Below are 57,671 nucleotides of genomic sequence, written 5' to 3' on the forward strand. Positions count from 1 at the left end.
AGTACCAACCGCCGACCAATGCGCCCCCCCATCATGGGTACTTAAGAGCTTACCTGTAGCTTCTTCAGTTGCCCAAGCTTCCTGATCATTCAGGGCAAATAGCTGCCCGATTTCACCAGCCCCCGTATACTGCACCTTCCACTTCCCACCACCATCATCGGTACGAGCGATCCACCCTTTACCGCCAATCCAGCCTTTCTCCGCATCAGCAAGCCTGATTGCCGTAACGCCTTTCATTGGAGGAGGCGTTGATCCTTCGCTGCCTTTCGTAGGTGCCGATGAGGGCTCCGCTCCAGGCGTCGTTGTAGTGGCTGGCGTCGTCGAGGCCGCCGCACTCGGTATCGGTGATTCAGAAACCGTCACGTTTCCGCTTGTCTGACCGGAAGATTTACACCCCGTTAGGGCAAGGGTAGTTATTGCTAACAGCAGCAGAGTTCTTTTGAACATCACCATTACTCCCTTCACTCTCATGTGTAGTTGATACTTCATTGACGTTATTCAGGAGGGAAAAGTTGAACTTACATTCTACCATCTTCCCCATTTTGAGAGAAAATAGGCATGACTCATCCCACTATGGAATACAATCGTAAACAAGAAGGGGGACATTGTTACGGAAAGGGAAAGGGAGGAGGATCTGTTGAAATTCATTTGGGGCAAAAAAGAACTCACCTTCATGATCATTCCGGGTGCCAACCGCCATACCGTAAGATTCAAGCTTCCGCACAGTAGTCTCTATATTGTGCCAAGTGTGATCCTGCTTGTGCTGATTGGTTTTTTTGTTACGATTTACTACATGAATACCTATTCTCATCAGACACAAAACAGTATGCAGCAGGCTTTCGATGGACAAGAACGTCAGTTGGTTGATCAAATTACACATAAAACAAGCGAGCTTGAGCAGCTGCAAATTGATTTGATTGATCTGGCTCAGCAGGCCGAAGAGTTTAAAGTAAAGCTAGAAGAAATCAAGAAACTGGATCATGTCATAGAGCTCATGAGTCAGCCAGAAGGCATAAACGGGACAAGCAAAAAATTATCAAGCACTACACCTGTGAATGGATCAAACCTTGATGTCGGCGGAAGCGACCTTACGGTAACTTCAGATGACGTATCATCCCTCGTGAGCAATACCAAGCAAGGGCTTTTTTCATTAGTTGGGGATATTAATGCACTTCTCGAGAATTTGAGCCAGTCAGAAGCCAAAATTAAAGAAGCTGAACGTTTACGCAGTATTACACCAACGATTTGGCCTGTTGCCTCGCGCAGCATCACCTCAGGATTCGGTATCCGTATTGATCCCTTCACTGCGAAGCCTTCCATGCATGCCGGATATGATATCGATGGGGAATACAATGACCCTGTCTATGTGACAGCAGCAGGTAAAGTAAGCGCTGTAGGCTATGATAGCGAGTACGGCAACTATATCATCGTTGATCATACGCGAGGCATTGAAACCATGTATATGCATTTGAATAAAATGCTCGTAAAACGCGGAGAATCTGTAACAAAAGGTCAGCAGATCGGTCTCGTTGGTTCGACTGGACGCAGCACGGGCTCCCATCTTCATTATGAAGTTCATAGAAATGGAATCCAGATTGACCCTAAACCTTATCTCATTTCAGATCGAAAGGATGAACGCAAATGATTGGAAGCTCCAAATTGAAACGGATCGACGCGAAAACAACGGATACCCTGATTGGTGGCAGTACGATCTGTGAAGGTAAAATTATGTCCGAAGCCAGTCTTCGGATTGAGGGCCAAATGAACGGTGATATTGAATGCGCCGGTGACATCACGATTGGTGAGAACGCTGTCGTACAATCCAATATCCACGCGCGCGATGTAATCGTTGCCGGCAAAGTGAAAGGCAATATCTATACCAAGGGCAAGCTGATCGTGACAAGCTCTGGCGTGTTAATTGGGAATATTGATGTTCGGTCCTTCATTATCGAGGAAGGCGGCATCTTCCAGGGAAGCAGTGCAATGAATGCCTCTTTGGCACAAGGGGATAAAAGCAGTGGCGGCAAAGTCATCGATGCCAAGGCGCATAAGCAGCAAAAAAGTGAGCAACAGGCTGCTTCAGGCGGGAACTAGCTGCTGTGTGTAAATACAAAGAGCTCGTCTTCATCCCCTTGCAGGCGGATGCGACGAGCTCTTCCTCATTTACCAGCTTTCAGTTCGGTCAGCATGGATAGATCCACGAAGGGGCTAAGATCCAGCTCCTCTGGTTTAATACCTTTGATATACCTAGCACCGATAGACACCCTTGCCATCTCTTCCATCACCTTAACGTCAACCTCAGTGGTTAGCTTCAGACGACTGAGCGAGGCTTTGATCAAGCTCTTGTCCATCCCTTTACCACTGTATTGCTTCAACTGATTGTTGATCAGATCATAAGCTTGGTCAGGACTGTTCTGAATGAATGCAATGCCGTCCATGTTCGCTTTAATAGCACCTTTCACGATGTCGCGATGCTTGGCGATAAAGGTATCGCTGGCCACCATGATCACGGTAGGATAGTCGCCATGGTTTGGCGGGATCGCCTGCCAATCGGCAACAACTTTACCGAGACCTGCCTTCTCGATCTGAGTTCCCCATGGCTCTGGGACAAGGGCTGCGTCGATTTCCTTCTGACGGAATGAGATCAGAGTATCCGCTGGTGAACGAACGATGAGATGCGCGTTATCTGCGCCTCGCCCTAGTGAAATACCTGATTGCTGAAGCAGTAAGCGCAGCGAAATTTCATTCGTGTTCCCCTTGGCGGGAATCGCGATGGTTTTATCTATTAAATCAGTGACCGTCTGGATGCCTGCTCCATTTCTTGCAACCAACACGGCACCGCCGTTATTAGAGCCAGATACAACGCGGAAATTACCGCTTTTCAGGAAAAAGGTCGTCGCAGGTCCCGGACCTACGAAACCAACATCGATATCCCCCGTCGCCATCGCGATGGATAGATCGGAACCATTGTCGAAGGGGGTCACCTCGATCTTCACTTCAGCGCCCCATTCACGGGCAAAATAGCCTTTCTCCAGCGCGATGTAGGCTGCGGCATGGGTCACATTTTTGAACACACCGACCCGAACAACCTGCGGCTTACCTGATGCTGTCAATTTCTCCTCGCATGCGCTCAGAAGTGTAACAGCGAACAGAAGCAGCAGAAGTACATTAAAGCGATTTCTCATTCGCTCACTCCCCTACGACTTGGAGCCAGCGAGGCCGTAGCGCTCTAGCACTTTATCTTCTAGTTTTTTGAAACAGAAATGGTCCGAAACCGTGCCTAGCACAGCAATGATAATGACGATACATAGCATCAGCGAGGTGTCGCCGAGATTCCGTCCGTCTTGCAGAAGCTGACCTAACCCAGCGCCCTTCGCGATCAGCTCCCCTGCAACAAGTGCGCGCCAAGCGAACGCCCATGCGGTACGCACCCCGTTGATCAAATGAGGAAAAGCAGCCGGAATCATCACTTGGATGAACAGATTGAAGCCATTTCCCGTTCCCATCGTCTGGGCGGCACGCAAATAAATCGGCGGGATATTTTTGATCCCCGTACGGCTAGCCAACGCCATCGTCCATGTGGCACCGAGCGTCGTTATGAAAATAACAGAAGATTCGTTAAGACCGAACCAAATAATGGCAAAAGGCAGCCAAGCAATACTCGGAATTGTTTGTAAAGAAACAACCAAGAAACCCAGTGTATCATCGAGTAAGCGATATCGCGCAAAAAGAAAGCCTAACGTTGTCCCTATCGCTAGCGACAGTGCAAAGGAAAACAGTAATCGCAGCATACTTGCACTCGCTGCTTGCAGCAGTTCGCCGTGTACGATACCGTCGTAGAAGGCTTGCAGCGTCTGTGTAACGGAAGGGAATTTCCAGCCCCAGCCAAAAATCCTATATCCCGCCTCCCAAGCTATCAGAAGCAGTACCAGAAAAATCGTTCTTCTTAATGCTGTACTCATCGCCAGTCTCCTCTCTTACAACCTTCTCCAGCTCATCCGCCAGCGCGTCCATAATCAACGCCTCCATATGATGGAGCACGGAATCTGCACTATCGCGTGGCCTCGCGGCCTTCACAGCGAATTCTTTCTTGATCGTGCCGGGACGTGTGGACATCACCAGAACCCGATCCGACAGAATGACCGCTTCGCGAATATTGTGGGTAATAAAGAGAATCGTTTTGCGCGTACGCATCCATATTTCTTCCAGTTCTTTATGCAAAATAAGGCGAGTTTGCTCGTCTAGTGCCGCGAAAGGCTCGTCCATCAACAAAATTTCCGGATCCATCGCTAAGGCTCTGGCAATCGCGGCGCGCTGCTTCATTCCGCCTGAAAGCTCGTGCGGATAACGATCCGCAAAGCGGCTTAAATGCACGGCCTTGATCTGTTCCATCGCCATTTCGTGGCGCTCTTTCTTCGCGATCCCCTTCTGCTTCAGGCCGAAGGCGACATTGTCTAGAACCGTCAGCCATGGAAACAAGCCATGCTCTTGAAAAACCACGACGCGATCTGCCCCAGCGCCTGTTACCTTTTTCCCATTGACCTGAATGGTGCCTTCAAATTGTGTATCAAAGCCCGCTACAAGGTTCAGAACCGTCGATTTTCCGCAGCCTGAAGGGCCAAGCAGGGAGACGAACTCCCCTTTGTTTATCGTTAATGTGATGTCATCCAACGCTTGATAGCTGCCCCCGATGCGCTGCACGAACGTCTTGCTAACTCCCTTAATCTCGATCATGCTGTCTCTCATCCCCCACGTTGTCGCTTCTCAGGATAAACAAACCCGCCCGTCCTAGAAGGACGAGCGCGTTTACTGCTAGAATAGCATTTTCAAGCCTGCTAAGCCCAGACCGATGATAAATCCACAAATCGCTCCGTTTACTCGAATCCATTGCAAATCGCTGCCGATCTTCTCTTCCATCAAAACCGTTAACTTCTCGTTGTCGAGTTTGTCTAGGTTTTCTTTCACGAGTTGACCGATTTTACTGTGATTTTGTTCCACATAAGAGGCGATCTGCTCTTGAATCCAGTCCTCTCCACGATGCAGCATGTCGGGATTCTCGCGGATGGCAAACAGCATTTTGCGAATAATCGGCACCACATGCTGAGGGACAAAGTCTGGCTCATCGATGAAGGCTTCTGCCTTCTCTTTTAATTTGGTGAGCATCAGTGTTAGCTTCTCATCGAGGTCAAATAGTTCAGGAAGCTTGGTTTTCAGTGACTCTAGCTCCGCTAGAAGCTGTGGATTGCGTTCTAGCTTATGAAGCTCGCTCCGGATAAAAGTGAGAACGGCTTCTCTCTTCGGATGCTTGTTCATGCGCATTTGATCGATATAAGACAGCACGAAATTCTGAATGATCCCGCCGATTTTCTCCTCGTTCACCATCCCGATAAACGCATTCACGGCAAACGCCATGAAGCCATTGGACTGCAAGCCTTCGAACGCCTTGATGGCCATTGCCCCTAATTGATCGCGCGTATCTGCTTTGATTACCCAAGCTGCTGCTTTATCGAGGACAAAATCCAGGGTTTTGCCGTCGTAGCCGCCTTCCGTGATACTATCCACGATGGTGCGCACGAGACGACTCGTGTCAACGTCTTGGAGCGCTTTATGAATTTCCTCCGCGAGGAGAGGCGTTAATTTCTCAAGGTCAATGGCGTTTAACGCTTGCTTGGCAAGCGCTGTGAGGCCTTTGTGCAGGGACGTATTGTCCAACTGCTTGTCTGCAATCTCAAGACCACGCTCCAAGAACTTAATTTGTTCCAGCCGCGCCCGAATGGTTTCTTTGGAGAGCAGCTCATTCTGCACAGTGGAAACGAGCGCCTTCGTGATCTTCTCCCGGTTGTTCGGCAGCAGCGCTGTGTGCGGGATTGGAATGCCAAGCGGATGACGGAACAACGCGCTGACTGCGAACCAGTCGGCCAAGCCGCCGACAACGCCCGCTTCGAAGCCTCCTTGCAGGAACGTCCCCCATACTGTCGAGGAAACTGCCGTTGGCAGCGTAGCTAGGAAGCCCGCACCCATAACGCCAAGTGAAACCGTTGCTATATACTTTGCTTCTTTTTTCTTTGTCATTGTCGTAAACATCTCTTTCCGCGTGAGGTTGATGAATCATTCTTTCTATTTTATCACAAATTGGAAAGAAACGTGGCAGGGGTGTTGGCGGGGAGAGCGGAGACTGCCACTATGCTCGCAGGGATGTTGTACGATGTACAACATTATTGGGGGGAAAACACAAATGTTAGCCTCTATGTTGCACTTTGTGCAACATTATGAGCTGTTTTGGTCGGATTTTGGGCTGCTCGCCCTCATAATGTTGTAAGGAATACAACATCACAAATTGCTAGCTACTTCTCACTCGCGCCTAATTCAACAGTTGCATTATTTCGCCTCAGTTCCTCTTCTTTGTTTCAAACTAGCCTAATTACTCCCCCTCCATTGCAAAAATAACTGGAGGTAATCCAGTTATTCCACAGGTCTGAGGACTAACAGCGTGAGAACCACAAAAAAAGAGAGCCCCCAGGCTCTCTTCCCAACAACCAATCTTATCGCTCGCCTTCCCACTCGGCATAAAACTGCTGCAGATACAGCTCCATGAAGCGATGCCGCTCCTCCGCGAGCTCCCTCGCGTAGGCCGTATTCATAAGCTCCTTCAGCTTGAGGAGCTTCTCGTAAAAGTGATTAATCGCGGTGTCATTGCCCCCGCGATATTCCTTCTCCGTCATGTGCTCGCGCGCGATGACGGAAGGATCATGAATCGGGCGGCCTTTCCAGCCCGAATAGGCAAACACGCGCGAGATGCCCACCGCGCCAATCGCATCCAACCGGTCGGCATCCTGCACGACCTGGCCTTCCAGCGTGCGCATCGGCGGCCGCGCGCCGCCCTTGAAAGACATCGTGCTGATAATTTCCAGCACGTGCTCCACCTGCGCCGCCGGCGTGCCGCTGGCGGCAAGCCAAGCCTCCAGCTCGCGCTGTGCCGCAGCTGGGTCGGCGTTCAGCTTCTCGTCGACGACGTCGTGAAGCAGCGCCGCAAGCTCGCAGACGAAGCGGTCAGCGCCCTCTTGGGCGGCAATGCGCTTCGTCGTCTGCACCACGCGATAAATATGCCACCAATCGTGGCCGCTGCTATCGCGCTCCAGCTTTTCCTTCACGAGCGCTTCCGCCGCGAGTAGTATCCGCTCTTGATCTTCTACATGCTCATGCTGGATCATTTCTTTTTCTTCCTCTTTCCTTGTCCTGACTTCCCTTGGTCAAATGTTCCTTCTCCAGACTTTCCTTCGCTTAACTTACTTTCGCCACTCGATTCGCGCAACTTCCCTGACTCAAGCTTCTCTTCGCCGAGCTTCTCCTCACCAGATACACCCTCGTCGTGACTTCCCAGCTCTCCCGCGATCTCATTCTCAGCATGGAGCTTAAGCGAAATTATTTTTCCCTCATCCACTTTCTTCGACTCAGGCACTTTGCCATCTATATGTTTCTGTATGATTTTCTTGAAATTTCTACCATATTTATCCTCGAGCTTCGCGCCCATATCCTGCCCAAGCTCATGCAGCACGACACTACTGCAGAAATGGTTATACAGCAGTTCCACCATCGCAGGATGTTCCGTTAACATCGCAAGTGTTGGATCATTACCGCCACGTGTGCCAACGATCGCCAAACTACGATCAATGAGCATCGCAAACTTCCGACCCTCTTGACCCTTCAAGCCCTCGCTTCGTTTACGCGCAAAAGGATAAAAACCAGCCCCCGCTTCGCGCGTCGGCATGACGATGACACGCACGCCTTGCGTTGTCACCGTGCGAATGTCCTCCTTCAGCAGCTTGGCTTCCTCAGGGGACAGATCACAGAACACTTCTTCCTTCGCTTTTTTTAGCTCCGAGCGAACACGCTCAATAACCTTGGCGTCGCCTTCCAAGCTGAAGTACTCCGTCCGATGCGCTTCTTGCTTCGGCAGATGCTCTTTCACATAGCGGATCGAGGCTTGCAGCTCCGCTTCCATTCGCTCGCCTATCTCCTCGATCGGCACGCTTTGATACACGGTGGGCTCACCGTGACTCGTGAGCACTGCGCCCTTTTCCGCAAGCTTTTGCAAAGCTGCGTACACGTTCGAGCGTGATACGCCAAGCCCCTTGGCGATTTCGTAGCCAGTTTGCGTGCCGCTTATGGCAAGCACGTGCAGACACTTGGCTTCCAGATCCGTGAAGCCCAGATTTTTCAAATGCTGTAGAACATTCTCCATGGCGCAGCCCCCTTCCTATCCCTATTGTAGCACGTTCTCTGGCCTAGTCGTATCGGGTTACAGTACGAACATTTTAAATTTATTGTTGACAATGATAATCATTATCAACTAATATGATGGGAGTTAATGGATGGGATGCAGGATGCACCATCTACCGCATGTTCCGCTACATCACATATCTTTTAGGAGGTCCACCATGTCCAAAATTATTATCGTATACGCAAGCATGTCAGGAAATACAGAAGAACTCGCCGAGGCGATTGCAGCCGGTATTCAAGAGGCGGGGGTCGAGCCTGTTCTCAAAAACGTCATGGATGCTAACGCCAATGAGCTCGAGAACTATGATGGTATTCTACTCGGGGCTTACACGTGGGGAGATGGCGATTTACCTGATGAGTACGAAGATTTCTACGAGGAAATGGATGATCTGAATCTAGAAGGACGCAAGTTCGGCGTATTCGGTTCTGCTGACTCCTCCTACACGTATTTTGGCAAGGCAGTGGATACACTCGAAGAGAAATTAGCCGAAATCGGCGGGGAAAAAGTATTTGATGGCTTCAAGGTTGAGCTTAATCCGTCCAAGGATGAGAAACAACAATGCCATGAGCTAGGTATCAAATTCGCAGCAGCTCTTGGCGTTTCAGCCTAAATAAAATAGCCGCTAGCGTGCGTCAGCCGGCGGGAACCCTTGCCTTGCGCACATTTTTTGTGCGCTAGCGTGCCACGGCCGACTGAAACCCTTGCCTTGCGCACATTTTTTGTGCGCTAGCGTGCCACGGCCGGCGGGAACCTTTGCCTTGCGCACATTTTTTGTGCGCTAGCGTGCCACCGCCGACTGAAACCCTTGCCTTGCGCACATTTCTTGTGCGCTAGCGTGCCACGGCCGGCGGGTACTCTTACCTTGCGCACATTTTTTGTGCGCTAACGTGCCACGACCGGCGGGAACCCTTGCCTTGCGCACATTTTTTGTGCGCTAGCGTGCCACCGCCGACGGGAACCTTTGCCTTGCGCACATTTTTTGTGCGCTAGCGTGCCACCGCCGACTGAAACCTTTGCCTTGCGCACATTTTTTGTGCGCTAACGTGCGTCTGCCGACGGAACCCTTGCCTTGCGCACATTTCTTGTGCGCTAGCGTGCCACCGCCGACTGAAACCCTTGCCTTGCGCACATTTTTTGTGCGCTAGCGTGCCACGGCCGGCGGGAACCCTTGCCTTGCGCACATTTTTTGTGCGCTAGCGTGCGACGGCCAGCGGGAACGATTGCCTTGCGCACATTTTTTGTGCGCTAGCGTGCGACGGCCGACGGGAACCCTTGCCTTGCGCACATTTTTTGTGCGCTAGCGTGCCACGGCCGGCGGGAACCCTTGCCTTGCGCACATTTTTTGTGCGCTAGCGTGCCACCGCCGACTGAAACCCTTGCCTTGCGCACATTTTTTGTGCGCTAGCGTGCCACGGCCAGCGGGAACTCTTACCTTGCGCACATTTTTTGTGCGCTAGCGTGCCACGGCCAGCGGGAACGATTGCCTTAGCACATTTTTTGTGCGCTAGCGTGCCACGGCCGGCGTACTATGTAAACAAAAGACCGGAAAGCAGCCCTAGGGCCACGATCCGGTCTCTCTTCACAACGTTTCTACTTCGGCGATCTCGATATACGCTATACTCTTCATCTCATCAAACACTTCAGAAGCGTATTTGCGATCAACGTATACGATGAAATTCAGCTCCTGCAGTTCTTGATTCAACTCTTTGATGTGGACGCTTTTCATTTTGTACCCTTTGGCAATAATCTCTTTGATGATCGCCGTTAAATTCCCATCATGAGATACGATCAGACGCACGCGCAGATCTTTCATGATGAGCGGTCTAGGGCCCATTTTTTTAATAAAATAAGGCAAAACAATTACGCTAACGAGAATCAGCAGAAGTCCGAAAAAAGCTTCAACGTAGAAACCCGCGCCAACCGCAATCCCAAGCCCCGCAGCCCCCCAGATCATCGCAGCCGTCGTCAACCCGATAATGACATCATTGTGCTTGCGCAGAATGACACCTGCTCCGAGGAAACCGATTCCGCTCACAACTTGCGCCGCCAACCTCATCGGATCCATCACATGTAAACCAGCAACAGCATACTTATTCGCAGATTCGATGGACACGATGGTCAACAAGCAGCTGCTTAGGCAAATGACAAGCGAGGTCTTAAGTCCAAGCGGTTTATTCCTAATTTCACGTTCCAAACCAATAATTAATCCAAAGATAGCCGAAATCCCTAATTTCATTAAAATATGCAGATCCACAGTAAATTCCATCGTCGATGACTCCTCTAGTTAAGTAACCTTTACAATATCTTAACAAAGTGACGAAGTAAATAACCATTTTGATCAAACGGAAGCGAACAACCAAAAAGCCTGAGATGAGTTAGGCAACTCCCCCAAGCTTCTTATTAGATTCGGAAACGATAGCCCGCTCCCCATATGGTTTCAATATATTGTGGATTGGATGGGTCCTGCTCCACTTTCTCTCGCAGTTTGCGGATATGTACGGTCACAGTCGCAATTTCACCCATAGCATCCATGCCCCACAAAAGGTCAAACAGCTGTTCCTTGCTGTATACCCGGTTCGGATTCATCGCGAGATGGGTCAGCAGATCGAATTCTTTGGTCGTGAACATGACCTCTTTGTCATTCACGAACACGCGCCTCGCTGTTTTATCAATCATCAAGCCGCGAATGCGAACCTCATCGTTCTTCGACTCGCGACGCCCCATTAACCGTTCATATCGGGCCAGATGTGCTTTCACCCTAGCTACCAGCTCACTGGGGCTAAACGGCTTGATCATGTAATCGTCAGCGCCAAGACCTAGACCGCGTATCTTGTCTATGTCTTCTTTTTTCGCCGAAACCATGACGATTGGAATGTCCTTCACACTGCGAATACGCCGGCATATTTCAAAGCCATCCATAATCGGGAGCATAAGGTCGAGTATCACGAGATCATACTCAATCGTCAGTGCTCGCTCTAGTCCACGCTCGCCGCTCGTCTCTATATCCACTTCGTACCCATTAATCTCTAAATAATCCCGCTCTAGCTCGGCAATGCTTTGTTCATCTTCTACGATCAAAATCCGACTCATGCTTCACTTCCCTTCCCCTGATAAAGTGGTAAGGCCATAAACACAGTAGTGCCAAGCCCGAGCACGCTCGTTGCGCCAATGCGCCCGCTATGCTCCTCAATGATTTGCTTCGCAATCGCGAGCCCTAGCCCGCTGCCTCCTGTTGCCGTATTGCGTGATGGATCTGCGCGATAGAAACGGTCGAAGATATGCGGAAGCGCCTCCTCTGAGATGCCCTGACCGTTATCCTTGATTTGAATAACTGCGAAATCGCCTTGCGTCATCACACTTAACGTGATCTGGCAGTTGCCCTCTTCACTGTATTTGACTGCATTCTCTATAATGTTCAGAAGCACGCGTCTAAGCTTATCACGATCTGCTGTTACCAGTATCGGTGCCTGTGGCAGATCCGAAAGTGTAAACTGAACCCCTTTTTTCTCCATATCAAATTGTAATTCCTGCGCACAATCCTGCACGTAATTTCCTAGATCGACGGTTTCAAATTGAAAGGGAACCTTCCCCAGATCCAGCTTGGAAAATAGAAACAGCTCATCAATCAGCCGATCCATATCCGCCGCTTTGTTATAAATGGTGCGAATATACTTGTCTAGCTTATCCGGCGAATTCGAAACGCCATCCATGATGCCTTCGACATAGCCTTTGATCGCGGTGACTGGCGTTTTTAAATCATGGGAAATATTCGAAATGAGCTCCTTACGATTCTCCTCATATTGGAGCTGAAGCTCCACGGATTTCTTGAGCTTGCGGCGCATTTCTTCAAAAGCGACACTCAGTTCGCCAAGTTCATCATTCCCGTGTGGAACAATCTCAAAATCCAGATTCCCTTCTTTAATCTCCTCTGTTGCACGTTTGAGTGCTCGTAGTGGCCGAATAATGCTACGCGAAACAAAGTAAGTCAGCACGCCATTGGTAGCGATGAGGATGAACAAGAACGTTAAGAAAACAGATTTGGAGAACTGGTGCAAATATTTCTGAAAAGGACCTCCGTCCAAGAATACAAACACGGTACCTTTACTTTTATCGGAAAATAAGAAATCCTGCTGTCTAGTTATCCACAGGGAACCTTGATTGCGCTGGAACTTCCCTGAGGATGTGCCGAATGCCGGCAGCTTCGCGGTGTCCCCCGCCTCACCCTGCTTAATATAAGGAGAGATATAGGTGATGGCTTGATCCTTACGGATAATCAGCCCCATATTGATTTTGTGAAAACGCTGCTCCAAATCCTTCACGAACACCTCATCCAGAAAGGCATCCGGATCGGTATCCGTCTTCGCCTTCATATAGGCGACATTCTCCAACTCCTGGTCGACAACTCTCTTGATCGGATTGCCGTGCGAGAAGTCCACTTCGAAGCCAGATTTCAAGCTCCCGAAAGTGGCGATGCTGATCAGAATGACGGCTAGCCCAAAAAGCACAAGCGGTACAAGCAGCATGGCAATATAGGATAGGACTAGCCGTACGCGAATCGACATCGGGTTCAGAGCTCCTTTTTATCGAACAAATAGTAACCTGCTGTAAAAAATAGTATACTGCACGCTGTCAAAAACATAAAGATCGACATAATCTTGCTCGTCACCATCGAACCGCCAACCCAAAGCATATGCCAATCCATATAAGCTGTAGGTGAGTAAGTCGCAATCTGTGGCAAGAAGAAGGCTGCTACCTTAAAAGCTAGATACAAGAGAATGCTCACTGTTAACGCAGAGCTGCTGCTGGAGAAAAACTGCGCTAAGCATACCGCTGCGATACTTAGTACGAGAAGAGGTACGAAGGCAGCGCCGTAAGCCAGAAGCCAATTGGCGAGTGTTCCTAAGCCTCCGAAGTGTTGAAATAGGAAAGCCGAGAGCACCGATGCGATGAGGGCTACGGCCAAATAGAGTGCAATGTAGATGGCGAGCGCTAGTTGTTTGGATGCGAACACTTTGAAGCGGGAGAGTGGCCGAGTCAGGATGTTTTTCATTGTACGGTCCCCCATCTCACCAGAGAACACATCCGCAGCCCCCATGAACACGAACAAAGGCAGGAAGATACTCGTGAACAAACCAAGCATGACGATAGGGAAATCCTTTGCGGCGATCGCGCCAATGCCGATACCATCCTGAAACCTCGAAAGCAAGATGCCTGCAAAGATCGGGAGCAGCAAGGTTACGGCTAGGAAGAAGATGGTTTTCTTTTTGTAGGCAAGTTTCAGCGTCTCATTCCAGACGTTAGCTGTTAAAATGCTAGGCATGCGCGGCAAGCCCCCTGACTTCTTGTATTTCACGCAGGTAAGCCGCTTCCAGAGATGCGCTGCCTTTGATCAAATCGGAAACGAGTCCCTCACGGACGAGCTTGCCTTGATGTATGATGCCAATGCGATTGCACATCAGCTCCATCTCGTGGATGAGGTGAGAGGAGATTAAGAACGTGATCCGTTCCTCTCTCGCTAACCGCAGGATAATTTCCCGAATGTGAACCATGCCCTCGATATCGAGACCGTTCGTCGGCTCATCGAGAATGAGAAGTTCCGGCTTAGCCAGCATCGCGGCCGCTAGTCCAAGCCTTTGCTTCATGCCCAGCGAGTAACCCGCTACCTTTTCATGCTGAAAAGGGGTTAAGTCTACGATTTCCAGTACTTCGTCTATACGCTGCTTGCTCACTTCTGGGTACAATCGCGCTGCTTGCTCCAAATTCCTTCTGCCGCTCATGTAGGTATACGCTTCTGCGGTTTCGATCAAAACGCCAACCTTCGCCATCGCTAGCTCATACTGCGTTTTCACGCTGTAGCCGAACAGCTTTACCTCACCCTGCTGCGCCTGAGATAGGCCAGTCATGATCTTCATGACGGTTGTTTTCCCCGCTCCATTCGGCCCAAAAAAGCCGTAAATATCACCGCGCTGCACGGTCATATTCACATGATGGATGCCGCGCAGGTTATTAAATATTTTCGTCACATTGTTCAGTTCAACGACGTGCTTCACACTGTTTCCGCCCTTCAAAAGGAAATGAGGAGGTCAACCGAGGTTGACGGCTCCTCTTTGGTGATTCTTAGTTCTTAGTTCTTAGTGCTTGTCGCCCCAGTTTTTGTGGCCCGACATTTCATCAAATTTCACGTTCTCCACTTGCTTGCCGCTCAAATCCACAGTATCAGGTAGTGTTGAGTTCAAGCTTGAGAGTGTCATGTCAATGCGCAGCACAACATCATGCTCGGCACCTTGTGCATCTTTACCGGACAAATGAATTTGTGCAGACTGGCTCGTAATGTGATCATCGCTATCCACGCTGGCATTCACTTCCACTTCATCCATCGAGATGTCGGAAGATAGCTGTGGCAGGCTGTTTCTTAGTGTCGCGAGGTCAATCCCCAGCGTGTTGGCCTTGGCTGGCACTGGCTCATCTTTGGCCATTGCACCATGTTTAATGACGAGTGAACCCACGGTGTTCACAACCGGAGAGATTTGGCTGCCAGAGAGCTTAAAATGAATCTCTTTGCCGTTCCCAGCTGCTTCGTCCATCGTGACATAATTTTTCAGGTTGCCGACTAGGGTATCCACGACATTTTCCACTTCGCTGATGGTTTGTGGGTCTGGGGTATGATTGCCTTTGTTATGTCCTTTGAACTTATCTGGCTTTGCGTCACCTTCAATGACTTTGTATACGTCTGAATCGGCTGTTTTGATAATTTGCTTGCCGTCTTGGCTGTAGAATTGGATCGTTTGCTGTTCATTAGTGCCACTTACTACATTCACTTGTGCGCTTCCAGCGTGATCGGCTCCGCCGGTTTTAATCGTCGATTTCACTTGGAGCAAGGAAGCTCCATTGTCCTGTAAAGATACATTGACTTGGCGCGTTACATTCTTGATTGTCGCTGTTTGTTTCACGGCTGATTTGAAAGCTTCGTATCCGGGAGCTTCGCCCACACCTGCATATACAGAGGTCACTAGCATCATGCTGCCTACCGCTACACCTAATCCCAACATCGCTAACTTCTTATTCATCTCGTCCTGCCTCCGCGTAATTCATACGCTTTCTCTAATTTGGCTGCGCTACTTGCGCTTCCATATTGACTATCTTAGCCCTCAAGAGTTAATTGCCCCTAAAGCGCCTATTAACATGGCCTAAAACAATTCTTAAATTTTTCTAAACTGTGGGTGGGAGGGGTTCGGGTTCGGGTGGAGACTTAGCTGGTTGGCGGGTTGGACGAGGGATAGTGTGGTAGGAAGTAGCTATGGTTGGGCTGTTGGTCACGCACCAATCCAAAAATTTGAGGTTATCGGTTACAGATCAGGAGTTTACATCCCTAACGGACATCATGGACGTTATTTCTGCCTGAATAGCTCTTTTCGGAGATTAACGGACACCAAAGCCGTTATTTTCACTTTAAACGCCTATTGATGACTGAATTTCGACGAATAGTGACGTCTGTGTTCGTTAGCGTTTCAAAAACCTAGAATACAAACAATTAGAGCCTTCTATGTCCGTTAGACAGGGGTTAGGTTGCAAAGCTAACACCACAACCAAATCAACTGGAGTGCGTGGCGCGTGGCAGCGTGCGGTCTAGAGGTTGCTGATAACTCAAATCAAAAAAGCCGCCCCCTGATCTTCTTAGCATCAGTAGGCAGCCAATTTATCTTGCTAATATTGTTTCGTTTTCTCATTCATTTTGAGCATCCCAGAGTGGAGGACTAACACCTTCACCGAGATGTTGCCGAGTTCATAGTCAGTTAGCGGCTTCTCACCATAATTGGTTAGTTTGGCCCATGCTTTGAAATCATCTCTATACAACACATGCTCCAAAGCGAATATATCAATTCCTCGGCTTTTTCCAAGCTTAAAAGTCTGCTCAACTTCCTCCGTTATTTGTTTGGATATTATTTTTCCCAACTCAATCTCATCAATTTCATCAAATATTTCAGTAACGGCAGATGGTGCTTTAATCTCAATATCGAAAATGGATTGCTCTCCATTCACTCGTACCTTGATATGAGCCTTCGGTCTAATGGTCACGTTTTGAGCTGCCTTACCTTCCCTATATACAACCATTGGGGTACGACTCGTATGTTTATTCAACCATCTTGCACCATTTAATTGATTTTCGGAAAACCATTCCAAATCATGTTGTTTGTTCAGTGAATAAGCGCCATTCACTCTTAGTTTTGAATCTGGTTTTTGATTTTTCTTCCATACCTCTTTTTCGATGTCCAACGAGGGGAGCATCACAGTATATCCAGGCTCCCGTATGCGGGAAACCAGTCCAAACAAGCGATATGGGTTAATGTAAGAGCGTTGACGATAGTTATCTACCGGTTGCATTAATATTGAGCTCATCGGCGAGACATTGAAGAACGGGATAACGGAGAAAATGGATTCAATAGACTCGTCCGTGCTATACACCCATTGCGTAAATCTTGTTTCACTGTAACGTATGGCTCCGTCTGTAAATTTGCTAATGCCCTGATCTAATGCATCTTTAGAAAACAAATAGGCGCCGACATGTCCCCAAAAAACGCGCTGCTGAGACGTACGATAAAGCTTACTGAACGCTTCACTAACGGTTGCTGCTTCTTCTTTACCTACCCAAATCAAAGGCGGTTGCGACGACTGACCACCCTCTTGTTTCGCCACGCTGGCGAAATCCAACATTTGGCCATATACAATGTATTTCCCATCTTTAAAATCAAAACCTATCGCAGTCATGTAGTTCGTATCTTGAATCGTTTTCAAATCCCAACAGCCCGTTAGGCTAATTAACAATACTGTGCTCACTGCCAATTTGACCAAAGCTGTTTTCATCATGACGGTTCACTACCTTGCCTAGTATCATCCTGCGTCTTAAGTTCCCGGGGCCTTAGCTTAAGCTTTTTCCAAGCCTTAGTAAATAAGGACGTGATCACTTCCCCAAAGAGTGGCGGTGAAAGCGGTGTGAGATAAGGCACGCCAAATGACTCAAGCGTCGACATAAAAAGAACTAGTCCCATGAGGGAAATCATGAATCCGTATATACCGAACATGGTGGAGATCAACAGAATGACAATTCGTAAAACCGTAATAGTACCTGCAAGAGATTGATTGACAAGTGTATACATTGAAATCGTGGATAACGCAGTAACCACCAAGGTAGTGGGACTTGTAATCCCGGAGCGTATTGCCGCGTCCCCAACAATTAATCCACCAACAACGGTGACCGTTTGTCCAACCACTTTGGGCAAACGAGCGCCCGCTTCCCGGAACAATTCAAATAACATCAGCATGATAATAAAATCCATAGGACCTGATAAAGGTAAGCCTAATCGTGAAGAGGAAATTGTGGCTACGAGTTGATATGGAATTTGGTCCAAATTAAAGCTGGAAACCGAAATCCATAAGCCGGGCAGCAATATAGAAATGAGCAAACCAACCATTCTTAGCAATCTCTCGAATGCAACATAATAGAAGGGATTATGAACATCTTCGGGTGAATTTAGAATATAGGTTAAGGTAACTGGTGCAACGAGAACCATCGGCGATCCATCCACGATAATCGCAAATCGACCGCGAAGTAAGCTATCAGCTACAAAATCAGGTCTGCCTGTATAATTCAGAAGAGGGAAGATCGAATAGGTTCGCCCAGATAAGGCATCCTCGAGCTGCGCGCTGCTTAGAACTGCATCGACATCAATCGATTGCAGTCGGTCTCTTGCTTCTTGAATGATCGACTCATTGATGACATCGCCGAGATACAGTAAGGCAACTGTCGTGTTGCTTTTTCGTCCCAATTGTATCTTTTCACAGCATAAGCTCGGTGTGGCCAATCGTTTACGAACTAAAGCAATATTCATGATCACATCTTCCGTAAATCCATCACGTGGACCTTTAATCGAAGTTTCCGTACTAGATTCCTCTGGTGAACGGTTCGGAGGTGCGGCAATATCCAGTGAATATAAAGCTTGGGTATTTTCAAAAAATAAAATCAATCGTCCCGCATACACAGCTAATTTCATATCATCTATGACGCGATTACCGGTGAACTTGACCAATTGCAGCATCGTACTCAGATCAAGAGCGTTTTGATTTTGATAATAGTCACTATCTATAAAAGCCTGCAGCTTAGGCAGTACGAGCCCATCGATCGCTTCAGTACGTACCATTCCCTCGCAATACAACATCGTAACATGCTGAACCATTCCCCCCTGCTTGACAGGGTATGTTTTCAAAATTACGTCGTCCGAAAGAGCAAACCATTCACGGAAATCTTGCTCATTCACTAGGCATCTTTCTCCTTTCGCCTTATTGGCAGCGTCGCAACTACAAGCAGGAACAACAGCAGTAATAAGCCGACAACAAACATATACGAATAGTAATAGTTTTGCAGCCATAGCACCATTTGGTTGTCCGATATGGGAAACATGCATAGTCCTAGCAGACCTAAGCTAACACAAGCCATGATCTTGGTTCTAGTCGATTTCTTCCGAACTCTCATCATATCCACACTAATGAACATCAATATCGAGGTACGCATGCAAGAGCCTGAAATCCATTGGAAAATGGATAAGAAGTCCAAATGGGAAATATATTTCCCAAGTGTGACCATTCGCCATTGTTCAAAGGCAGGGTACCTTAAATCCGCTGCTTCGAAGGGACCAAATATGGCAATAGCCCCGGTTAGAGGACCAATGGTAAGCCCAATTACACAAGTAGTTAGAATGAGTAAGGCTCGCAAACGAATAGGTGTCCGGACATGGTGCTGCATGATGAGAACACTCAATATTTCAAAAGAAGCGCTGCAGGTCAATAACATACTAGTGATTGTGGGACCATAGCCATGTGTAAAAAGCGGTGTGAGCAGCGTGTAATCCTTATATTGAAAATTAGCACCCATAACAAAGTAACCAAGAACAACAACAGTTGGTAATAAGATGCCCGCAGTAATCGCAATCGCTTTAATTCCTTCTTTTGCTGCAAAAAAACAGAATATCATAAACATCAATACAATTAATAATGGTGGAGTTCTTGGCAAATAAGTGATGTGTGTCCACATGGTTACATCTCTGATGGTAACGATGGCATGTGTAAAACAGATTAGAATAATGGCAACTTGAACAAGATACGCACCCCATTTCCCCACTCTCATTCTGATCCAGTCGATTAAGTCGCCCTGCTTCGATCGTCGCACCAGGAAATAAATAAGACAGGTCCAAAAGAGCATTGGCACGATAGCCAACGAGGCCCCTACCCAAGAATCCCTCTTCCCGAAGTGTAACAACACAGGGATAAGCAAGACGTGATTCGTAATCGCGATTGAAATAATCACGATCGTATATAATTGAAGTGCAGTAATCTGTTTCTTTACAAGCATAAGGTTCTCCCTCTTTGGTATGAGGTGGCCATACAATACAGTTACCGTTAAGTTCTCCCGCATCTGGAAAATTATGCGTAAACACGCAACAAAGCCGCCTTCCTAAGATCGGAAGACGGCTCATACAGCCAATAGCTATATTAGAATGTTGCCAATATGATAACCAACAAAATGTACAATACCAGAACAACTGCTGTGCTGGAGTATCCAACGTTAGACATGGTTAGTTCCCCCTTCCGCCTGCTAAACCTGATCTTGTTTGCTCCATGTATACTATGTTAGGCAGGGCGAATGGGTATGGACGTATGTCTAGTTATGTGGAAGAAAAGGGGTTAATTCACCTAGATAACAGACATCAAGGTGATGGAGTGCCCGGGTGCAAGCCGTGTAAAACAGCTTGCGTTCCTTCGCCTCCGCGTAGACAGCTGCTCCGGCGTCGTAGAGAATGACCGCGTCGAACTCGAGCCCTTTGGCGAGGTACGCCGGCAGGATCATCACGCCTGCTTCGTAGTGCAGCGTATCTTTGCTGATCCGCGCGAGCTCCGGCAGCAGCGGCTTCAAGCGCCCGTGAGCAGACTCCGTCTCGCGCTCGGTCTTGCAAATAATCGCGACGGAGCTTGCGCCGCCATCGCGCCTCATGGCCGCCGCCTCTGCGACGAGGCGGATCAGCTCTTGCTCGCTAGCCGCGCGCAGCAGGCGCGGCTCATCGCCGCTGCGGCTGAACGGTTCCACCGGTTCGCCGCCCGGCAGTACCTGACACGCGAACTCCGTGATTTCGCGTGTCGAGCGGTAACTCTTGACGAGACGTATCGTCTCCGTCTCGTCTTCCCCCATCAGCTCGCTGATCGAGCTGTAGCCTTGCTCTTGCTGTGCAGCGCTGGCGCCGGCACTTGCACCTACGAGCTCGCTCACGTTCGCGTTCGCGTGCGTGAAGATCCCTTGATTCCAATCGCCCAACAGCGTGAAGCGGGCGCGTGGAAACAGCTTTTTCAAATACGCATAATGGAACGGTGAATAATCCTGCGCTTCATCGACAAGACAATAGCGAATCGTGCCCACGCGCAGCTGGCCCTCGACAAGCCCCTTGAGATACACAAGCGGAGTTGCATCCTCATAGCGCAGATGACCTTGCGTGAGCGCCTCCATTGTTATTTCACTTATTGTCGCCCAGTCTTCTGGCAGAGGCTGACCAGCAAGCTTCACAAGCTCTTGCTGTAAGCTCGTATCCGTAAATAGGTCTATGTACATGCCGAGTACATCCACATAGGCCAATTTTTGCGCTTTTTCCCTGAGCGGCGTGATGGCTTTGTGCGCTTTGACACGGCTCATTTTCTTCATCTCAGGCTCTGTGCCCATATACTTCGGCTCCCGCACAAGCTTACGATAGAACCGCTTCTGCACATCCGCTTGAAACACGTCCAGCCTTTCCAATATCCACTCCGACAACTGCTCCATTCGCTCTCCGATAGCAAGAATGGAGGGCTTGCCATAGAAACGCTCACTCAGTTCAGCCCCCGTGATCAGCACCTTCTTGCCCACAGCTAAATCAACGAATCGGATCCCGTCCTGCTTCAGCTTATCCCCGTAAGCTTCAATCACAGCTAGGAAAGCCTCAGAGGTCTTGTAGGTAATGCTCTGCAATCTTGCTGCATATCCAGGATCCTGATCCGTACCCGTCAAAATAAACTCCAGCTGATCATACGGATCCTCCAGCTTCAGCCCTGTATCTGTTAATTTATGCGTCAGATAATCCTGAAAGGTCGTTTGCTGCATAGTCGCTTCCCCCAACTCCGGCAGGACGCGTGATACATAATCGCTGAACAGTGAATTCGGCGAAAAGAGAATCATGTTATCGGCGCTAAGCGTCGTCCGATACTTGTAGAGGAGATACGCGATGCGCTGCAGCGCGACGGACGTCTTGCCGCTGCCTGCGGCGCCTTGGACGACCAGCACCTTGTGGTGATCATCGCGGATGATCTGATTCTGCTCACGCTGTATCGTCGTGACGATGGAACTCATCTTCTCATCCGCACTGCGGCTGAGCATCTTCTGCAGCATCTCATCACCGATCGAGATACCTGTATCGAACACATCCTGCAGCTCGCCAGCCTTGATGATGTATTGACGCTTGAGCCAGAGCTCACCGCTGACATCCATCTCTGGTGTCCGATAGGTCGCCGGGCCTGGCGGATAGTCATAGAACAAGCTAGCTATCGGCGCACGCCAATCGTAGATGAGGATCTCATCGGTTTTACTATCGATAAAGGAAGTTAAACCAATATAGATTTTCTCCCGCTCCTGCTCACCCTTCTCTTGAAAATCAATACGGCTAAAATATGGCGCATCAACAACACGCTCCAGCTTACGCAGTGCATCCTGCGCCAGTCGGTAGCTGCGTTCTTGCCCTTGCAGCACATGCTCCTGCTGAGCCATACTCGCTGCCGTTTCAATCAAATCATCGTCATTGTCCGCGTTGACGGAGATATCGTCCCAGAAGCTGCGACCAATGGCCGTCGCTTCCGATCTGCGGTCATCCACCGTTTGGCGCAGCTCGATAATACGCTCTTTAATCTTCGCTCGCACCACAGAGACGCGCTGCGCTTCCTTCTCTCGTTCCTCATTCCCTATCGCCATGGCTTCATTCCACTCCCAAGTGATTTCTGTATATGTTAAAGGTACACGTTTTGAATCACTTCTTCAAATTCCGGTTCTTCCATATGGACATCGTCCATATCGCCCCAGCCGCTCACAATGCGCAGCACATCCATCGCTTTGAGCTCTTGTCGATTGCAGGCAATCGTCAGGAGATTGGCTTCTTGTTCGACCACGCGGAAGGGCAAGTCCCAGCTCTCCGGCACTTGAATTTCACCGCGATAGGTTACCTTCATCATCGTCGGTAATCCAATGCGTTCTCTTAGCTTGTCTATGGAACCATCATAACCAATTTGCCCATGATTAATGACGATGACCCTTGGACATAGCTGTTCAATATCGTCCATATCATGTGTCGTAAGCAAGATCGTCTTCCCGAAATCCCGATTCAGGGTTTGCAGGAACCCGCGAATATTTCGTTTGGCAACGACATCCAAGCCAATCGTAGGCTCATCCAGGAATAAAATATCCGGATCATGCAGCATCGAAGCCGCCAAATCCGCACGCATTCGCTGACCAAGGGAAAGCTTACGAACCGGAGTATCCAGAATTTCTTTTAAATCCAGCAACTCGGTCAATTCGCCCAGTCTACGGCGCGCCGCAGCTTCCTCCACGCGATACATCGCAATGAGGATTTCGTAGGAGTCCTTCACAGGAAGATCCCACCACAGCTGACTTCGCTGTCCAAAAACAACACCAAGCTGCCTAACTACCTGCTTCCGTTGTTTCTGCGGGCTGCATCCATGGATCAGAACCTCACCAGAGGTGGGGTGCAGGATGCCTGTGAGCATTTTGATCGTTGTCGACTTGCCCGCCCCATTAGGTCCAATATACCCGACGAACTCGCCGGTTTCAATCTCGAAGCTTACATCGCGCACAGCTTCTTTTTCTTTGTATGCCCTAGAAAAAAGGGTCCGAATCCCCGAGAACTTCCCTTCTTGGATGACGGGGGATTGAAAGGTTTTGCGAAGATGTCTAACCGTTATCATGGCTTGCTTGCCCTCCCTTTTTGTACATCGAATTAACTGCCTGTGCTTTGATATCGCGAAAGTCCTAGCTTCCAGAATCGCATGGCTAGCCACAGGACGGCTGTGGAGACTGCCAACGTGCCTAGCAGAAGCCCGACTCCTCCTTGATGTCTAAGCACATAGAGAGCAGGAATATAATTGACGAAACCAACCGGAACGAGTACTAATAGCGCACCTTGCAGCCATTTGGGATAAATATGCAGTGGATAACGTGCGGCGGTATGGGAGGCATCCTCGGTCATGTTTTGCAGAAACTCGATGCGTGTGAGCCAAAATCCTGCTGCCGCCGTCGCAAGCCCAATCGCGAATAAAATGACAGCGCCTGTGAGGATGATGAAACCGGTCAATGGGATGGCGATCCACCCGATTTGCCCGCTAGCTAAAAGCGCTTTCATCGAGATGATTAATAAGATCAATCCTTGTCCGATCTCGGCAAATTGAATCCGCGAATTTTGGGTCATCAGGGCAATCAGCACAGGAACTGGTCGAATTAGAATCCCATCCAAATCACCCGAGACGAGATACTTCTCGAGATGATGTACATCAGAGGCGAGTGTTCGATAGATCGCTTTGGAAATCATGATGACCCCGTACAAGTAACCCACCTCATATAATGTCCAGCCCTTGATATTGCCGAATTTCATCATCACCAACGCGACCATTAGGAATTCGGAGATTTGAATAAATGACGCCATAAGGGTCGAAAAAACAAAATTAAACTTATACTGCATGCGGCTTCGCAAACTAGCTTTAATAAGCAGCATAAACAATCGAATGGAGATCATCCGCCCTGCACCTCCAGCTTCCTTCGAACCCATTGGGTAACAACGAGGCAGACACAAGTAAACCCGATGCTCCATAGGAGAGCGCCGAGCGTGGCAGTTCCGTGTTCAAGTCCCAAGTAGATGCGTGTTGGATAGTAGAGTAGATAAGGATAGGGTGTGTACGAACTAATGGTCTGGAGCCAGCTTGGCAGCCATTCCACGGGGATAAAGAAGCCGGAAAGCAGCATGGCGAATGAATAATTGACCCAGTAAAACCACTGCGATTCTGTTGTCCATAGAGCGGCAACGCCGATTAAATAATTCATACAGATGGATATATAGGAGGCCATTATTAACGCGAGTGCTGTCCAACCGTATGTGGAAGCGTGCTTTGGAAGCTGTAAGGAGAAGATGAACATGTAGAGGACATAAATCGGAATGCTTTTATATAAAAATTGATACCACACCTGGCCCCATTCACGACTCATCGCCTGATAAAACAGATGCACCGGCCGCATCAGATCGACCGCTATTTGACCCGTTCGAACCGCTTGCTCGAGTCCAAGCCCTTTCGTCGTAAATTGTGTAATCCATAGTATCGCTTGATTAAAAGCAATATAACTCACGATTCCATGGGCACCGTATTCGCCGAGTGATGTGTCGTTGCCAAGTCCCATCCAGATGCTGGCATAGATGAAGCCAAACACCGCGCTTACTGCGTTATGCAGCAAATGTGAGCCACGGTATTGCAAGTTTCTTGCGTACGCCTTGCGCGCTAGAACCGCGAAAAGCATAAAACACCTCCTGTTTTGTCGTTCAAGATCGGTTAGCCTTTTCGTTTCGTTGTCGTGCAGTCGCCGCGTAGAGACGGAATCTCATATTACCAAAATAACCCTGCCCCTGGCAACAGTTATTTCTGGACTGCTTTGGGGACTTAATTACCTGTAATAAATACAGCTAATTCGCGGCGTTTGGCCCTGAAATATGAAATAGATGGAGAATGTACCAAGTAGGTATTTTGCTGAAAATAGATAGTCCCTTGAGATACGGAACGGCGTTCCTCTATATTTGCGAAAACGTCGAATTCCCGAAAGTTGCGGAACATGGTTCCGCTATTCCGCCTAAATCAGTTCTAGAATAGCTTTTTCCAGGAAAATAGCGCCTTCTCGTTCCGTTTCTGGCTGATTTAGCTAGTCTTAGCGCGAATAAGGGAACCACGTTCCGCAAGTTGTGGTTGGGGTTGGGGTTGGGGTTGGGGTTGGGGTTGGGGTTGGGGTTGTTGTACAATGTATCAAAGACATCGAGGCTTTACCTAGCCCCTATTATTTCTGCGTAAAGGACGGATATCATGTTACATACTTCCTATTGGTTAACAAATGTGAGATTAGAGCAGGGTTATGTCATGGAAGACGGTCAAGTGGTTGGTACACATACGAAGATTTGTCATATTAGGATTGAAGGCGGCGCCATAGCTGACATTATTGGATCAGAATTGGAGCCTCAGGGACATCTACCCAAGTTCGATTGCAAGGAGTTCCTGCTGCTGCCCTCTTTCGAGGAGGCACATATCCACTTAGATAAAACGTATTATGGCGGGCCTTGGAAAGCGGTGAAAAAAGTCTCCAGCATTTTCGAGCGGATTGAAGAAGAAAAAGTTTTATTGCCTAAACTGCTGCCTGTGGCAAGACAACAAGCCGAGAGCATTTTGACGCTTATTCAAGGGTTTGGGGCCACGCATGTCCGCAGCCATTGTAACATTGAACCCGTCAGTGGACTCCACCGGTTAGAGGCAACCAAGCTAGCCTTGGAAACTTTCTCTGGCAAAATCTCCTCAGAAATTGTTGCATTCCCGCAGCATGGGCTGCTTCGATCGGATACAGTTGGGCTCGTAAAGCAATCCTTGGCAGAAGGAGCGACCCTTGTCGGCGGGGTAGATCCATTCACGGTAGACGGCAACATTGAAAAGTCACTGCAGACCATGGTAGAACTAGCGGTTATGAACAATGCCGGCATCGATCTACATTTGCATGATGGCAATGAAGCAGGAAAGCAAACTTTGTTAAGGCTGGCTGATTTGACGGAAGAAGCTGGCTTGCAAGGAAGAGTGACCGTTAGCCATGCGTTTTGGTTTGCTAGTGCTCCTATTCAGGAATCCGAAGAAGTAGCTGCAAGGATGTCTTCGCTGGGTATGTCCATTGCCTCGACGGTGCCCATCGGAAAAGCTGCGATGCCTCTCCCGATGCTGCATAACAAAGGTGTTCATGTAAAATTAGCAACAGACAGCCTGACTGACCACTGGTCTCCTTTTGGTAATGGTGACCAGCTAGAGAGAGCTGGACGGTTCGCTGAACTATATAGTTGTAACGATGAGTATTCGCTCTCTCAATCACTTGGATTCATTACAGGCGGGATAACACCGCTCGACCAAAAAGGCGAACAAGTATGGCCAAAGGTCGGTGACACCGCAAGCTTTGTGCTCCTGTCTGCGAGCTGCTCGGCCGAAGCCGTAGCGCGAAGAGCGTCCCGTCAAGCCGTATGGTTCAAGGGATTGCTCGTAAGCGGATCCCTCTGAAAAACACAAAAGGCCGCCTCCCAAGTATCTACTTGAGAGATGGCCTTTTTTTCAAAATCAAGCTACTGTGTTTTTGCCGGCTTCGTGTCCTCGCTGCCTTGAGCTTCGGACTTTGCAGCCGCTGCGTCCGTACCGCCAAACTCGGCGTTGTAGTCTGCTTGCGTACCTTTGGTTAAATAATCATGATCCAAGTAATCAGCTAAGTACTGTTTACCGAACATTAAGTCGTACTGCACGTTCCTATAATCATCGATTAAAGGTGCTGCCGATTCCGGTGTCGTTGCATGCAGCTGCCCATCTTGATCAACGATCAAATTACTAAGCAGACCTGGCACTTGCTGCGCAAGCTCCGCATCCAACGCGAAGTTCGCTGGTTTTTCCATATGCAGCATATCAAGGACATGAGCCCCTAAGAACGAATCACTCAACAGTGGTACGTCCTGCTTCGGCATATCGAAGTTGGACCATGTCACAAGCGGAATGCTGTGCATCTTCTTGATTTCTTCCAACGACCACTTATTCGCATCGCTTGTTGAAATGAAGCCAGCTTCCTTATACACCTGATAATCCATGCCAAGCATCGGCAGATGGTCACCATAAAAGACGATCATCGTCGGTTCATCTGAATCCTTGAAATGATCGATCATCATTTGCAAGCTTTGATCCGCGTCATGTGCACCTTGCGTGTAGGTTTCTAGAATGCTTTTCGCTTGCGCAGAAAGATCGCCGCCTGTTGCTTTGAACTTATTTTCTCCATAGCGAGGTTCATCATACGGACCGTGATTTTGCATGGTTACGGTATAGATAAACATCGGATTTTCCGTTTTATCCACTTCACTCATCACGTTTCTAGCAACCTCAGCATCAGAGATAAAGTAACCCTTTGTTTCTGGATTCTCGAAGTGCTCACTGCTCTTGAAGGATTCAAAACCTAGTTCCTTATATACCGTATTCCGGTCCCAAAACCAGCCTTCGTAAGAGTGAATCCCCATGCTTTTGTACCCTTGATCGGCAAAATAACTGGCCAAGCTCGGAATTGGCTTCGAAATATACTGTTGATACGGAATGGATCCGCCAGGCAGGAAGCTCATTGAATTCCCCGTCAGTACTTCAAATTCTACGTTACTTGTACCGCCGCCATATTGCGGAGATAGCAAATAACCCGTGCTAGACTCCTTCTGCAAACGATGAATCGTTGGCAGCGGATCTTCACTGAATGTGACATTCGTCAGCAGAGTAGGATCCCAGAAGGCTTCGCTCATGACGAAAATCACATTCGGCTTTTTCCCTTCAGCAAGGGTCGCTTTAGCTTTTCTAACGCCTGCAGTATCCTTCTGCACAGCAGCCTCTTGTATCGTCGCTGCAGCCGATGCCAGCGCTTGCTCGCTGTAGGTGTCAGGCTTCTGAACGATCGAGTTCTTCACGTTCAGGGTAAACGCTAGCGTGAGACCATTATTCGCATAGTTTTGCTGTTGATCCCATACAATTTCATCTACACCCGCGCGGTCTAATACTTTCCCTGCTAACGGTGTTTTGATCCCAAATGCATACAAGGCGTAGAGCGAAAAAAGCCCTAAACCGATTCGAGCCATAACGGGTATCGTAACACGTGGAATCACCCATCTGAGTGCCAGCACGATGAGAATCGCAGCGGCAACTGCAATAATTCGGATTAGCGCGGCTTTACCAGTGACTAACGAGGCAATATCCATACTCTCTTTATTCAGCAATATATCCCACGGGAAGAACGGCTCCCCGATCATTTTCACTTTCATATACGAGATAATTGCCATCAGACCGAGAATTAAGGTCGCGATGGAGCCAGAGATTGCCAAAGATCCTACGAGGGCATAAATGAAAGCCAGCAGACAGAAAGTTAGCCATACATTGAGCATAAATAAAGGTTGATTACCTGTCATCCACTGCATGGTTTCAGGTAAATTGCCACGTTCAAGAAACTCCATACCAACGACAGACAAGATCGGTAAACCGATCATAAATAAAACTAGTGAAATCGATGCTCCCAGACGGCTTGAGCTCTTCTTACTCGAAAGACGCTTCCGGGGCTTCAAATTCAAGTGCATTTTACATCACTCTCCTAATGCCCCTATTGTAAATGTCAATTGTGAAGGAATTATGTAGCTTACCTTAAAGGAACCTTAAGCCTCCCATTTTATTCCAATCACTTCAATCCAGCCAACCAAGCTGCAAGTGCTTTCAATTCTTCTTCTTTCATCGTGACCTGAAACGGCGGCATCCCGCCACCACCCTTTTGTATCCGCTTTACAATTTCAGCCTCATCGAGGCGTTCTCCCACTTTTTGAATATTCGGACCTTGCCCGCCTTGTAATTGATTACCATGACAGGAGATACAATAATTTTGATATAGCTTTGGAACATCTACTTTCGTAGAGACGCTCGCACTCGGTGTTTCCGATGGCTTATTTCCACAAGCTGTTAAGCCGATCACTGCGACCAGCATCAGACCACCTATCCAACTTACTCTCATCTTCATAGCGACGAAACTCCTTCAATCTCATTTCTCTCATCATACCAAAGTATGGATTGGAAAAGAAAGAAAAGCCGCGGGCACCGTCACATAGAGAGTCTCAACTTTCAATCTCGTCGAGGGTTCTCATATGACTATTATGGTGCGAATAGCGGCTTTTTATAGCATCTATGATTATTTTTTTATGTTAATTGTAGGCGGATCACATTCCAAGATGCCTTCCCTAGAACGGCCTCAATTTGTCCATTTGAAGAAATCGTCGCATTCCCTGCAGAATGTGGTTTAACCCGATCTGGCGCTTCTAAGGTATTGGATGCTTTGAGATCCTCATGCTCTAATACGATGTGCTCCTTGATTTGGAAGCCGCCAAAGCTGCGAAGATCCATCTCCAGCGGGAGTGCTTCGGCTAGATGGCGGTTCACTGCAAAAATGGTCAGTTCCGATGTTTCATCGTTATGTACGGCAACAGCCTCTAGATAAGGGACATCCGTGTAATCCTTCGCATCATACTTCGGTGACTTAATCAACGGGACGAGAGCTGTTCCGCGGCCAAACAAACTTGCATGCAAATAAGGGTAGTAAATCGTTTGCTTCCAAGCTGCGCCGCCATTAGCGGTCATAATCGGAGCGATAACGTTAACCAGTTGCGCTAAGCATGCCATTTTAACACGATCCGCACGTTTGAGCATAGAAATTAGCATACAGCCTACGAGAAGCGCATCTTCGTGGTTGTAGATGTCCTCTAGTTGAGGCGGTGCGGTAGACCAAGGCTCGAGCTTACGATCCGCATCGTGCGAGTGGTACCACACATTCCATTCATCGAAGGAGAGATTGATTTTCTTCTTACCGCGCTTTTTCGCTTGTACGAAGTCAGCGGTTGCAATCACCGTATGGATGAATCGATCCATGCCTAACGATTGAGCCAAGAAATTCGCGGAATCCTGCTCCTTGTTGCCGTAATATTGGTGAAGTGAAATATAATCAACATGATCATACGTATGTTCGAGAACTGTCGCTTCCCAATCGGGAAATGTAGGCATTTTCAAGTTAGAGCTGCCGCAGGCGACAAGCTCGATCGAAGGGTCGACCCATTTCATCACTTTTGCTGTTTCGCAGGCGACGCGGCCATATTCAACGGCGGTTTTACTGCCTATTTGCCAAGGGCCGTCCATTTCGTTGCCTAAGCACCAGGTTTTGATATTGTGGGGCTCACGGTACCCATGAGAGATTCGCAAATCGCTCCAGTAGGAACCTCCTGCGATGTTCGTGTATTCAATAATGTCCCTTGCCTCAGCGGGGCCGCGAGTTCCTAGATTCACTGCCATCATAGCATCTGTATTCGCCTTGCGGCACCAGTCCATAAATTCATTGAGACCAATCAGATTCGGTTCAATCGTTCGCCAAGCGAGATCAAGGCGCTTTTTGCGCTGGTTTACAGGTCCAATGCCATCCTCCCAGTTGTAGCCGGAAACAAAATTCCCTCCGGGATAACGTACAATCGGCACTTGCAGACTTTTGACTAACTCCAGTACATCTCCACGAAAACCTTGCTCATCGGCCTGCGGATGTCCAGGCTCATAGATTCCGCCATAGACTGCGCGTCCCAAATGCTCAATAAAAGAACCATACAGACGTGGATCCACTTCTCCGACTTTGAAATCCTTGTCAATAATCATGCTAGCCTTCATGGACATTAAGCTCACCTCATTGTATAATTAATGAAAATATAAATCGGTTAATATAAATGTTATGTATATAGTTCATATTTAACAATAAAAAAGGCTGAGAATCAAGACCTTTCACCCGTTTTTGATGCATTCACATTTATATTAATCGGACTAAATTGGACCACTACTACATTGGAGTTGATAAGCATGATTCACACGACAACAGACCGCAAATGGCTGCCTTTGTATGAAGCGCTGGCCAGCGATGTGCGGCTTAATATATTGGAATTGTTAGCTGAAGAAGAGATGAATGTGAAGGATTTGGCTGGGCGGCTTTCGCTGAGCAGTGCCATCGTGACCATGCATGTCAAAAAGCTGGAGACAGGCGGACTCATTCATACGAAGCTCGTTCGCAAGCAAGGCGGCACGCACAAAATTTGCACACTAGCCCACTCGCTTATCCATATCCAGCTTCCTCAGTCGACTGAACAGCAGCGATTGTTCAACGAGGTTTCTATTCCCGTAGGCCACTACACGCGCTTTGAAGTCCATCCTACCTGCGGTTTAGCCACAGATGAGCGATTGATCGGCCAGTTCGACGATCCGCGCTTTTTCTTTGAGCCCGAGCGCATGCATGCCAAAATCCTGTGGTTTGCCAAGGGCTTTGTCGAGTATCGTGTTCCCAACTATATGCTGACTGGTCAAACCTTGGAGGAGATTGAAATTTCGCTCGAAATTGGCTCAGAAGCCCCAGGTATCGCAGCCAATTGGCCGTCCGATATTCACTTTTATGTGAATGATACCCTGCTTGGCTATTGGACAAGTCCTGGCGACTCAGGCGATGGCCGCGGCCAGCTTACCCCGTCATGGTGGTCAGACTACACGAACCAGTACGGTTGGTTGAAGATCCTTCGCATCACCGAAGAGGGGACCTTTCTCGATGGACAGCAGATTTCCACGGTCACGATTCAGGACCTCCCTGTTTCCCGTAACGAGTGGACCTTACGGTTAGAAGTCCCCGAGCATGCTGAGCATGTCGGTGGATTGACGCTGTATGGGGAAGGCTTCGGCAACTATAACCAGGATATTCGGTTTCGGACTTATCGAAGGTAGAAGACGAATAGCTGTGCGTACAAAAGGGGAAGAAAGGTGACTAATCACCTTCATTCCCCTCTCCTCACTTCTGCTTCAGCAACCCTTTAATTTCAGCTAGTTCAGATCTGACTTCATGCCTGAACTCGGCAAAATCGGCCTCCAACCTATGTAAGTGGCCCTGCATATCATCAATTTCCTTCTCTGCTTTGTAATTAATCGCAAAATCGATGATGGCCTCTTCTTTATCCCTAGCAGATTGTCTGTTCTGACTCATCATGATTATAGGCGCCTGAAAGCCAGCTAGACATGAAAGTAAGAGATTTAATAAAATGAACGGCGGCTCGTCAAAATGAAGGAGTGTCGTAAAAGACAAGGTATTCAGGAGGATCCATATGATCAAAACGACCACAAACATATTAATGAATCTCCAACTGCCTACATAACTTGCAACACAATCCGCAAGACGATCAGACCATGAAGTGGATCTCTGATAATCCTCATTCAATTGTTCATGGATATTGCATTTGAACTCATCTACCAAGCTTTGAAGCCTCGTTGCATAGTTTTTCACTTCTGTTTCTTTCTCAGGGTTCTTCTGCATATTCGCCCACCCTTTCTACGCTTACTCACTATAATGGTCTCATCTTCTTCTTACACCATTGTAGATTATTCTAAGCACTATGGGCGTTTCGAGCTTTTCCTTCTTTAGATCCTATAGCATCAACATATTTCGTCCGTTCCTCTGCTAATCGCAGGTACTTCTTTTGCCGCCAGCGAATAGCCACGAGAATACCGCGCAAATATTCATCGCACATCATAGCAACATAAATACCCGCTAGCCCCCACCCATAATGCAAGCCAAGCACATAGGAAAGACCTGCAGCAACGCCCCACATCGAGAACAGGGAGATCACCATATTAAAGCGGGTATCCCCAATCGCATTCAATGCATTGCCGAAGCCCATATTGATCATTCTGCCTGGCTGCAGCACAGCTGTCAGCAATAAGCAGGAGAGGGCTAGCTCAATAATCGCTTGGTCGGAGCTGAAGAAGCCGAGAAAGCTTTTGCCTATGATCAAAAGAATGATGCTATTGCACCCGACTAAGCCGAGTCCAATCCATGTGCCGCGATAGCCCGCTTTATAGGCTGCATGCGTTTGCCCCGACCCAAATAGATGCGCAATCTGGATTTGTGCGGATATGGCAATCGAGTAACCCAGCATGAAGCAGATGGATTCCAACGTATTCATGTAGGTTCTAGCTGCCAAAGCCGAAGCCCCCATCGTAGCCAAAAAGGTATATATCGCGAGCTGCGACAGCACCCAAGACGACATATTGACGCCGAGCGGCCAGCCGATTTTGATAATTTCACGAAATAATTTCCGGTTGAAAACACCAAGATCACGCCATCTGATCCTTCGCTCAAAGGCGGATACAAACATATATAGAAGCAAACAAGTCGCAAGCAGCCGGCTAACTAACGTTGAGATCGCAACACCCGTTAAGCCTAACTGTGGAAATCCGAGCGCGCCATTAATCCATGCGTAATTCAAAATCACGTGAACAATATTCATCCCAATCGCAGTAATCATCGGTCCCTTCGTGTTGCCAGTGTTCCGAATCGCTGTGCTGAGTGTTGCCGTTAATGCGGTCAGCACCATGCCGCTGCCGACGATCGAAATATACGTATGAGCCAGCGGAAGCAATCGTTCTTCTAAATGAAACATCCTCGCCAGTGGAACAGCCTCCACATACAAGATCACACTCAAGATGGCGCCAATGAGTCCACTTATCGTGACGGCCATGATCCCAACCGTTCGTGCGGAATCCTGTTGTTTCGCGCCGATCTTCTGAGCAATTAAAATACCTGCGCCGCTTGCCACTGTCATAAATAAAATCATGACCGCTTGAAAGATCTGATTCGCCAAGCCTACAACCGCTACCGCATCATCCGAGACACGGCTTACCATTAGCGTATCGACTGCCCCCAGGAGCAGCTGCAGCAGTAATTCTACAAAAATGGGCCATGCTAGAAACCATAAGGAATACTTGTTTTTCTCAGCCGTCATGTTCGCCACCATCCAGTATGCTTCTCTATTTGTTATGAAATCGAAACTTAGTAGTCAGTTCAAATTATAGCTGTTATAGTTGATTTCATGTATCAACATCGCAACTGAAACTTATACAATTCCAACTTTTCATATTGGATGAAAGATGGTGGCTTTCATGGCATTTCTTGAGATCACAATCCCTCCTCTGCCCCACTATATCGCGAGCGGATTGAACTCCATCCCTATGGGAGGACAACACCCCAGTCGCAGCAACATCCAAGTCTTTGATCTGCTCATCACAACGACAGGCTGCTTCTATATCGGTGAGGAGGATGCGCGATTCGAAGTAGGGGTAGGACAAGCCGTCATTTTGCGGCCTGACCGCTACCATTTCGCGACAAAGGTGTGCGCTGAGTTAACCCACACCTACTGGCTGCATTTCCATGTTGGCGGCGCATGGGAGTTAGTTAAACCTGCCGCGGGAAATATTTCCCTAGAAGACCCGCCTCCGATTTCAACCGTGGTTGAGACTTTTGCTGTGGAACCCTTTACGATGCGTATACCACAATTTACGACGCTGCAGCACCCCGAGAAAATGTACGAAATCTTCGACCAGCTTCTGCAGCTTCAAGCTCGTTCGCATGTGAGCAGTGTGCGTTTTGCCCAGCAGCAGCTATTCCAAGAAATCCTGCACCAACTGTCTGCATCTGGCGAGACGGACCATGCCTCGGCCTCCAGAGCCTGCGCAGAGAAAGCGGCTTCCTACTTAAGACAGCATTTTCGCGAATCCGTATCTGCTAAGCAGCTCGGGGACGAGCTCAATTTCCATCCTGTCTACATAGCTCGCTGTATGCAAAAGGAGTACGGTTGCTCGCCCGTAACCTACCTCCTGAAATTAAGAGTGGCACAGGCCAAGCTCTTACTCTTGCAGACGGAGCGGCCCATTGCACACATTGCCCAGGAGGTTGGCTTTGAGCAGGCTGCTTATTTTGCAGCAAGCTTCACGAAGCTGGAAGGGATGTCTCCCCGCAGCTATCGGCAGCAGTTTTCGCAAGGGACCTAGATGCTTGGGGAGAGCTCCATTTATGCTATACTGAGAAAAAAAGGATAAGGAGTCCTCATCATGGCAACCCCCTTGCATTGGAAAAAGTCATTATGGATACTTTGGGGCGCGAACTTCTCCATTACGTGTGGCATGAATCTGGTTCTTCCGTTCTTACCTCTCTACATCGGAGAGTTAGGGGTTCACGACCTAGACGATGTTGTCCGTTGGACAGGCTGGATTGTAGCTGCCCAATTCATCACTTCCTTTTTGACCCAGCCATTATGGGGAGCCATTGCCGATCGACGCGGACGCAAAATCATGCTGCTGCGCGCCGGATTCGGAATGGCCATCGTCACAGCACTTATGGGCATTGTTACATCGCCTTGGCAGCTGCTATCGCTGAGATTACTGAACGGATTCTTCTCCGGCTTCATCTCGATGGCGGTTTCTTTGCAAGCCTCGCTGACACCGCGAGAACATTCAGGTAAGTCACTCGGCACGCTGCAGACCGGAGCTATCGCAGGCACACTGATCGGTCCCTTAATTGGCGGTGTACTGGCAAGCTTCCTCGGGTACCACCATGTATTCTTCTTCACAGGAGGGCTCATGCTATGTGCCAGTATTATCGTGATGGTGTTCATCAAAGAGGAGCGGAAGCCTACTACCGCGAAAAAGGTGAAACAACGAACACAGTGGCGGTTGTTTCGCCCCTTACTGCCTGTCTTTGCCGCATCGCTGATCACACAGATCGGCATGATGAGTATCGAGCCGATTGTAACCGTGTATGCCCAAACCTTATACACGGGGGCGCATTTGGCCTTTTTTGCCGGACTCATCGTGGCGATCACAGGCATCGCCAATTTGTTCGGCGCACCGACATTGGGTAGACTCGGTGACAGAATTGGTCAGCGCTTGACGCTGGTCATCGCCCTAACGATGGCGGCTGTTGCGTTCATTCCGCAAGCTTTTGCCACCAATATAACGATGCTCTTAGTCGGCAGGTTCCTGCTCGGACTGTTCATCGGCGGCATGATCCCTTCGCTGAATGCCCTGGTGATGAAGCTTGCAGCACCTGAAATTCAAGGGACCGCCTATGGGTTCAATACATCCTCTCTGTTCCTTGGCAATCTGATTGGCCCTTTACTCGGCAGTCATTTAGCGGCTGCATATGGATTCACATCCGTGTTCTATGTCACGATGAGTATCTTGCTAATCTGTGCTGGATTCGTGTATATGAATCGCAGTTTGGACGCAACCATACGGCCCAATGAGGCGTAGAATACGGGGGATATACCTATCAAAAATGAAAATACTGGAGGATTACGATGAAACACGAAATCTTATATAAAGGTGCATTTCCGATGCTGCGTGTGCAACTAGAAGCTGGTGAGAACATTAAAGCCGAATCCGGTGCAATGGTCTCCATGTCCCCAAATATCGAGCTTAAGGGAACGGCTGACGGCGGAATTATGAGAGGCCTTGGACGGATGCTGAGCGGTGAGAGCTTCTTCTTCCAAGAGTTGACTCCCACGCGCGGACCTGGCGAGGTACTGCTGGCTCCGGCCGTGATTGGTGATATTGAAGCGGTTGAGCTTGATGGTTCATACAAACTCTATGTTCAAAAAGACGGTTTCCTAGCTGGTACGTCTGGCATCCAAGTTAACACGAAGATGCAAAATCTGATGAGCGGCTTCATGTCAGGAGAAGGCTTCTTCATCGTCGAGATTAGCGGACGAGGCACTGTTTTCCTCTCCTCCTACGGCGCGATTCATGCGATTAACTTGGCACCAGGCCAAGAAGTTGTGATTGATAACGGGCATCTTGTTGCTTGGCCGGATTATACACAGTATACGATTGAAAAAGCCGCCAAAGGCTGGATTTCCAGCCTTACGAGTGGTGAAGGCGTCGTCTGCCGCTTCCGCGGCGAAGGCGTTGTGCTCATTCAGACGCGGAATCCGAAGAGCTTCGGCGGTTGGATTAAGCAATTGCTGCCTGGCCGCGGCTAGCAGCACGAACAAAGAAGCATGCAAGGACGATTTGAAGTCGTCTTGCATGCTTCTTTGGTTGTTGCGCCTTTAACGAGGGCGCAACGCGCAAGCATTTCAAATCGAGAGGTTAATTCGATAAAAAAGGATGCACTTTCGCATTTCTCACTGCTGTATCCACGACAAGCGCAGCGATGCTCTGGTCATATCTTTCAATTTTACCTTCTAATCGTTCGAGGACTTTCTGCATATCTGTCATTCTAGTTATGAGTTGTTTATGCTGCTCGACTAAGAGTTCTTTCCTTGCCTCCAACGTTTCATCCCCCTGTTGAAACAGCCGAACGTATTCAATTAACGTTTCAACGGGAAGTCCTACGCCTCGCATACATTTGATAAATTCAACCCATCTCAGGTCTTCTTCCGTATAGTCCCTAATTCCGCTTTTATTGCGGTTCACCCGTGGGATAAGTCCGATTCGTTCATAGTAGCGCAGCGTGTCCTGTGACAATTCAAACTTCTCACTTACTTCTGCGATCAACATTTAGATGGCACCCACTACCCGATGTGGAACATACTGTTCTTCCAACGATGTAACTTCTTCAGGTGTTAAAGTAAGCGAGAGCGAAGCTACTGCATCGTCAAGATGCGACATTTTCGTAACACCGATAATCGGGGCTGTTACGGGCTCTTTCTGCAGCAGCCAGGCAAGTGCGACTTGCGCCCGTGGTACGCCGCGTTGTTCTGCTATTGCTGCAAGTCGATCTACAATTAATCGATCCTGATTTGCAAACGCATCGTATTTCATTCTCTGAGCTTGGTCGGTTTCGGAACGGTGCGTTGTTTCCGACCAATCACGCGTTAATCGTCCAGATGCCAGAGGACTGTATGGGATGACGCCGATTTTTTGATCCTTACAAAGCGGCATCATCTCCCTCTCCTCCTCACGATAAATGAGGTTTAGATGATTCTGCATCGACACAAATCGTGACCACCCATTTTTCTCAGCTACATGTAACGCCTTTAGGAACTGCCATGCGTACATCGCAGAAGCACCAATGTATCTTGCCTTCCCAGCTTTCACTACATCATGCAAGGCTTCCATCGTTTCTTCGATCGGTGTATGATAATCCCAGCGATGGATTTGATATAGGTCGACATAATCTGTTCCCAATCTCGTAAGACTCTTATCGATCTCACTCATGATGGCCTTTCGGGAAAGACCAGCCCCATTGGGACCTTGATGCATACGGAAATGAACTTTGGTGGCAATGACAAGCTCATCACGATTCGCATAATCCTTCAGCGCTCGTCCAACAATCTCCTCGCTTGTTCCATCTGAATAGATATTCGCAGTATCAAAAAAGTTGATGCCAAGTTCGAGCGCTTTTTTAATAATAGGACGACTGCTCTCTTCATTCAGCACCCATGGATGCGTCCACCGCTCTGCTACACCAAAGCTCATACACCCAAGACTTATCCGCGATACGTCCAAACCTGTATTTCCAAGCTTCACATAATCCATCCGATGATTCCTCGCTTTCCAGTAACTCATAATTCCAACATGTTTAGTTTACTCTCTGGAGTTAACTCCAAGTCAAGTGTGCATTCGAAAAGCAATCTCCCTCTCCTCACTCGACTAGTCTCAGAAGTGCAGGATACTAATAAGCAGTATGATCATGGTACTATTTGATAAGGCGCATTCAAATTCATATATTCATACAAGGGGTAACTATCAATTATGGCAGTAAAGGATAACTACGGCGTATACGGGTACCGTTTCCAAGAAAACCCTGATCTTCCGCTTTACCAGTTATTTGCCGTTGGATTTCAGGATATTCGAGAGCAAAATTATGATTGGGACGGCATGAAGCGAATTGACGGGCCCCTGTATTTGTTCCAATATACGATTTCCGGAAGAGGGAAGATCGAGCTAGACGGCCAACATCATGATGTGCCAGAGGGAACTGCCTTTATGGTTGAAATACCCGGCAGGCATCGTTACTACTTACCTGAGGACAGCTCTCATTGGACGTTCTATTTCGCTTTATTTAGGCAGAGCTATCTGCAGCAACTGTGGAAGGGAATCCTTCAGGAGCTTGGACCGATGCCGCAGTTCGAATCGCGCAGCATGGCCATTCGTCGGCTAGAAACGATATACTTAGAAGCCCGAAGCGGAGCAATAAAAGACAGCTATTACGCATCAACCCTTGTGTACAGCTTCATGATGGAGCTTCTTCGAAGTAACAGTGCGCTGCGACAGGAACGAAATAATTGGCCAGAGATCGTCAGACGGGCAGCTGAATATATTGAGGTTAACTATCGGGTACTTGAAGGACTCGACCATATTGCGGAAGCAGCTGGGAGCTCTAAGTACCATATGGCACGAACTTTCCATCAAGCGACGAACTTCTCACCGATGGCCTATACCTCTAAACTCCGAATCGAGCTTGCCGTGAAACTGCTTCGGAGCAGCTCTTTGACGGTTGAAGAGATTGCGAAGGAGGTTGGTTACAGAAATGGCAGCTATTTTAGCAAAGTTTTCCGCAGTTGGACCGGCTACTCTCCAAGCAGGTTTCGTGAAGGAAAAGAACTTCTTTCGATCGATCAGATCGTGTTCGATTAGATCGTGTTTCAATTAGACACACACCGCAATATTTTACATACGACAGCAAAACATTGCGCTAGCTTCCATAGCAATTTCAACTTATTATATGGCTATTACTTGAAACGAGAAGGGACGGGTTCATCCGATGACCAATCATCACCAATGGGCTGCCACACCGCCGCTCGGCTGGAATAGCTGGGACTGTTATGGAGCAGCCGTCAATGAAGAAGAAGTGCGTGGGAACGCGGCATATATGGCCGAATATCTAAAAACTTACGGCTGGGAATACGTTGTCGTAGATATACAGTGGTACGAGCCAGGAGCTGTTTCTTCTGCTTACCGTCCTTATGTTCCGCTCGAGATGGATGCATTTTCCCGTCTCATACCGGCCGCAAACCGTTTTCCATCCGCCACAGCTGGACAAGGGTTCAAGCCATTGGCTGATTACGTTCACAGCCTGGGTTTGAAGTTTGGCATTCACATGATGAGAGGTATTCCTCGTCAAGCGGTTCATGCTGATACACCTCTACTTGGGACGAATGCGAGTGCACGGTCCATTGCAAAGACGTGGAATGGCGCGATCTGCAAATGGAACACGGATATGTACGGCGTCGATCCGGCAAAGGAAGGCGCACAGGCCTATTATGATTCCTTATTCGAGCTTTACGCCTCATGGGGCGTAGACTATATCAAAGTTGACGATATCGCTGATTCACTGCTCTATGGGATTCAACTAGACGAAATTCAACTCATTCGGAGGGCAATAGATAAGTGTGGACGTCCGATGGTCCTGAGCCTTTCGCCAGGTCCCGCCCCGCTTGAGTACGCGGAGGAGTTGAAAGCGCACGCCAACCTCTGGCGCATGACCGATGATTTCTGGGACATCTGGCGACTACTCTATGGCATGTTTGAACGGTGTGAGAAATGGGCGCCGCATGTTGGCGAAGGAAATTGGCCGGATTGCGATATGCTGCCGCTCGGTCACATCGGCATTCGTTCCGTCGACGGAGGGGCAAGCGACCGCTGGACGCGATTCACAAAGGACGAGCAGAAAACGATGATGACGCTCTGGGCGATCTTTCGCTCACCGCTGATGTTTGGGGGAGAGCTAAGAGACAATGATGAGTGGACGCTGTCGCTACTCACGAATGAGGAAGTGCTGGATGTCCTTCGTAACGGGCGAGATGCCCGTCAACTGTATCGCGAGGAAGAGCGTATTGTCTGGACTTCGAATGGCCAAGAGGGCATTCGTTACGTCGCTCTGTTCAATACGAGTGAAGAAGTTCAAACCGTTCAAGTAACATCTTCCCAACTGGGTACCCCTACAATCGGAAGTGTGCGTGACCTATGGAATCGCGAAGAACTCGGCACGCCGCATGAGCTTTCTTTCACACTTGCCCCGCATGCGTCAATGCTGTTGAAGCTTTCTCTATAAACCAAAAAAGCGATCTCTAGCCGTACTGGCTAAGGTCGCTTTTTTTAACATAGAAGAAAAACAAAACCCCGTCTTCTGTGTTCGTAGCGCCGTAGGGCGCACCATGCAATTCCAAAATATTTTTCGAAATGGCAAGACCTAATCCGGTTCCGCCTTGTGCACGGTGGCGTGCTGTATCTCCACGATAGAAACGGTCCCATACTTTATCCAGCTGATCTGCGGGAATGTGAGCCCCCTTATTTTCAATACACACCTTAACCTGATCTTGCTCTTCAATCATTGAAATGAAAATGTGTTCTTGTTCCGGCGTATAGCGAATCGCATTAGTTAGAAAATTGGTAAGAACTTGCTCGATCCGATGTTGATTGGCCATGACTTCAATGCTTGCAAGCTCGGTATGTACATGCAGTTGTTTGCTGCTGAATTCCCCAGATAGTTTGTCACAAATCTCCTCTATGAGCTTATCGATGCTAAATGGATCCATCTTCATTGTGTAAGTGCCTGATTCAAACTTGGCCAGCTCCAACATATCCACGATCAAAAGATTCATCTTATTAACTTCTTTGTCCATGGCTTCGAAATAATGATCTTTCTTATGTGCAGCAACGCCATCCTTCATAATCGAAATGCAGCTTTTCATGACACTAAGTGGCGTTTTTAGCTCGTGAGATACCCCTGAAATAAATTCTCTTCGTATACTCTCCAATTTCTTTTCTTTCTCAATGTCCATTTGCAACTGCTCGATATAGGAGTGCAGCGTTCGAGAAAGAGAATTGATACTTAAAGACAAGTCACCTATTTCATCTTTGGATCGTATTGGGATCGTTTCCGAAAAATCTAAGTTGGCAATCCGTTTCGTCGTCTGATTAATCTGTAACAATGGCTTGGCTATCTTCCTAGAATAATACAAAGCAGCTAGCACAATGAGCAGCATCACGAGAGCAATCATGTACACATAATAATCTTTGAGCATCTGCACGGCTTCGTCAACGGGTTGCAGCGAGGCCATCGAGAAAAGATAACTGATTGTGCCATCTTGTTCTTGGATCGGGTCAATGAACAGTTTATACTTCACATCATTTTGTGCAAAATCGAGGACTTGCAAGGAAGCATAGCTGTTTTTGGTTTCATCAAATAGTAAAGTGGTTTGAAAATCCTTTAACCTGTCCATATACAAGCTATTAGTATACATAAAACTGGAAGATTCATTTCCATTCGGGAATTGAACTTTAGTAATCGTACCGTTAAGTAACAGATCCGAGAATACGGTTTTAACTGCCTCTTTCTTTGAATTCTTAATTTCAATTTGAAGATCGTATATCTTTTTGGAAATATTCTCATTCTCCCAGAATATATTGCTATTTCCCACCAACTGTACACGATAGGGAATTAACACCGGATCCTTTTTATACGCTGAGACAGAAACACGTGCCTTCGAAGTCAGAATGGATTTGGCTTGACTTGGCGTGCTCGTTAAAATCTCGTTGATGCTCATCATATGATAGAGCGGAATGGTCATTGTTTTACCAGAGAACTCTGCGTTGGCTTTAGATACATCCATCTTGACTTCCACATAGAAATCATTCACATTTTTTAAGTTCCCCAGGCTATCTAAAGTCGTAATCCAAGTATTATTTTGCCGATAAAAATCCTGCTCCAGCTTCTGAATGGTGAGCTGATTCCCGCCGCTTTTCGAATAATCATCTTTGAAGGATTGGATATTAGCTTGAATGTCATTCACTTTTCGATTTGCGTAGTATTGCTTAAAAAATATCGTTTGCCCTAGATAAATCGTAGTTAATATGAATAGGCATAACAGGGTGGTCAGCGCAAATAATTTAAATACAATGCTCGTTCTCATGCGTTACCCTCGAACTTATAGCCTGTCCTCACAATCGTCGTAATCAGTTTGGATTTATCCCCTAGCTTACTTCTTAGGTTGCGGATATGGGTGTTCACAGTGCGATCATCACCGTCGTATTCATAACCCCAAATTTTCAAAATGAGCTGCTCTCTCGAAATCACAAGACCTTTATTTTGCATGAGATAGGCTAAGATTTGGAATTCTGTATACGTCAGATAGACTTCCTCCCCTTCTACCGTTAACGTTCGTGAAGGTAGATGAATCCGAATCCCATTTGCAGATAAAGCATCATTATTGGCGTGCGAAACAGGGAGATCCGATTGTCGTTCTTCCCTATTCCTGCTATCAATCAGTCGTTTGGCCCTGGCTAATAAAACCGCTGGACTGTATGGTTTGGTCACATAATCATCTGCTCCAAGCTCAAATCCTAACAAGGTGTCATCTTCATCCACTCTTGCAGTTAACATAATGATAGGAACATTAGAAGATTTCCGTATTCGTCTGCAAACAGACCATCCATCGAGCTCCGGCAACATGATATCAAGCATAATTAAATGAACCTCATGCTCTTGAAATATGGATAAAGCCTCTTTCCCATCTGTTGCTTCTAATACGTGAAAACCTTCATTCAGAAGATAGTCTTTGATGATCTCACGCAAGATATCTTCGTCTTCGACGATTAAAATTGTTTTTTGCATATAATTGCTCCTACTATGCCTTTGGATAACACAAATATTGGGATAACTTATTATATTCTTACCTACAGAAAGGTTTTTATGAATGTATTTGTATCATAACCAAATGAAGATCGTGTAAAGAAAATAAAAAAGATAGATAAATCAACGGATTGATTCATCTATCTTCATTGGTCAGCACTTCCTACCGATACGCCCGCATCGCCTTGCGCAGCTCCTTCAAACTCGGTCGCTTGCCGTACATCAAAACGCCGGTGCGGTAGATTTTCGCCGCAAGCCAAGCCATTGCGCCGATGGAAAGCAATTGAATCGCAATCGAAAGCGCAACCTGCCAGAACGGCGGGGAGCTCATTCCGATACGTAAGAACATAATCATAGGCGAGAAAAATGGCACGAATGACATCGTCACCACAAAAGGTGCATTCGGATGGTTAAGCCCGAAGATCGCAATCATGAAAGCCGCAACGATGATGTAGGTAACTGGCATAATGGCTGGACCTACATCCTCCGTGCGACTGACGAGCGAGCCTACTGCTGCGAAAATCGTCGCATAGATGAAGAACCCGAGTAAGTAAAAAATTAAGAAATAGACGATAAGTGATATTTCTAAATCGCTCCAACTGATATTCAGATCCTTGATGGCCGATGAATCACTAAACTGAATATTAAGTGCTGCAACGACGATTAATGCGGCAATTTGTGATAGCGCCAGCAAGCAAATGCCAATGATTTTACCAAACATCTGTTTCAGCGGTGACACGCTTGTAATAAGCAATTCCATGACGCGCGTGCTTTTCTCGGCTGTGATTTCCGTTGCAACGAGATTCCCGAATCCAATTGCGCCCATATATAGCATGAAAAGAAGGACATAAACCAGTATATAGGACAATCTCATTTGGGACTCTGTTTTGCCCACAGCAGCTTGATCCGATGTGGATATTTGCACCGATTCCAGTGAGACAGGCGTTTGAATATCGGTCTTCAACGCATCTGGCACACCAGCACCTTGTAGCACCATTTCTGTCTTGATTAGCTGAAACGCCGTTTGCAGCTTGTTTTTCGGTGATTCCAACGTTCCTGTGGATTTATAGATTACCTTCGGGAATCCGCCTTGCTTCCCATCCGTGAACTCTAAGTATCCCTTGATTTTCTTATCCGCAATTTGCTGCTTCCCATACGCCTCATTTGCTTCTGCACTGCCCTGATCGGAAAGGGGTACAATTTGTATCTCTGCATTCGGTTGATTTTTATAAAAAGCTTCTAATTTGGACGCCACAGCCGCTTGCTGCGTGCCAAATATGCCTATTTTCGTCGCCTCATCGGAAGAGAATTGTTGGATAATGGCTGGAAGATGAATCAAAAGCGACATCAGGATGAGTAAGATTAGACTCATGACTTGAAACGATTTCGTGCGAAAGCGAGACAGGAATGTAAATTTAATGACAGTCCATATACTATTCATGTTGGCTTCCCACCTTCTGGATAAAAATTTCATTCAAGGTCGGCTCCATAATCTGAAAACGCTGCACGGTGGATCGTTCCATCGCGTATTGTAGAACACGCTGTGCGGCTTCTGGCTGCGCAATGCGAAGCTCGTACCCATTTAGCCCTTGGTTCACCGATGTTACGCCCTGAAGCTTCTCTAACCCATCTACGCTCGTCGCAGTCTCCAGCACGACTCTCTCCTTCGGGAAGCTCGCTTTAATGTCCTTTAAGCTGCCTTGAAGAATTGTATTGGAGCGGTGCAGCATACAGATATTCTCACAAAGCTCCTCCACATGCTCCATCCGATGGCTGGAAAATAAAATCGTCCTTCCCTCTTCACGGAGGCTTTTTACCGTTTTCTTCAGCAGCTCCACATTGACTGGATCTAGCCCGCTAAAGGCTTCATCCAGAATGAGAATCTCCGGATTATGTATGACCGCCGCAATGAATTGAATCTTCTGTTGGTTCCCCTTGGACAGCTCCTCAACCTTCCGGCTGTAGTAATCAGGAACCTCAAACCGTTCCAACCACATCTTCAAGCTGCGATCTGCATCGCGTCGCTTCATTCCCCTAAGCTCAGCTAAGTATAAGATCTGCTCATTGATTTTTACTTTGGGATACAAACCGCGCTCCTCAGGCAAATACCCCATCAAGCTGCGCAGCTCTTCCCGATATCCCTGCCCGTTCCACATGATGTTGCCTTCATCCGGATAAATAAGGCCGAGTACCATCCGCATTGTTGTCGTTTTGCCGGCCCCATTCGCGCCTAATAGCCCATATATTTCTCCCTGCTTCACACGCAGCCCAATCCGATTCACAGCTGTTTTATCTCCGTACTGCTTCGATACCTGTTCAACAACTAAAGGGTATGTCATCCATGAGCCTACCTTTCATTACGAGGTTGCTTACGCTCACTATTTTACATGATATTGGAAAAAGAATGAACTTAAACAAAAAAGAGAAGCCATCAACGCTTCTCATAACGATTCAACGCTAGCTTCTGGATCTCAATCGCTCGATCTATTTTGGATGCCTTCATTTTACTTACATAGCTATCGAACGCCTCAACAGGCTCGACGCCTAGAATGATTTTCAGCGACATCTCATCGACAAGGGTCATCACATCCAGCATAATGGATGAAAATTCCGCGCTCTCCAGCTCTGTCTTTGGAATTTGCGGCAGTGTGTAGGCCTCAACCTCTGTATTCGCCCAGATGTCAATCGCTTTCCTCTGCTCAGGCAACGTGTAATATTGCTCCACATACCGAACATCCTGAACGAATGGCCCGAAATAGCTAGCTCTCGTATACATCGACAACGCTTGTGACGGTGCCAGCCTTTCTGGATTTCGCAGGATCCAATCCGTATAGGTCGGGTAGCCATCCTTCATGGTGTAGCTTGTTCCCTCTATCCCGAAATTAAAGAGCATATGCCCTTCCTCGCTGTAGCCGTAATCAAGCAGCTTGGCAGCCTCTGCCGCATGTTTGCTATTACTTGATATCGCAACGCCTCCGGTACCGACATACGCATAACTTTTCTGCCCGAATTTGGGCTTATCCCCTTTATGGAGCACGGGGTAAGGAGCTGCTGCAAATAAAGCCGATTTGTTCTTCTCTTCGACCAGAGGCTGCCACTTTCCAATACCCGCCCCTGCGTTCCAAATCGTTGCTGCACTTCGACCCGTAACCATATTGGAATCCATCGTTTTGGTATCTACGGAAGCGATATTTTTATCAATGAGTCCTTCCTCATACCACCCCCGGAAAGTGGCTAAGAACTCTTGATAGCCCTTTTCCATCGGACCGTATTTCACCTCACCATGATCCTGGTAAAAGCCTTTTCGAATCCCGTATGCTCCTACAAAGGCGCCCCCCTCAATCCCGAACAAGGGATTCGGCACACCCAGAAAGGTCAGCGGAGCTGCAATTCCCTTTTTCTCTTTGAACGCCTTAAGAACCGTATGCCATTCATCTATAGTTGTAGGCATCTCCATTCCGAGCTCATCCAGCCAGTCCTTCCGGATAATTGGCCCTTGATACGTGCGAAGCAGGTCGTCGCCTCGAATAAATGGGAATACGTAATAGCTGCCATCTTCTGTCCGGATTTGCTTATCAATCTCGGGATGTTCCTTCAAGTACTTCTTCAGATTGGGCGCATACTTATCAATGACGTTATTCAGTCTCAAAATATAACCATCTTTGATCGCCTTCTCCGGTCCGCCAGGGAAGCCATCCCATTCGTACTCCATCAGATCAGGCAAGTCGCCAGAGGCTAATAAGACATTCATCGCTTCCTTGGCTTGATTGGCTGACGGCTGAATGAAGGTGAGTTGAACTCCCGTCCGTTTCTGCCATTCTTGGAAAAAGGGGATATCCTTGAATTTGGCTTTCACACTCGCGGCATTCCCATTCAGCTCTGACCAGTAGGTCAGCTTCGTAGCTGCCTGCGTCGACTGCTCCTTATCTGTAACTACTGCTGTAGGCTGCCCTGACGGCGTGGTCGAAGCCTCTGGACTCCCAGATGAGCATGCCGTCAGTCCGAGGGTGATCATACCTAGAAGTAATAGCGCCTTGCGGCTAGCTCGTCTGCTCATTCCGTTCCTCCTCATCCTCATCAGTTCATTTCCTTATATTTCCCAGGCGTTATTCCTTCGTATTTCTTGAAAACACGAATGAAGGTAGCCACTTCATTATAGCCAACAAGCCTCGCGATCTCCGAAATCGAATCTTGCTTATAACTAATCATCTTCTTCGCTTGTTGAATGCGATATTTCGTAATGTAGTCGAGCAAGCCCTCACCCGTCTGATCCTTGAATAATTTGGATACATAGCTGCCTCTTAAGGCGAAGTTTTCACCAATCGTATTCACATTCAAATTGGCATCTTGATATTGTTCTTCGATATATCGCATAACTTTGGCGATCAGCTCACGCAAAGTCTCCGTGCGTTCCTTCGTCTGATTAGCTTCTATTTTGGAAGCGGCAAACGCACATACCTCTTTAAGCAGCTGCTGCAGCTCTTGCTGCATTTCCAGAATCGTGTCACACGCGATAATTTTATCCATCCATAACGGGTTGTCCCCTAGCCATGGCTGCGTTGTTCCGTCTCCAAGCTCATTAATCGCCTTCACCATCGTGCCAACGAGATTAAAGATAAGACATCTCGCCAAAGTAAGCGAAACCAGCGGCTTATCGAAATTACGCCCCATGATCTCATTCATACTAGCCGAGGCTTGCTCGATATTTCCCGTTTTGATGAGATTAATAATTTGCTGCTCCATTTGGAGCGGATAGAAATAGCCCAACTGCAGCTTATCAGCCGTGTTGATACGGATCTCATCGTACGTGATGATCTCCCTTTTACCCCGAACCATCTTATATTCCATCGCGTCCAATGCTTCACTATAGGCCTCTGCAACGCCAACCAAAGAAGGATGAACACCGCTGATGGATATCGTTAGATCCATATGGAACCGCGTGAGGAACCGCTGTGCCTCTGCGGCAATCCAGTCCAAATCGACCTTACGCTCATCTGCATCCGTTTCCGCAAAGTTCACCAAACACACCATCATATCATCAATCTCAGCCACATAACCGGCATGCTGGCGATGACCAACGAGCTCTTCGACGACATTCGTGATAATGAACTGCATTAATTTCCTGCGTTCATTGATATCCATACCTGGTAAATTCGTAGATATACTATCGGAATTCTCAACCGCAAACAGAATAACCGCGAAATGATTCGAAATCAAATCCATATGAAAGGTTTTGAACGCTTCCTCGTACGATACGAGCGAATCGATTCTTCCCTTCAGCAGTCGATTTAACATATTTGAACGGAGCACATGATGGTGAGATTGCAGCTGCATCGCGATTTGATCCTTTTCATTCCGAGTGTGCGAGATCATTTTCTGAATGAAATGCAGTTCATTCCCATCTACCCGTTCTTCGAAGGCATTTTTATCAGAAATCGATTGCACCAATCGTTGGATCGGTGAGTAATTACGGCGCAGGAAGAACCAAGTTAGCACGGCTGCACCAACTAAACTTATCAGTATGCTAATGTAAGTAAATTTGCGGACATACACCGCTTTTTCCCAATAAATACGGCTTGGAATGATCAATACATATTTCAGATCAGACACTGCCGATTGAATATAGAAAAGCTCTGATTCTCCATCCTGCGAAGGCTTATACGTCACATTATCCCCATCCTGCAATTGCTCCAGAATGAGATTCTTATTCACCGTCACAGGGACATTGGAGAGGAGAACTTGATTGTCATGGTTAAGGATAACGATTTGTCCGCCGCTGAATCCTGAAATACTTTCGATTGCCTTCTCGAACCGCTCCATATCGGCCATGACAACCACCGTACCTGTCTGCTTGCCATTCAAATCCTTAGGCAGGTGTGTGACATACGCGATGGAAGAGGACGAAGGGCCCGCATCTACGCGAGGAAGGATAAGAAACTGATTATTCGTAGCTCGGTGAATCGTATCCAGCCATTGTTCATACCGGAGGGTACCTGTATTGTGGATCGTATCATACGCGGTTTGCAGATCTCGAATATTCCCTGGACGGAGAATCGAAGCCTCCTGATCCCAGGTCACATAGAACTCATCGATCGTCGCATATGAGGTTTGATACATCCGAAATTCTTTCACGAGTTGAAAAGCAAGAAACTGATCATCATTCGTTCGGATATTGCTATACATTAGGCTTTGAAGCTTAGCATTCCAAGTAATTTCCATATTCAATCGTTTCATCAAATCGAACTGCGTGTCAATCGTGTACCTAACTTGTTTCAATAAGGAATCATTGGCACGGTGAATTTCACTTTTTAACGCGTCACTAGACTGTGTATATATGAGAATGCTCATCAGCATCGGCACGAACAATACGGCACTGTATGACAGCAGCCAAGTAAATATAATGCTCTTCCTTCTCGGCCAAAAAAATCGAAACTTCACATGGATCTCCTCCCACTGCGCACGTTGAAAATTCTTCTGAAGGGGTCGTCTCCTTCACTCTATTATACCTCTGTTCGCAAGGGGAGGAATGTCCAAAATAACAAATCCAATTGACAAAAGCGCTATTAGACCCCTTTTCTAGGGTCTAGCCCTTCAAGGAGCCTACCATTACCCCTTTGACAAAGAAGCGTTGTACGAATGGGTAGACACATAGAATTGGCAATGTTGCTACCACAATTGTTGCATATTTAATCGTTTCCCCAATCTGAAAGCGATCACCCGCATCAGCTCCCACGGACATGCCGTCTGTTGAGTTCGAGATTAAGATTTCCCTGAGCACAAGCTGTAACGGGAAGAGGTCTCGATTCTTGATAAAGATCGATGCGTAAAACCAGCCATTCCATTTATCAACCGCATAATACAGAATCATAACGGCAATGACGGGCATGGAAAGCGGGATGATGATTCGGAACAAAATCGTAAAGTGATTGGCGCCATCGATTTTGGCCGATTCCTCTAGGCTGTCTGGTATCGCCATAAATGCTGTTCGCATAATAATCAAATTAAATGTGCTGATGGAGAATGGAATAATCGTCGCCCATAGGGTGTCGAGCAAGCCTACATTTTTGACGATCAAATAGAGCGGAATTAAGCCCCCATGGAAGAACATGGTGATGACGATAATGATCATGAATGCCTTATTCCAGATCACATTTTTCCGAGAGAGTACATATGCGCCTAACGCGGTCATCAGGAGGTTAACAATAACACCAGCAACAACGATAAACATCGTGTTACGGTAACCAATCAGGATCCCAGGGTTCTTCATAACCCCTTTATAGGCTTCCCAACTAAAACCAAGTGGTTTATATAAAATCCCTTTGTGGGCAACTAATTCATTCGCATGACTGAACGAAGCAAATAGGACATACAGCAGCGGATACAACGTAACTACTACGAGCACTGCTAAAATCAAATGGATAGCAATATCGAACAGTCTTTCTACGAAACTTGGTCCTTTTCTCATCAACATCACCTCACCATAAGCTGCTTTCGTTAACTCTGCGACTAATATAATTGGCTGTTATAAGTAGTATTAGATTGATAATGGAATTAAATAAGCCCACAGCGGAGCTATAGCTCCATCCGAACTCTAGCAAGCCTTTGCGATAGACGAAGGAGGAAATCACGTCCGCCGTTTCGTAGCTGACAGGGTTGTAGAGCAGAATGATTTTCTCAAAGCCCACGTTCAACAGGTTCCCCATACGCAAAATAAACATAATCGCAATGGTTGGCAGTATACCTGGCAATGTGATGTACAACATCTGTTTCCAGCGGCTTGCGCCATCCATACGGGCGGCTTCATATTGCTCGGTATCGATACTCATTAAGGCAGCAATATAAATGATAGATTCCCAGCCAATACGCTGCCATATCTCGGATAAAATGTAGATCGGTCGGAACAACTCCGCTTTCTGCAGCATCGCTTGACCGTCATACCCGAAAGCCATCGCGATATTGTTAATGACCCCATCCGCATTCGTAAAGTCCGTAATAATCCCGCAAATGACGACGAGCGATATAAAGTATGGCATATACGTAATCGTTTGGGCGACTCGTTTGAAGGTCTTACTCCGTACCTCATTAATCAAAAGTGCCAGAATAATCGGTGCAGGGAACTCAAAAACCAAGGAATACAAGCTGATTACCAGCGTATTTTTCAATATGCGCCAAAAGTAAAATGAGCTGAAAAAATCATGAAAATGCTTGAAACCTACCCAGTCGCTCCCTAGAATTCCCTTCATGGGTGAATAGTCTTTGAAGGCAATTAAGGCACCATACATCGGTGCATAATGGAAAATCAAATAATAAGCGAGCACAGGTACCATCATCAGGTATAAGTATTTATTGGCAATAAAATCACGGATATATCGATTGGTCCCCGTTCGTTGCTTCGTGAGCGTTACACTTTCCAGCGGCTGTGTATTCGCCATCTCCATCCTCACCCTCTCACCCCGTATATTTTGTAGAGAAGGGAGATCCTAGATCCCCCTAACCTCTCCATGCTTGTGAAACCTATCGCTTGTTATAGCGATCAAGTGCTGCTTGCTGAATTTCGATGGCGCGGCTTAAATTCAGGGATTTCATTTTTTCCACATACTTCTCAAAGCCATCTACCGGCTCATTGCCCAAAATGATTTTCAACGTCATTTCATCCACCAACGTGTTCATGTCGCCCATGATTTTCGCATATTCGGAGCTTTCTTCCGGTGTTGGTGTAAGCGGCGGTAAGCTGTATTTCGCTGTATCGGTTTTCTTCCACACATTGATGGCATCGCGTTGCGTTGGCAGTACAAAGAATTGCTCTGCATAACGCTTATCTTGGATAAATGGACCGTTGTAGCTCCCCCGAATGTGCATGGACATCGCTTGTGCAGGGGCTAACTTATCTGGATTTTTCATCAGCAAGTCGGTATATTTCGGATAGCCATCTACCATCGAGTAGCTAACGCCCTCAGTCCCAAAGTTGAAGAACATGTGGCCAGCTTCACTGTAGCCATAATCCAGCATTCTTACAGCTAATTCTGGATTCTTGGACTTCGCCGTTACCGCGACAATGCCTCCGGAGGAATAAGGATTATCCTTTTGACCAAATTTCGGCGTATCGCCTTTTTTAAGTACCGGATATGGCGCAGCTACCAGCTGTGCCTTAGGGTCTTTGGCCTGAACGAGTGGCTGCCATTTACCTATTCCGCCGCCGGCATTCCCAATACTTGCCCCTGTCGCACCCGATGCGAAGCTGCCATCCAAAGCTTTTGTATCCACCGTTGCAATGTTCTTATCTAGCAAACCGTCTTTATACCATTGGTTGAACGTCCTCAAGTACTCTTTGAAGCCGCTTTCTGATGGACCGAATTTGATTTTGCCATTCTCCAAATAGAAACCACGGTTAACCCCAAATGCGCCTAAGAATGCACCGTTATAGGATTCATTGAAAAATCTTGGTTTACTGATAAAAGATAGTGGCGCCGCTGCGCCTTTCTTCTCTTTAAATGCCTTTAATGTCGTTGTCCAATCATCGATTGTTTCAGGAACAGGGAGTCCTAACTCATCTAGCCAATCTTTACGAATCATCGGTCCTTGGAACACCTGTAAATACTCATCTCCACGAATGAAAGGGAAGGCATAGTAGCTGCCGTTATCCGTTTTTACCATTTTGTCGACTTCTGGATGCTCTTTGAGGTATTTCTTCAAGTTCGGCGCGTATTTATCAATCAGATCATTCAACTTTAAAATGTAACCATCTTTAATGGCTTTCTCAGGTCCACCTGGGAAATCACTTAAGAAGTTGTATTCGATCATATCAGGCAAATCCCCAGATGCGAGCATCACGTTTAGCGCTTCTTTGGCTTGTCCTGTAGGCGGCGCTAAGAATTTAAGCGGTACACCTGTTTTCTTCTGCCACTCTTGGAAAAAGGGAACATCGGCATGTGTCGTTTTTACACCTGTTAAGTTTCCGTTCAACTCACCCCAATAGGTAAGTGTTTTATCAGTTGTCATCGGATACGTCGTCGCGGTCGTTGTAGCTGGTGATTGTGACTCACCCGTTGTTGTCGTTGTTTCCGTCTTCGAGGAACAGGCAATGGCTGTGCCCATCATCATGACAATCATGGTTGAAGCTAAAATTTTCTTCATTCGTTGACCCTCCACTACATGTTATGGTGAGATGCATCTCTTCCTTAAGCGTAGCGGAATCCATCGGATTCACCTATGAGCAATATGAAGAATGGCATGGTCATTTCGTCATGACAAATTGTTGATTTCCACAATCCGATGTGCAAAATCACGAAATCACCCCTTAAAAAGACAAAAAAATAGCACGGAACGATGCTTTTTCACATCATTCCGTGCTATTCATATTGTTTATAAACCGAAAATGGCATCAATCACTGGCTTCGTTGTTCCACCTGGGTACAAGACGTACAACAATACGTAGACCATAACGCCTGTAGGCGCTGTTAGCAGCCACACAATCGCAGCAACCTTACCAATTTTCTTGTGTTTTAGGAATTTCTTTTTGTAAGCAAACCACAACGTGATGAGACCAAGTATGCCACCAATTGTAGCTAGTGTGATATGGAAGAATAAGAACAAATGATAAGGCAGCTTCAAGCTCTCTGGCCCGCCAAATGCTGTATTCCCTTCAAATAAGGTACGGGACATGTAGATAATGAAAAAGGCTAAAGCGAAAATCGCGCCTAGAACCATCAGCTTTTCATGCGTATCTCGGTTCCCTTTTACTATATGATACCAGCCGAACCCGACAAAAATGGCACTAATAACGATAAACATCGTAGAAATCGTGGGTAATATATGCATCTTTCTAATCCTTTCTCTAAGCGCGATTCCAGTTCCCGCCTTGATTATTCATGCTTTCTTGTGATGGAAGTGGATCCAATTCATCCTCATCCTTGCGCTCGCGGCGATACCAGCGGAAGAAAATATAAGCTAATGTGGCGCCATAGATAATCTCTTGCAATATTTTCATAATGACACCACCGAGTTGTTGATCATCGAGCGGTGACAAATGAGCAAAAGGAACGGTTACATTGTCATACATATCGTAGATAATCGAATCCGCAAAAATGATGAGCGCACAAGCGGGTGTCAGTAAGACGCCATTCCCGAAAATATACGCCATTTTCTTCAAATCGTTCAAGCGATTCAGCTCAGGCAGCGGGCAAAATACTGGGAACCACATGATAAAGGCCGTCACTAAAAGCAAAGTATGATAAGCAAAAAGCGGTACATCATTCTTCATCAAGTAATCCATAATAAAAGGCATATGGTAGATGGAGAAGAGCATATTGAACATGAATAATGCGATTAGAGGCCGAGTGAAAAAGGAAAACAAGCCACGAAACACGATATTTTTCATACATACTCTGACTAACCATGCCGGTGTTCCTAACCAAATGAAGATCGGTACGATTAAATAAAGAATCGTTTGCTGGAGCATGTGCATACTGAACAAGTAGTGATGCCCAATATAACTAATTGGACTTCCTTGCCCAATATAGAATAAGACAAGCCCTGAGTAGAAGAGAAGCTGCTGTGAGATCGTAATTGGCTCTGATTTCGCAGCGCTCCCATTTCCCTTCACAACAAATCGACCATAGCTATATCCGATCACGACGACGATTAATAGTAAAACAGGATTCCACAAATCGAAAAAACTACCAATCTGACTCATACCTGCATCTATCTCCTTTCAAGCTGACTAATTCCGAATAACTCTGCTTAAAAAAAGAGGAGGCACTTTGTCTAGACAAAGTTGCCTCTTCTTGCTTTTTTACCACCAAACCCAATATACGGCTGTGATCACGCCGGTAAGAGCTACGAACGCTCCTGCGAAGATGAAAATTAGAGGGAACAAATGTCCTCTCTCTTTGGCATGCATCCAGAAAAGCAACTGAACAATAGCCTGCACGATCCCGAGAGATACGATGAAAATCAAGATAAACGAACGATCCAAGTCTCCGTAAAGTACGACAGCGAATGCCAACATCGTGAGTAGAATCGAAATAATGTAAGTCAGATAGTGATTCAAAGGTGATTCATGCTTAACTCGTTTGCTAGGTGCGTGTGTATCATGAGAATTGCTGCTCATTTAGTGACCCACCTTCCCCATCAGATAAACAACTGTGAAGATAAATACCCAGACTAAGTCGATAAAGTGCCAGTACAGAGAAGCGACGTAAAACTTAGGAGCCGTAACGACTGTAAGACCTTTCTTAAGTCCTTGGAAAATCAACAGCGTAATCCAGCAAACACCGAATGCTACGTGAGCACCGTGGAAGCCAACCAACGTATAGAACGAGGTGGAGAAAGCACTTGTTGTGAACTTGTGGCCTTCATGAACATATTCGTAAAACTCGTAGATCTCCATTCCTAAGAAGGAAAGACCGAACAAAACCGTAACTGCTAGCCAAGCTAGCAATTGACCTACTTTTTGACGGTGCATCGCAATAATTGCGAATACGCTCGTTAAACTACTTGTTAAGAGAATGAAAGTTGACCAACCAACCGTTTTGAGCTTGAAAAGCTCATCAGCTGTTGGGCCATCCGGAACAGAGTTCCGAAGGGCAATGTAAGTTGCGAATAAACAACCGAACAATACAACCTCAGCGCCTAGGAAAAGCCAAAAGCCAAGGACTTTATTTTTCCCTTCGAGGGTAGCCGTTTCCGGATTAGCAGGCAGTGCGCCCGTATGATGAGTACTCATGCCTATGCCTTACCCCCTTTATCGTCTTCCAGCTCTTCCGGTTCAATATGCCAACCGTGGTCGTCATATACGGAACGCAAGAACATGGCAATGAATGTAACTACGATACCTGCAGCAGCTACGTAGTAATTTTTGTACATAAAGCCAAAACCAGCAATGAACAATCCAACAGACATAACAAGCGGCAAGATCGATGCTGAAGGCATGTGGATCGAACCAATTGGTTCAGCTGGCGTCATTTGCTTGTTACCAGCCATTTTTTCTTTCCAGAAAGCATCCAAACCACGAACAAGCGGAGTTTGTTTGAAGTTATATTCAGGTGCAGGAGACGGAATTGTCCACTCCAAGGAGCGTCCATCCCACGGATCTGCAGGAGCTGTGATTGGTTTTCTTGCTGTAGCGATAATGTTGATAATGAATACCAACGTACCGATACCCATGAAGAACGCACCCACTGTTGAAACTAAGTTACCAACTTCAAGATCATAGCCTGGTTGATACGTAAAGACGCGTCGTGGCATCCCCATTAGCCCCAAGAAATGCTGCGGGAAGAATGTCAGGTGGAAGCCGATGAAGAACAACCAGAAATGCAATTTACCTAAGCCTTCACTTAGCATACGACCGAACATTTTCGGCCACCAGTAGTAAAGACCGGCGAACAAACCAAGAACTAGACCACCAACGATAACATAGTGGAAATGCGCTACTACAAAATAAGTGTCGTGATACTGGAAGTCAGCCGCGGGAATCGCAAGCATAACCCCTGTCGTTCCACCCATAACGAATGTTGGAATGAACGCTGTTGCGAAGATATTTGCTGTTGTGAAACGGATTTGACCACCCCAAAGCGTGAACAACCAGTTAAAGATTTTCACACCTGTAGGAACCGCAATCGCCATCGTAGCAATCGCAAAGATTGAGTTCGCTACTGGACCAAGTCCTGCTGTAAACATATGGTGAACCCAAACCATGAAGCCTAAGAAACCAATTAGCACTGTTGCAAATACCATGGAGCTGTATCCGAACAAGCGTTTTTTCGAAAAAGTAGAAACGATCTCAGAAATAATACCGAATGCTGGAAGAATCAAAATGTAAACTTCGGGATGCCCGAAAATCCAGAATAAATGCTCCCATAGCACGTTGTTACCGCCTCTGGCTGCATCGAAGAATGCACCACCGAAGACGCGGTCAAACATTAGCTCAACCAAAGCAACCGTAATCGCAGGGAACGCAAGAACGATCAGACCTGAAGTTACAAAAGCAGACCATGTAAA

At 47.3% G+C, this 57,671-nt stretch carries 51 protein-coding genes (2 of these 51 cut by a window edge); 10 read left to right on the top strand and 41 right to left on the bottom strand.

Annotated features, from left to right (window positions below; translation table 11 throughout):
- Positions 1-447: the 5' portion of a WD40/YVTN/BNR-like repeat-containing protein gene (locus AC58QO_RS17215; RefSeq protein ID WP_497267609.1), read on the bottom strand. Its footprint begins 744 nt before the window's first position; only the first 447 of its 1,191 coding nucleotides appear in the window; its start codon is at positions 445-447; the stop codon falls past the left edge of the window.
- Between the two features lie 190 nt (positions 448-637).
- On the opposite strand from AC58QO_RS17215, the gene AC58QO_RS17220 reads away from it, so the two are divergent.
- Positions 638-1,645 carry a peptidoglycan DD-metalloendopeptidase family protein gene (locus tag AC58QO_RS17220; protein WP_497267611.1) on the top strand — a complete coding sequence of 336 codons (1,008 nt, stop codon included), beginning with the start codon at positions 638-640 and terminating at the stop codon, positions 1,643-1,645.
- On the top strand, positions 1,642-2,094 hold the full coding sequence (locus AC58QO_RS17225) for a bactofilin family protein (RefSeq protein ID WP_497267613.1): 453 nt from the start codon (positions 1,642-1,644) through the stop codon (positions 2,092-2,094). The genes AC58QO_RS17220 and AC58QO_RS17225 overlap by 4 nt, the downstream gene beginning before the upstream one ends.
- A 65-nt stretch (positions 2,095-2,159) precedes the next feature.
- Here AC58QO_RS17225 and AC58QO_RS17230 read toward each other — a convergent pair whose 3' ends face one another.
- The 6 genes from AC58QO_RS17230 to AC58QO_RS17255 all read right to left on the bottom strand — a co-directional run bounded on the left by AC58QO_RS17230 (position 2,160) and on the right by AC58QO_RS17255 (position 8,242).
- Positions 2,160-3,185: an ABC transporter substrate-binding protein gene (locus AC58QO_RS17230; protein ID WP_497267615.1), complete on the bottom strand. Its 1,026-nt coding sequence runs from the start codon at positions 3,183-3,185 to the stop codon at positions 2,160-2,162.
- 12 nt (positions 3,186-3,197) lie between these two features.
- Positions 3,198-3,962 (bottom strand): ABC transporter permease, encoded by a 765-nt coding sequence (locus AC58QO_RS17235; RefSeq protein ID WP_497267617.1) that lies wholly within the window; start codon positions 3,960-3,962, stop codon positions 3,198-3,200.
- Positions 3,895-4,734, bottom strand: a complete 840-nt coding sequence (locus tag AC58QO_RS17240) for an ABC transporter ATP-binding protein (RefSeq protein ID WP_497267618.1) — start codon at positions 4,732-4,734, stop codon at positions 3,895-3,897. The genes AC58QO_RS17235 and AC58QO_RS17240 overlap by 68 nt, the downstream gene beginning before the upstream one ends.
- 78 nt (positions 4,735-4,812) lie before the next feature.
- On the bottom strand, positions 4,813-6,072 hold the full coding sequence (locus AC58QO_RS17245) for a DUF445 domain-containing protein (RefSeq protein ID WP_497267620.1): 1,260 nt from the start codon (positions 6,070-6,072) through the stop codon (positions 4,813-4,815).
- Between the two features lie 470 nt (positions 6,073-6,542).
- Entirely contained in the window at positions 6,543-7,211 is a 669-nt protein-coding gene (locus AC58QO_RS17250; protein WP_497267622.1) for an HD domain-containing protein, read from the bottom strand.
- On the bottom strand, positions 7,208-8,242 hold the full coding sequence (locus tag AC58QO_RS17255) for a TrmB family transcriptional regulator (protein WP_497267623.1): 1,035 nt from the start codon (positions 8,240-8,242) through the stop codon (positions 7,208-7,210). Before AC58QO_RS17255 ends, AC58QO_RS17250 begins: the two co-directional genes overlap by 4 nt.
- A 196-nt stretch (positions 8,243-8,438) precedes the next feature.
- Between AC58QO_RS17255 and AC58QO_RS17260 the strand changes: the two genes are divergently transcribed.
- Positions 8,439-8,891 (top strand): flavodoxin, encoded by a 453-nt coding sequence (locus AC58QO_RS17260; protein ID WP_497267625.1) that lies wholly within the window; start codon positions 8,439-8,441, stop codon positions 8,889-8,891.
- A 969-nt stretch (positions 8,892-9,860) separates the two neighbouring features.
- Here the strand turns inward: AC58QO_RS17260 and AC58QO_RS17265 are convergent.
- The 13 genes from AC58QO_RS17265 to AC58QO_RS17325 all read right to left on the bottom strand — a co-directional run bounded on the left by AC58QO_RS17265 (position 9,861) and on the right by AC58QO_RS17325 (position 24,923).
- Positions 9,861-10,547, bottom strand: coding sequence for an MgtC/SapB family protein (locus AC58QO_RS17265; protein ID WP_497267626.1), 687 nt, complete (start codon positions 10,545-10,547; stop codon positions 9,861-9,863).
- Positions 10,548-10,681: 134 nt separating this feature from the next.
- Complete coding sequence (locus AC58QO_RS17270; RefSeq protein ID WP_497267628.1) at positions 10,682-11,371, bottom strand: response regulator transcription factor; 690 nt, start codon at positions 11,369-11,371, stop codon at positions 10,682-10,684.
- On the bottom strand, positions 11,368-12,843 hold the full coding sequence (locus AC58QO_RS17275; RefSeq protein ID WP_497267629.1) for a sensor histidine kinase: 1,476 nt from the start codon (positions 12,841-12,843) through the stop codon (positions 11,368-11,370). Before AC58QO_RS17275 ends, AC58QO_RS17270 begins: the two co-directional genes overlap by 4 nt.
- Positions 12,844-12,848: 5 nt before the next feature.
- Complete coding sequence (locus AC58QO_RS17280; RefSeq protein WP_497267631.1) at positions 12,849-13,601, bottom strand: DUF2705 family protein; 753 nt, start codon at positions 13,599-13,601, stop codon at positions 12,849-12,851.
- Entirely contained in the window at positions 13,594-14,331 is a 738-nt protein-coding gene (locus AC58QO_RS17285; RefSeq protein WP_497267633.1) for an ABC transporter ATP-binding protein, read from the bottom strand. The genes AC58QO_RS17280 and AC58QO_RS17285 overlap by 8 nt, the downstream gene beginning before the upstream one ends.
- Before the next feature lie 81 nt (positions 14,332-14,412).
- On the bottom strand, positions 14,413-15,348 hold the full coding sequence (locus AC58QO_RS17290) for a hypothetical protein (RefSeq protein ID WP_497267635.1): 936 nt from the start codon (positions 15,346-15,348) through the stop codon (positions 14,413-14,415).
- A 637-nt stretch (positions 15,349-15,985) separates the two neighbouring features.
- Positions 15,986-17,146 (bottom strand): Ger(x)C family spore germination protein, encoded by a 1,161-nt coding sequence (locus AC58QO_RS17295; protein WP_497267637.1) that lies wholly within the window; start codon positions 17,144-17,146, stop codon positions 15,986-15,988.
- Positions 17,143-18,594, bottom strand: coding sequence for a spore germination protein (locus tag AC58QO_RS17300; RefSeq protein WP_497267639.1), 1,452 nt, complete (start codon positions 18,592-18,594; stop codon positions 17,143-17,145). The genes AC58QO_RS17295 and AC58QO_RS17300 overlap by 4 nt, the downstream gene beginning before the upstream one ends.
- Positions 18,594-19,685 carry a GerAB/ArcD/ProY family transporter gene (locus tag AC58QO_RS17305; protein ID WP_497267641.1) on the bottom strand — a complete coding sequence of 364 codons (1,092 nt, stop codon included), beginning with the start codon at positions 19,683-19,685 and terminating at the stop codon, positions 18,594-18,596. The genes AC58QO_RS17300 and AC58QO_RS17305 overlap by 1 nt, the downstream gene beginning before the upstream one ends.
- 309 nt (positions 19,686-19,994) lie before the next feature.
- Positions 19,995-22,319 (bottom strand): RNA polymerase recycling motor HelD, encoded by a 2,325-nt coding sequence (gene helD, locus AC58QO_RS17310; protein ID WP_497267643.1) that lies wholly within the window; start codon positions 22,317-22,319, stop codon positions 19,995-19,997.
- Between the two features lie 35 nt (positions 22,320-22,354).
- Complete coding sequence (locus AC58QO_RS17315) at positions 22,355-23,326, bottom strand: ABC transporter ATP-binding protein (protein WP_497267645.1); 972 nt, start codon at positions 23,324-23,326, stop codon at positions 22,355-22,357.
- Positions 23,327-23,358: 32 nt separating this feature from the next.
- Positions 23,359-24,150: an ABC transporter permease gene (locus AC58QO_RS17320; RefSeq protein ID WP_497267647.1), complete on the bottom strand. Its 792-nt coding sequence runs from the start codon at positions 24,148-24,150 to the stop codon at positions 23,359-23,361.
- Positions 24,147-24,923 carry an ABC transporter permease gene (locus AC58QO_RS17325; RefSeq protein WP_497267649.1) on the bottom strand — a complete coding sequence of 259 codons (777 nt, stop codon included), beginning with the start codon at positions 24,921-24,923 and terminating at the stop codon, positions 24,147-24,149. Before AC58QO_RS17325 ends, AC58QO_RS17320 begins: the two co-directional genes overlap by 4 nt.
- A gap of 554 nt (positions 24,924-25,477) precedes the next feature.
- On the opposite strand from AC58QO_RS17325, the gene AC58QO_RS17330 reads away from it, so the two are divergent.
- A complete protein-coding gene (locus AC58QO_RS17330) occupies positions 25,478-26,701 on the top strand; it encodes an amidohydrolase (protein ID WP_497267650.1) in 1,224 nt (407 codons plus the stop codon).
- A 62-nt stretch (positions 26,702-26,763) separates the two neighbouring features.
- Here AC58QO_RS17330 and AC58QO_RS17335 read toward each other — a convergent pair whose 3' ends face one another.
- The 3 genes from AC58QO_RS17335 to arfA all read right to left on the bottom strand — a co-directional run bounded on the left by AC58QO_RS17335 (position 26,764) and on the right by arfA (position 30,904).
- Positions 26,764-28,785 (bottom strand): LTA synthase family protein, encoded by a 2,022-nt coding sequence (locus AC58QO_RS17335; protein WP_497267652.1) that lies wholly within the window; start codon positions 28,783-28,785, stop codon positions 26,764-26,766.
- 98 nt (positions 28,786-28,883) lie between these two features.
- On the bottom strand, positions 28,884-29,216 hold the full coding sequence (locus tag AC58QO_RS17340; RefSeq protein ID WP_497267653.1) for a c-type cytochrome: 333 nt from the start codon (positions 29,214-29,216) through the stop codon (positions 28,884-28,886).
- Positions 29,217-29,392: 176 nt separating this feature from the next.
- The gene (gene arfA / locus AC58QO_RS17345; protein WP_497267655.1) at positions 29,393-30,904 is read right to left on the bottom strand and encodes an arabinosylfuranosidase ArfA; all 1,512 of its coding nucleotides are present in this window, start codon (positions 30,902-30,904) and stop codon (positions 29,393-29,395) included.
- A 180-nt stretch (positions 30,905-31,084) separates the two neighbouring features.
- On the opposite strand from arfA, the gene AC58QO_RS17350 reads away from it, so the two are divergent.
- Positions 31,085-31,990 (top strand): ArsR/SmtB family transcription factor, encoded by a 906-nt coding sequence (locus AC58QO_RS17350; RefSeq protein ID WP_497267657.1) that lies wholly within the window; start codon positions 31,085-31,087, stop codon positions 31,988-31,990.
- A 64-nt stretch (positions 31,991-32,054) separates the two neighbouring features.
- On the opposite strand, the gene AC58QO_RS17355 is transcribed toward AC58QO_RS17350, so the two are convergent.
- Complete coding sequence (locus AC58QO_RS17355) at positions 32,055-32,573, bottom strand: DUF1003 domain-containing protein (RefSeq protein ID WP_497267659.1); 519 nt, start codon at positions 32,571-32,573, stop codon at positions 32,055-32,057.
- A gap of 70 nt (positions 32,574-32,643) precedes the next feature.
- Complete coding sequence (locus tag AC58QO_RS17360; RefSeq protein ID WP_497267661.1) at positions 32,644-34,041, bottom strand: MATE family efflux transporter; 1,398 nt, start codon at positions 34,039-34,041, stop codon at positions 32,644-32,646.
- Between the two features lie 157 nt (positions 34,042-34,198).
- Here AC58QO_RS17360 and AC58QO_RS17365 point away from each other — a divergent pair, with 157 nt between their 5' ends.
- Genes AC58QO_RS17365 through AC58QO_RS17375 form a run of 3 tightly spaced genes read left to right on the top strand, consistent with a single transcriptional unit; the run spans position 34,199 to position 37,074 of the window.
- Positions 34,199-35,086, top strand: a complete 888-nt coding sequence (locus AC58QO_RS17365) for a helix-turn-helix transcriptional regulator (RefSeq protein ID WP_497267662.1) — start codon at positions 34,199-34,201, stop codon at positions 35,084-35,086.
- A 60-nt stretch (positions 35,087-35,146) separates the two neighbouring features.
- Entirely contained in the window at positions 35,147-36,346 is a 1,200-nt protein-coding gene (locus AC58QO_RS17370; RefSeq protein WP_497267664.1) for an MFS transporter, read from the top strand.
- 47 nt (positions 36,347-36,393) lie between these two features.
- Positions 36,394-37,074: a TIGR00266 family protein gene (locus AC58QO_RS17375; protein ID WP_497267666.1), complete on the top strand. Its 681-nt coding sequence runs from the start codon at positions 36,394-36,396 to the stop codon at positions 37,072-37,074.
- A gap of 109 nt (positions 37,075-37,183) precedes the next feature.
- Here the strand turns inward: AC58QO_RS17375 and AC58QO_RS17380 are convergent, their stop codons facing one another.
- A complete protein-coding gene (locus AC58QO_RS17380) occupies positions 37,184-37,594 on the bottom strand; it encodes a MerR family transcriptional regulator (RefSeq protein ID WP_497267668.1) in 411 nt (136 codons plus the stop codon).
- Positions 37,595-38,575 (bottom strand): aldo/keto reductase, encoded by a 981-nt coding sequence (locus AC58QO_RS17385; RefSeq protein ID WP_497267670.1) that lies wholly within the window; start codon positions 38,573-38,575, stop codon positions 37,595-37,597. It abuts the gene before it with no gap.
- A 216-nt stretch (positions 38,576-38,791) separates the two neighbouring features.
- On the opposite strand from AC58QO_RS17385, the gene AC58QO_RS17390 reads away from it, so the two are divergent.
- Both AC58QO_RS17390 and AC58QO_RS17395 read left to right on the top strand, forming a co-directional pair.
- A complete protein-coding gene (locus AC58QO_RS17390) occupies positions 38,792-39,676 on the top strand; it encodes a helix-turn-helix domain-containing protein (protein ID WP_497267672.1) in 885 nt (294 codons plus the stop codon).
- A 127-nt stretch (positions 39,677-39,803) separates the two neighbouring features.
- Positions 39,804-41,093 (top strand): glycoside hydrolase family 27 protein, encoded by a 1,290-nt coding sequence (locus tag AC58QO_RS17395; RefSeq protein WP_497267674.1) that lies wholly within the window; start codon positions 39,804-39,806, stop codon positions 41,091-41,093.
- Between the two features lie 16 nt (positions 41,094-41,109).
- Here AC58QO_RS17395 and AC58QO_RS17400 read toward each other — a convergent pair whose 3' ends face one another.
- The 14 genes from AC58QO_RS17400 to ctaD form a co-directional block, all read right to left on the bottom strand.
- Complete coding sequence (locus tag AC58QO_RS17400; protein WP_497267675.1) at positions 41,110-42,954, bottom strand: sensor histidine kinase; 1,845 nt, start codon at positions 42,952-42,954, stop codon at positions 41,110-41,112.
- Positions 42,951-43,655: a response regulator transcription factor gene (locus AC58QO_RS17405; RefSeq protein ID WP_497267677.1), complete on the bottom strand. Its 705-nt coding sequence runs from the start codon at positions 43,653-43,655 to the stop codon at positions 42,951-42,953. The genes AC58QO_RS17400 and AC58QO_RS17405 overlap by 4 nt, the downstream gene beginning before the upstream one ends.
- 181 nt (positions 43,656-43,836) lie before the next feature.
- Entirely contained in the window at positions 43,837-45,114 is a 1,278-nt protein-coding gene (locus tag AC58QO_RS17410; RefSeq protein ID WP_497267679.1) for an ABC transporter permease, read from the bottom strand.
- On the bottom strand, positions 45,107-46,012 hold the full coding sequence (locus AC58QO_RS17415; RefSeq protein ID WP_497267681.1) for an ABC transporter ATP-binding protein: 906 nt from the start codon (positions 46,010-46,012) through the stop codon (positions 45,107-45,109). Before AC58QO_RS17415 ends, AC58QO_RS17410 begins: the two co-directional genes overlap by 8 nt.
- A gap of 92 nt (positions 46,013-46,104) precedes the next feature.
- On the bottom strand, positions 46,105-47,730 hold the full coding sequence (locus AC58QO_RS17420) for an extracellular solute-binding protein (protein ID WP_497267683.1): 1,626 nt from the start codon (positions 47,728-47,730) through the stop codon (positions 46,105-46,107).
- 20 nt (positions 47,731-47,750) lie between these two features.
- Entirely contained in the window at positions 47,751-50,111 is a 2,361-nt protein-coding gene (locus AC58QO_RS17425) for a helix-turn-helix domain-containing protein (protein WP_497267685.1), read from the bottom strand.
- Between the two features lie 145 nt (positions 50,112-50,256).
- Complete coding sequence (locus AC58QO_RS17430; RefSeq protein ID WP_497267687.1) at positions 50,257-51,138, bottom strand: carbohydrate ABC transporter permease; 882 nt, start codon at positions 51,136-51,138, stop codon at positions 50,257-50,259.
- Between the two features lie 10 nt (positions 51,139-51,148).
- Complete coding sequence (locus AC58QO_RS17435) at positions 51,149-52,105, bottom strand: ABC transporter permease (RefSeq protein WP_497267689.1); 957 nt, start codon at positions 52,103-52,105, stop codon at positions 51,149-51,151.
- Positions 52,106-52,187: 82 nt separating this feature from the next.
- Positions 52,188-53,807, bottom strand: a complete 1,620-nt coding sequence (locus AC58QO_RS17440; RefSeq protein ID WP_497267691.1) for an extracellular solute-binding protein — start codon at positions 53,805-53,807, stop codon at positions 52,188-52,190.
- Between the two features lie 228 nt (positions 53,808-54,035).
- A complete protein-coding gene (locus AC58QO_RS17445) occupies positions 54,036-54,491 on the bottom strand; it encodes a DUF420 domain-containing protein (protein WP_497267693.1) in 456 nt (151 codons plus the stop codon).
- A 16-nt stretch (positions 54,492-54,507) separates the two neighbouring features.
- Complete coding sequence (locus AC58QO_RS17450; RefSeq protein WP_497267695.1) at positions 54,508-55,365, bottom strand: cytochrome c oxidase assembly protein; 858 nt, start codon at positions 55,363-55,365, stop codon at positions 54,508-54,510.
- 99 nt (positions 55,366-55,464) lie between these two features.
- Positions 55,465-55,782 (bottom strand): cytochrome C oxidase subunit IV family protein, encoded by a 318-nt coding sequence (locus AC58QO_RS17455; protein WP_497267697.1) that lies wholly within the window; start codon positions 55,780-55,782, stop codon positions 55,465-55,467.
- Complete coding sequence (locus AC58QO_RS17460; RefSeq protein ID WP_497267699.1) at positions 55,783-56,397, bottom strand: cytochrome (ubi)quinol oxidase subunit III; 615 nt, start codon at positions 56,395-56,397, stop codon at positions 55,783-55,785.
- Positions 56,398-56,399: 2 nt separating this feature from the next.
- Positions 56,400-57,671 carry the 3' portion of a cytochrome c oxidase subunit I gene (gene ctaD / locus AC58QO_RS17465; protein WP_497268143.1) on the bottom strand. Its footprint extends 561 nt past the window's final position, so 1,272 of the gene's 1,833 nt are visible here — the last part of the coding sequence; its start codon lies beyond the right edge, outside the window — the gene reads right to left on this strand; it ends in the stop codon at positions 56,400-56,402.

The sequence above is a fragment of the Paenibacillus sp. J31R30 genome (genome assembly GCF_059692115.1).

Excerpts from the sequence above, each read along its gene's own strand:
- AC58QO_RS17225 (WP_497267613.1), top strand. The coding sequence starts at position 1,642 with ATGATTGGAAGCTCCAAATTGAAACGGATCGACGCGAAAACAACGGAT.
- AC58QO_RS17230 (WP_497267615.1), bottom strand. The coding sequence starts at position 3,185 with ATGAGAAATCGCTTTAATGTACTTCTGCTGCTTCTGTTCGCTGTTACA.
- AC58QO_RS17235 (WP_497267617.1), bottom strand. The coding sequence starts at position 3,962 with ATGAGTACAGCATTAAGAAGAACGATTTTTCTGGTACTGCTTCTGATA.
- AC58QO_RS17240 (WP_497267618.1), bottom strand. The coding sequence starts at position 4,734 with ATGATCGAGATTAAGGGAGTTAGCAAGACGTTCGTGCAGCGCATCGGG.
- AC58QO_RS17245 (WP_497267620.1), bottom strand. The coding sequence starts at position 6,072 with ATGACAAAGAAAAAAGAAGCAAAGTATATAGCAACGGTTTCACTTGGC.
- AC58QO_RS17250 (WP_497267622.1), bottom strand. The coding sequence starts at position 7,211 with ATGATCCAGCATGAGCATGTAGAAGATCAAGAGCGGATACTACTCGCG.
- AC58QO_RS17255 (WP_497267623.1), bottom strand. The coding sequence starts at position 8,242 with ATGGAGAATGTTCTACAGCATTTGAAAAATCTGGGCTTCACGGATCTG.
- AC58QO_RS17260 (WP_497267625.1), top strand. The coding sequence starts at position 8,439 with ATGTCCAAAATTATTATCGTATACGCAAGCATGTCAGGAAATACAGAA.
- AC58QO_RS17265 (WP_497267626.1), bottom strand. The coding sequence starts at position 10,547 with ATGGAATTTACTGTGGATCTGCATATTTTAATGAAATTAGGGATTTCG.
- AC58QO_RS17270 (WP_497267628.1), bottom strand. The coding sequence starts at position 11,371 with ATGAGTCGGATTTTGATCGTAGAAGATGAACAAAGCATTGCCGAGCTA.
- AC58QO_RS17275 (WP_497267629.1), bottom strand. The coding sequence starts at position 12,843 with ATGTCGATTCGCGTACGGCTAGTCCTATCCTATATTGCCATGCTGCTT.
- AC58QO_RS17280 (WP_497267631.1), bottom strand. The coding sequence starts at position 13,601 with ATGCCTAGCATTTTAACAGCTAACGTCTGGAATGAGACGCTGAAACTT.
- AC58QO_RS17290 (WP_497267635.1), bottom strand. The coding sequence starts at position 15,348 with ATGAATAAGAAGTTAGCGATGTTGGGATTAGGTGTAGCGGTAGGCAGC.
- AC58QO_RS17295 (WP_497267637.1), bottom strand. The coding sequence starts at position 17,146 with ATGATGAAAACAGCTTTGGTCAAATTGGCAGTGAGCACAGTATTGTTA.
- AC58QO_RS17305 (WP_497267641.1), bottom strand. The coding sequence starts at position 19,685 with ATGCTTGTAAAGAAACAGATTACTGCACTTCAATTATATACGATCGTG.
- helD (WP_497267643.1), bottom strand. The coding sequence starts at position 22,319 with ATGGCGATAGGGAATGAGGAACGAGAGAAGGAAGCGCAGCGCGTCTCT.
- AC58QO_RS17315 (WP_497267645.1), bottom strand. The coding sequence starts at position 23,326 with ATGATAACGGTTAGACATCTTCGCAAAACCTTTCAATCCCCCGTCATC.
- AC58QO_RS17320 (WP_497267647.1), bottom strand. The coding sequence starts at position 24,150 with ATGATCTCCATTCGATTGTTTATGCTGCTTATTAAAGCTAGTTTGCGA.
- AC58QO_RS17325 (WP_497267649.1), bottom strand. The coding sequence starts at position 24,923 with ATGCTTTTCGCGGTTCTAGCGCGCAAGGCGTACGCAAGAAACTTGCAA.
- AC58QO_RS17330 (WP_497267650.1), top strand. The coding sequence starts at position 25,478 with ATGTTACATACTTCCTATTGGTTAACAAATGTGAGATTAGAGCAGGGT.
- AC58QO_RS17335 (WP_497267652.1), bottom strand. The coding sequence starts at position 28,785 with ATGCACTTGAATTTGAAGCCCCGGAAGCGTCTTTCGAGTAAGAAGAGC.
- AC58QO_RS17340 (WP_497267653.1), bottom strand. The coding sequence starts at position 29,216 with ATGAAGATGAGAGTAAGTTGGATAGGTGGTCTGATGCTGGTCGCAGTG.
- arfA (WP_497267655.1), bottom strand. The coding sequence starts at position 30,904 with ATGTCCATGAAGGCTAGCATGATTATTGACAAGGATTTCAAAGTCGGA.
- AC58QO_RS17350 (WP_497267657.1), top strand. The coding sequence starts at position 31,085 with ATGATTCACACGACAACAGACCGCAAATGGCTGCCTTTGTATGAAGCG.
- AC58QO_RS17355 (WP_497267659.1), bottom strand. The coding sequence starts at position 32,573 with ATGCAGAAGAACCCTGAGAAAGAAACAGAAGTGAAAAACTATGCAACG.
- AC58QO_RS17360 (WP_497267661.1), bottom strand. The coding sequence starts at position 34,041 with ATGACGGCTGAGAAAAACAAGTATTCCTTATGGTTTCTAGCATGGCCC.
- AC58QO_RS17365 (WP_497267662.1), top strand. The coding sequence starts at position 34,199 with ATGGCATTTCTTGAGATCACAATCCCTCCTCTGCCCCACTATATCGCG.
- AC58QO_RS17370 (WP_497267664.1), top strand. The coding sequence starts at position 35,147 with ATGGCAACCCCCTTGCATTGGAAAAAGTCATTATGGATACTTTGGGGC.
- AC58QO_RS17375 (WP_497267666.1), top strand. The coding sequence starts at position 36,394 with ATGAAACACGAAATCTTATATAAAGGTGCATTTCCGATGCTGCGTGTG.
- AC58QO_RS17380 (WP_497267668.1), bottom strand. The coding sequence starts at position 37,594 with ATGTTGATCGCAGAAGTAAGTGAGAAGTTTGAATTGTCACAGGACACG.
- AC58QO_RS17385 (WP_497267670.1), bottom strand. The coding sequence starts at position 38,575 with ATGGATTATGTGAAGCTTGGAAATACAGGTTTGGACGTATCGCGGATA.
- AC58QO_RS17390 (WP_497267672.1), top strand. The coding sequence starts at position 38,792 with ATGGCAGTAAAGGATAACTACGGCGTATACGGGTACCGTTTCCAAGAA.
- AC58QO_RS17395 (WP_497267674.1), top strand. The coding sequence starts at position 39,804 with ATGACCAATCATCACCAATGGGCTGCCACACCGCCGCTCGGCTGGAAT.
- AC58QO_RS17400 (WP_497267675.1), bottom strand. The coding sequence starts at position 42,954 with ATGAGAACGAGCATTGTATTTAAATTATTTGCGCTGACCACCCTGTTA.
- AC58QO_RS17405 (WP_497267677.1), bottom strand. The coding sequence starts at position 43,655 with ATGCAAAAAACAATTTTAATCGTCGAAGACGAAGATATCTTGCGTGAG.
- AC58QO_RS17410 (WP_497267679.1), bottom strand. The coding sequence starts at position 45,114 with ATGAATAGTATATGGACTGTCATTAAATTTACATTCCTGTCTCGCTTT.
- AC58QO_RS17415 (WP_497267681.1), bottom strand. The coding sequence starts at position 46,012 with ATGACATACCCTTTAGTTGTTGAACAGGTATCGAAGCAGTACGGAGAT.
- AC58QO_RS17420 (WP_497267683.1), bottom strand. The coding sequence starts at position 47,730 with ATGAGCAGACGAGCTAGCCGCAAGGCGCTATTACTTCTAGGTATGATC.
- AC58QO_RS17430 (WP_497267687.1), bottom strand. The coding sequence starts at position 51,138 with ATGAGAAAAGGACCAAGTTTCGTAGAAAGACTGTTCGATATTGCTATC.
- AC58QO_RS17435 (WP_497267689.1), bottom strand. The coding sequence starts at position 52,105 with ATGGCGAATACACAGCCGCTGGAAAGTGTAACGCTCACGAAGCAACGA.
- AC58QO_RS17440 (WP_497267691.1), bottom strand. The coding sequence starts at position 53,807 with ATGAAGAAAATTTTAGCTTCAACCATGATTGTCATGATGATGGGCACA.
- AC58QO_RS17445 (WP_497267693.1), bottom strand. The coding sequence starts at position 54,491 with ATGCATATATTACCCACGATTTCTACGATGTTTATCGTTATTAGTGCC.
- AC58QO_RS17450 (WP_497267695.1), bottom strand. The coding sequence starts at position 55,365 with ATGAGTCAGATTGGTAGTTTTTTCGATTTGTGGAATCCTGTTTTACTA.
- AC58QO_RS17455 (WP_497267697.1), bottom strand. The coding sequence starts at position 55,782 with ATGAGCAGCAATTCTCATGATACACACGCACCTAGCAAACGAGTTAAG.
- AC58QO_RS17460 (WP_497267699.1), bottom strand. The coding sequence starts at position 56,397 with ATGAGTACTCATCATACGGGCGCACTGCCTGCTAATCCGGAAACGGCT.